Below are 55,562 nucleotides of genomic sequence, written 5' to 3'. Positions count from 1 at the left end.
GCTGTTTTTCGCCGCCCGACAGGACGGGCGGCAGAACATTGATGCGCTCCCCGAGCCCGACCCACTTCAGAAGTTCGATGACGTCGTTGCGATAGCTCGTCTCCTCCTTGCCGCGGACACGCAGGGGCAGGGCGACGTTCTCGTAGGTCGTCAGGTGGTCGAGCAGCCGGAAATCCTGGAAGACGATGCCGACGCGGCGGCGCAGCATGGGCAGCTCGCTGCGCGGGATCTGCGACAGGTCGCGGCCGAACATCCTGATCAGTCCGCGGGTCGGCTGCAGCGACATGAACAGAAGGCGCAGCAGCGTCGTCTTGCCGGCGCCGGACGGGCCGGTGAGGAACTGGAATGACTTTTTCGGGATGTCGAACGTCATGTCCCGGAGGATCTCCGGGCCCATACCGTAGCGGAGGCCGACATTCTCGAAGTGAATCAATGGAAAATCCGAATCCTGATAGTCAGGCTGCCACAATCCGTCGTGCGGCAGCCAATTGCAACGGCCACCCGAATAGGTCGTTTTGAGGGCCGCGTTTGCGAAGCATTAACCATTCGAATTTACGACTGAGTAGGATTCGATTCAATGCCGAGACTGACCTCTATCACTGATGGTGACGAAAGGTCCCGAGCAACTCGTGCCCGAAAGGGGAGAACGATGGCCGTCATCGATATCCTGCCACCTGAACCTGTCGTGAGGCATGTGCGGCGCAGCCATCCGGGACGCGGAAGTGTTGTCGATGCCGAGTTTGTCACCGTCGCGCGTGCCGCGCGAGACCGCCGTTTCCGGACGGAGGCCAACAACCGCAGCCAGAGCCAACCCCAATCCAGACGCGCTGCACCGCAGAACCCATCTTCCACGTTCATGGAGCGGGCGGAGAAGGCGCTGTGCCAGCTTTCCGCCGACATGTTCTCCGCCATCGTCGCGCTCGTCTTTCTTCTCGTCTTCGGCATGGCCGGGGGCTTTTCGCTGTTCGTGGGCAAGACGAATGGTGCCGTCGAAGCGTCACTTCTGGATTTTACCCATGTCACCCTCACCCCGCAGGATGTGAACGGCATGCGCGTCCTGCTGATCAACGGGATCGTGGAGAACCGGAGCCCAAGTCGATTGTCGCTTCCGGCGATCCGTGCGGAGCTTGTCTCCGATGGGCGTGTTCTTGCGGCGACGGTCATGGAGCCGCCGGTCACCGGCATCGAGGGCCTGCAGAGCCACGGGTTCTCCTCCAGAATACCGCACCCCGGTGGAAAAACGCCGGAGTTGAAGCTTTCCTTCGTGACACAGGATGCTTCGCGCTCCTGATTATGCTATCGGCGACCACCCGGAACCGCCCAGGAGAGCCCCATGCCCGTTGTTCGCGGCAAGAACATTGAGCCGCTTTACACCGCCGACGCCATCGCGGAGCGCAATCGCGCCATTGCCGCCGAGATCGCCAAGGGGCCGACCAACGACCTTCTCGTGATCGCCATCCTCAAGGGCTCGTTCATCTTCGCGGCAGATCTGCTGCGCGCCCTGCATGATGTCGGGCTGGCACCGGAGGTCGAATTCATCACCTTGTCCAGCTATGGCGCAGGCACCGTCTCCCAGGGCGTGCGCATCGTCAAGGACATCGACAGCGACGTAAAGGACCGCGACGTCCTGCTGATCGACGACATCCTGGAGTCCGGCCGCACGCTGCTGTTTGCCAAGGAACTGCTCTACGAGCGTGGCGCCCGCAACGTCTCGATCGCCGTGCTTCTCGACAAGAGCGTCAAGCGCAAGGAAGAACTGGAAGCGGACTACGTCGGCTTCGAATGCCCCGACTACTTCGTCGTCGGCTACGGCATGGACGTCGCCTATGCCTTTCGCGAGCTGCCGTTCGTCGGTGTCGTCACCGGCGATGCACCCTCCGACGGCTAGCGATCTCCTCGCACTTCCTTAACCATGGTTAGCGTCGACCGGGGCCGCGTTTACTCCTCGACAACTAAAGTCTGGTGATTTGCTCCCAATGTAAAACACAAACGGGAGAAAGCGATCATCATGGCAAAGATCCTGGTAACCGAAGACGAGAGTGCGCTGCGGATGTTCGTGGCGCGGGCGTTGCGTCTCGACGGTCACGAGACCCATGAAGCCGGTGACGGCGCCGAGGGGCTGGAAAAGCTGTCGGAGTCGGAATTCGATCTCCTGCTTTCCGATATCCGCATGCCGGTGATGGACGGCATCGAACTGGCCCATCAGGCGGCCGCGCGCCATCCCGGACTGAAGATCCTGCTGATGACCGGCTATGCCGAGCAGCGGGAGCGGGCGGATGACCTGGCGTCGAAGATCGTCGACGTAGTGCAGAAGCCCTTCGCGCTTCCCGAGATCCGCCGGGCCGTGGCCCGGGCGCTTGCGGAAGAAAGCTCCTGCGCGGCGTGAACCGCTCAGCGTATCTCCAGTAGCCGCTCCAGGTAGCGGCGTTCGGACTCTCCGGAGATGGAATTGCCAAGCCGCTCGCGGATCGCTTCCAGGATCTCGCGGGCCCGCTGGACGTCTATTTCGTCCGGCACCCTCACCTGGTCGCTGAAGTCGGGGCCGGTGGTCGCCCGCGGGCGGCCGAGCGGGTCGCGGCCGTTCTGGTTGCCCTGCGCCGCCTCTCCCTGGCCTTCGCCCTGGCCCTGGCCCTGCTGCATGGCCTGCATCATCTGCTGCATCATGTTCTGGGCACCCTGACGCAGCGCGTTCAGCGCATTGCCCTGGCCTTCGACGGCCTGCTCGCCCTCGCCCTGTCCCAGCGCCTCGCCGGCATTGCCCATTTCCCGTTCCGCCTGTCCGAAGCCCTCGCCCGGCTGCATGCCGAGCTCGGCAAGACCCTTCTGCAGTTCCTGGAGCTGCTTGCCGAGACCTTCCTGCTGCGCGCGCAGGTTCTTCAGCGCCTCGCGCAACTGTTCGGCAGTCATCTGGTCCGTGGGGGATCCCTGCTGGCCCTGCTGGCCCTGCTGACCCTGCTGGCCTTGCTGTTGCTGCTCTCCCTGCTCGTAGGGCTGCTCACCCTGCTCGCCGGGATCGCCGCGCTGCATGCGGTCGCGCAACGCCTGGTCCAGCTTGAAGGTCTCGTCCATCAGCCGCTGCTGCTCCTGCATGATCTCGCCGAGCTTGTCGATCTGCTCGCGCATCTGGCTGTTCTGCTGTTGCTGCTGACCCTGCTGGCCCTGCGGCATCCGGCCGGCCTGGAGGTTGTTCATCATCCGCTGCAGCTCGGACAGCATCTGCTGGGCCGCATCCCGGTTGCCGGAGCGGGCGAGATTCTCGATCTGGTCCATCATGTTCTGCAGGTCACGCTGGCGGATCATGTTCTCCGCCTGCATGTTCTGCTGCATGCGGGGGCTGTCCTGCATGCGCTGGGCCAGTTCCGACATGAACTCCTGCATCGCCTCGCGCAGTTCCTGCATCAAACGGGCGACTTCCTCGTCGGTGGCACCGTTCTCGAGCGCCTCGTTCAGGGCGTTCTGGGCATCGCGCAGCCGCTTCTCGGCAGCAGACAGGTCGCCGTCCTCGATGCCGAGGGCGATCTCCCAGAGATAGTCCGCCGTTTCCTTCAGCTGTTCCTCACCCCGTGAGAGCTCCATCCGTCCAAGCGCGGAGCGGATCAGCAGGAAGTGGGCGAGGTTGGGAATCGTTTCGTCGGGGCGCAGCGCCAGCACTTCGTTGAGGGCGATGGCATGCGGCATCTGGCGGGTGTCGAGCGAGAAGACCTGGCGCTGTTCGGCCACTGCCGCCGCCAGCGGTTCGGAGAAGGGGCGGCCCGGCAGCACCATCTCGTGAGGCGGGCTTCTGCCCGTCTGGCCGGCACCATCGGTTGCGACGAGGGTGACACGCACCCGCTTGCCGGCCAGGGGATGCTCGGTCAGGTTCCGGCTCGTGAGCCCCTTCGGGTTGCGCAGATCCCGGCGCGGCAGGTCGAGCTTGAACTCCGGCGCGGGATAGAGCGGCGTGGCGTCCGGCGCCGGCGCTTCGACGGGCTCGATCAGCGCATGAGCCTCGCGCAGGCCATAATCGTCCTTGCCGGTGAAGCCGATTTCCAAAGCTCCGTTCACCGCGCGTTTCGGCTGGCCGTCGAAGGCGATCTCGGGCGGCAGGTCGGGGATGACGTCGAAGGTCCAGGTCTCGCCGTTGACCGTCAGCGCACCGCTCTCGGCCACCTTCATGAGGTAGGTGCGGGGCGCGAGCGGCCGGTTGTCCGGGGCCGGAGCGGCCGGCGTTGTGGCTTCCGCCCCTTCCGCCCCTTCCGCTCCGGCTGCCGCGGCTTGCCCTGCGGCCGTTTCCTCGCTGACGAGCGTCGCCGGCGTGTCGCTGGACGCGGCTGCAAAGACGACGGCTTCCTCGCCTTCGCCGCCGGTCACGCGGACCGTCAGGTCGGAATGCTGCGGAACGGAGATGGAGGTGCTGGCGCTCGCTTCGCCGCCGGTCAGGAAGACGGGTGCGCGGCTTGTATAGGAGGGTGGCGTCAGCCAGGCGTCGATCCGCAGATCCGGATTGATGCTCGACGGTGCAGCCGGTGCGCGAAAGACATCGGCGATCCGGCCCGCGCCGTTGGAGAAGGAGAAGCCGAAGGCGACGACCAGCAGCAGCGCCGGAATCGCGCGCAGGGCGAAGCGGTCGTGGCGGGCAATGTCGGGACGCGGCATGCCGGCATCGAGCGCGGCGATGCGCTCGGCCATGCGGACCTGGTGTTCCTTCCACAGCGCCCTGGCGAACGGCGTGTCGAATGCGGGCATGTCCTCCTGGACGGCAACCGGCTGGTGCTCCAGCCGGTTGCGGTCCTCGAGAAGACGATCGGCGTCACCCGCGCTCGGCCAGCGTGTGCGCACGAGCGGCAGGAGACTGAAGAGGAAGGCGAGACCAAAGAGGCCGGCCAGCGTCCAGCGCAGGAGGTCGATGTCGGTCCGGAAGACGCCGAGCCACGCGACGGAGAGAAACACGGCGGCGACGGCGAGCGGCGGCAGGAGCCGCGGTGTCAGCCGCTCCAGGAAAAGCACGAGCCTTGCAAGCGACCGCTTCAACGCGACGCGCCGGGCCAGCACAGGAAGGGCGTCGAAGGCGCCTTTGCGGGTGTTGCTCATGCAGACCGTCTCCTGTGGCGGCGCAAAATAGAGGTCGCGCCACGTCGGGCGAACCAAGCCGTCAAGATAGCAGTCTTTGTGGCGAAGACGAGGGCGCCGGCTCTCTCGCCCGCAGTTTTCCGCGGCGGGTCGAGCAAAAGTGAACAGACGAGATCAGAGCGTCAGGCCAGCCATTCGGGCAGGGAATCCAAGCCGATCAGGTCGTCATAGCTGCCGCGCGGGCGGATGACGTGGAACTCGCTCCCCTTCACCAGTACTTCCGGCACGAGAAGGCGGGAGTTGTAGGTGCCGGCCTGGACCGCTCCATAGGCACCGGCCGAGCCGACTGCAATGAGGTCTCCGGGCGCGGGTGCCGCCATCTCTCGGTCGAGGGCCAGATAGTCGCCGGTCTCGCAGACAGGGCCGACGATGTCGCCCCGGATGCGCGGTGCATCGGCGGCGGGCACCACCACCGGACGGATCTCGTGATAGGCCTCGTAGAGCGTCGGGCGGATCAGGTCGTTCATGGCGCCGTCGACGATCACGAAGGTCTTCTCGCCGCCATCCTTCACGTAGATCACCTCGGTCACCAGGATGCCGGCGTTGCCGACGATCAGGCGGCCGGGCTCGGTGACGATCCGGCAGTCGAGGCTGTTCAGCTGCGTCTTGACAATCTGGGCATAGGCATCGGGCAGCGGCGGCGGGTTGTTGTCATCCTTGTAGGGAATGCCGAGGCCGCCGCCGATGTCGACGTGGTCGATGCGATGGCCGGCGGTACGCAGTCTGTCGACCAGTTCGCGCAGCAGCCGGAAGGCATCCTCGAAGGGCTGCAGCTCGGTAATCTGGCTGCCGATATGCATGTCGATGCCGGTGACCTCGATGCCCGGCAGTGTCGCGGCGTGGGCATAGACCTCGCCGGCACGCTCGTAGGAAATGCCGAACTTGTTTTCCTTCCTGCCGGTCGAGATCTTCGCATGGGTGCGGGCATCGACGTCCGGGTTGATGCGGAAGGAGACATGGGCGCGCTTGCCCATCCGCTTGGCGCGCTGGTTGAGGACTTCCAGCTCGGGCTCGGACTCGACGTTGAAGCAGTAGATGCCGGCTTCCAGCGCAAGGTCCATCTCGGCGGCCGTCTTGCCGACGCCGGAGAACATGATGCGGCTTGCCGGAATGCCGGCCGCCAGCGCCCGCCGCAGTTCGCCGCCGGAGACCACGTCGACGCCGGCGCCCAGCCGGCCGAGCGTCTTCAGCACCGCCTGGTTGGAGTTGGCCTTCATGGCATAGCAGACCATGGCATCGACGTCGGCGAAGGCCTTGGAGAAGACGTCGTAGTGGCGTTCCAGCGTCGCCGTCGAATAGCAATAGAAGGGCGTGCCGACTGCCTTGGCGATCTCCGGGATCGGCACATTCTCGGCGTGCAGCACGCCGTCGACATAATGGAAATGATTCACGTCAGCGTCCGCTCAGAGCAGGGGGTCGAGGAAAAAGGACTTGTCGGCGACCGGCTCGGGCCTGCGGTCCTCGCCGGTCCTGCGGATGTTCTGCTGGTCGACCGGCGTGCTCGGACGATCAAGATCGCCCTTTCGGCCGCATCCGGCAAGGACTATACCCGCGATGGCGAGCGTCAGGATTGTGGTGCCGAATTTCTGCAAGCCCATCGACGTTTCACTTCCTTGTTGCTGGTCTGGCCCTACGGGCGCGAACTGCGATCGTACATAGCGAAGTTTACGCCGCTTGTGCAGTACGGTTAGCCGTCAATGTTTGCCTAGTTGCGGCTGCGCCACCAGGTGATCTGCTTGCGCACCTCCGACGGTGCCGTTCCGCCAAAGCTCGTGCGGCTGGCGACGGAGGCGTCGACGGTAAGAACGTCGAAGACCGTCTCGGTGATGGCCGGATGGATGCCCTGGAGATCGTCCAGCGAAAGATCGGCCAGTTCGCAGCTCTTTTCCTCGGCCAGAGCCACGGCCCGGCCCGTGACATGGTGGGCGTCGCGGAAGGGCAGGCCGGCTTCGCGCACCAGCCAGTCGGCGAGGTCGGTCGCCGTCGAATAGCCGGAGCCGGCGGCGGCGCGCATCCGGTCGACGCGGATCGTCATGTCCCGAACCATGCCGGTCATGGCGGAAATCGCCAGTTCCAGGTTCTCGGCGGCGTCGAAGACCTGTTCCTTGTCCTCCTGCATGTCCTTGGAATAGGCCAGCGGCAGACCCTTCATGATCGTCAGCAGGGCAACCAGCGAGCCGTTGATGCGGCCAGTCTTGGCGCGCACCAGTTCGGCGGCGTCCGGGTTCTTCTTCTGCGGCATGATCGACGAGCCGGTCGAGAAGGCGTCCGAGAGCCGGACGAAGCCGAACTGCGGCGTCGACCAGATGACGATCTCTTCTGCCAGGCGCGACAGATGCATGGCGCAGATGGCCGCAACGGACAGGAACTCCAGGGCAAAATCGCGGTCGGAGACGGTGTCGATGGAGTTGCGGGTGGGCTCGCGGAAGCCGAGCGCCTTGGCCGTCATGTGCCGGTCGATGGGGAAGCCGGTGCCGGCGAGCGCTGCGGCGCCGATCGGGCATTCGTCGAGGTGATCGATGGCATGGCGAACCCGCTGGCGGTCGCGGCCGAACATTTCCACATAGGCCATGCAGTGATGGCCAAAGGTCACGGGCTGGGCGGTCTGCAGATGGGTGAAGCCCGGCATCACCGTGTCGGCGTGCTCTTCGGCACGATCGAGGAAGGCGAGGATCAGGTTGGTCAGCAGCTTTTCGGTCTTGGCCAGCTCCTCCTTGACCCAGAGGCGGAAATCAAGCGCCACCTGGTCGTTACGCGAGCGGGCCGTGTGCAGGCGTCCGGCGGCCGGACCGATCAGCGTCGCCAGGCGCGCCTCGATGTTCATGTGGATGTCTTCGAGCTTGCGGGAGAACTGGAAACTTCCGCTTTCGATCTCTGACAGGATCGTGTTCAGGCCTTTAACGATCTTGTCTTTATCTTCCGCCGAAATGATGCCCTTCTCCGCCAGCATGCTCGCATGCGCCACTGAGCCGCGGATGTCCTGGGCGAAAAGCTTCTTGTCGAAGCCGATGGAGGCATTTATCTCCTCCATGATTGCATCCGGCCCGGAGGCGAAACGACCGCCCCACATCTGGTTGGAGGATACCGTGTCCTTCGTGCCGTCAGCCATGAGTGCAATGTCCTGGAGTGCTTGATGACGAACAAGAGACCGCTTGGCCTTCCCCCCGCCAGATTGATAGTGATCGCCGCCGTTGCCGGCCTGATCGCCGGGGCTGTTGCCGTATACGTGAGGACCGCGGGGTCTGGCAATGCCAACGTGGCCGGCACGGAAGTGGCTGCGGCAGGCGGGGCCTGCGAGGGGACGGCCGAACTGGCGCGCAGGGTCGACGAGCTGGCGCGCGGCGAAGTGGCGGCCATGACGCCGGTCGAGCCGCCGCGTCCGGTTACCCTCTCGTTCAAGGGGTCGGAGGGGCAGGACCTTCAGACGGGCGACTTCCAGGGCAAGACGGTGCTTCTCAACCTCTGGGCCACCTGGTGCGGTCCGTGCCGCGAGGAGATGCCGGCGCTGAACACCCTGCAGACAGACATGGGCAGCGAGGATTTCGAGGTGGTGGCCGTCAACATCGACACGGGGTCGGACGAAAAGCCGAAGGCGTTCCTGGCGGAAACCGGCGTCGACGCGCTGGGGTATTACCGCGACAGCAGCATGGGTGTCTTCAATGCACTGAAGAAGGAGGGCCTCGCCTTCGGACTTCCGGTGACGCTGCTCCTCGACAGGAACGGCTGCCTGATGTCGGCCATGAACGGACCGGCGGCCTGGGACAGCCCCGATGCCAAGGCAATGATCGCCGCCGCAAAAGGGTCCTAGCGGGTCGGAACCGGCGTCTCGCCGCGGTAGTCGTAGAAGCCGCGGCCGGTCTTGCGGCCGAGCCAGCCGGCCTCGACGTATTTCACCAGCAGCGGGCAGGGCCGATACTTGGAATCCGCCAGTCCGTCGTGCAGCACCTGCATGATCGACAGACAGGTATCCAGGCCGATGAAATCGGCAAGCTGCAGCGGCCCCATCGGATGATTGGCGCCGAGCTTCATGGCGGTATCGATCGCGTCCACGGAGCCCACACCCTCGTAGAGCGTGTAGATCGCCTCGTTTATCATCGGCAGCAGGATACGGTTGACGATGAAGGCCGGGAAGTCCTCGGCGACCGTCACGGTCTTGTCGAGCGTCGAGACGAATTCGCGCGCGGTGGTGAATGTCATCTCGTCGGTGGCAATGCCGCGCACCAGTTCCACCAGCTTCATCGCCGGGACAGGGTTCATGAAGTGGATGCCCATGAAGCGCTCGGGACGGTCGGTCGCGGAGGCCAGGCGGGTGATGGAGAGGGAGGAGGTGTTTGTCGCCAGCAGTGCCTCGGGCTTCAGGATCGGGCAGAGCTGCGCGTAGATCTTGCGCTTGACAGCCTCCTCCTCGGTGGCTGCTTCGATGACCAGATCGACAGGGGCGAGATCATTGATGTCGGCGGAACCGGAAATCCGAGAGAGCGCCGCCTTGCGCTCCTCGTCGGTCAGCTTGGAATTGCTGACCTGGCGGGCGAGGTTGCCGTTGATCGTGGCCAGTCCGGCCTCGATCCGGTCCTGCGAGAGGTCGTAGATATGGACCTTGTAGCCGGCTGCTGCACAGACATGGGCGATGCCGCACCCCATCTGGCCCGCTCCGATCACACCGATGCTCTGAATTGTCGCCATGGTGTCTCTCCCGCAGGCGTCTGATAGCGCCCGAATTGATGCCGGCCCATTCCTGGACCGACACGCGTTCATGTGGCCTGTCGTCTCTTTCTATCGCCGTTCGCAGTTGCGAACAACGGTTCAAAGTGCCTTCTGAAGCTCCGGCAGGAGTTCGAAGAGATCGCCGACGAGGCCATAGTCGGCAACCTGAAAAATCGGTGCTTCCTCGTCCTTGTTGATGGCGACGATCACCTTGGAGTCCTTCATGCCGGCGAGGTGCTGGATGGCACCGGAGATGCCGGCAGCAATGTAGAGATCCGGGGCGACCACCTTGCCCGTCTGGCCGACCTGCCAGTCGTTCGGTGCGTAGCCCGCGTCGACCGCGGCGCGGGACGCACCGACGGCGGCACCGAGCTTGTCGGCGAGCGGCAGGATGACCTCCTGGAACTTCTCGGCGGAGCCGAGTGCGCGACCCCCCGAGACGATGATCTTCGCCGAGGTCAGTTCCGGGCGTTCGGAGGAGGCGATCGCATCGGACACGAAGCTCGAAAGCCCTGCATTGACGGATGCCGAAACCGTTTCCACGGAAGCCGAGCCGCCTTCGCCGGCCGCCTGGAAGGCAGCGGTGCGGACGGTGATCACCTTCTTGGAATCGGTCGACTGTACCGTCTGGATGGCGTTGCCGGCGTAGATCGGGCGCTTGAAGGTGTCGGCCGAAATCACCTCGGTGATCTCGGAGATCTGCATCACGTCGAGCAGGGCTGCAACGCGCGGCATGACGTTCTTGGCGGATGCTGTCGCCGGCGCAATCAGCGTGTCGTAGTCGCCGGCGATCGAGACGATCAGGTCGGCGAGGGGTTCTGCCAGGCCGTTGGCTAGATCGCCGCTGTCGGCCAGCAGGACCTTGGCAACGCCGTCGAGCTTGGCAGCGGCGTCGGCCGCGCCCTGGGCGCCGGAACCGGCCACCAGCACATGCACGTCACCGCCGATCGACTTGGCCGCCGTCAATGCCTTGGCGGTCTGATCGGACAGGGTGCTGTTGTCGTGTTCGGCCAGAAGAAGAATTGCCATGATGTTGTCTCCCTGTTCTTCCGACTTAAAGCACGCCGGCTTCGGTCTTGAGTTTCTCGACGAGTTCGGCAACGCTTGCCACCTTGATGCCGGCCTTGCGTCCGCCCGGCTCCTCGGTCTTCAGCACGGTGAGGCGCGCCGTGGTGTCGACGCCGAAGTCGGCCGGGGTCTTCTTGTCGAGCGGCTTCTTCTTCGCCTTCATGATGTTGGGCAGCGAAGCATAGCGCGGCTCGTTGAGACGAAGGTCGGTCGTGACAATGGCCGGGAGCTTGACCTCGACGGTCTGCAGGCCGCCGTCGACCTCGCGCGTCACCTTGGCGGAGCCGTCGCCGATCTCGACCTTCGAGGCGAAGGTCGCCTGGCCCCAGTTCAGGAGGGCGGCCAGCATCTGGCCGGTCTGGTTGCTGTCGTCGTCGATCGCCTGCTTGCCCATGATCACGAGACCCGGTGCTTCCGCTTCGGCAATGCCCTTGAGGATCTTGGCGACCGCCAGAGGTTCGACCGGCTGGTCCGTCTCCACCAGGATCGCCCGATCGGCGCCCATGGCGAGACCTGTACGCAGCGTCTCCTCGGCCTTGGCCGGACCGATCGAGACCACGATGACCTCTTCCGCCTTGCCGGCTTCCTTCAGCCGCAGCGCCTCTTCCACGGCAATCTCGTCAAAGGGGTTCATCGACATCTTGACGTTGGCGAGTTCGACGCCGGTTCCATCCGGCTTGACGCGGATCTTGACGTTGTAGTCGACCACTCGCTTCACAGGCACCAGGATCTTCATGGGGTCCTTCCTTGACTTCTCATCGGGCCGCAAGATGCAGCCTCTCCCGTTCGTGTTCTCGTCAGTGGGCGACATGGATACGCATTTTTGTGACGATTACAACGCGGTTTCGGGCTGCAAGTCCTGTCGTTTGGTCATATCCCTATGACGACGAGCGTGGGACCAGCGGAACACTCGGCCTCGTCACCACGGCCTTCGGTAGCACGACCTTGCGGTCGAAAAGCGGCACACCCTTGCGGCGCATGACGAGCACGAGAACGGCGCCGGATAGAATTCCGCCCACATGCGCACCCCAGGACACCATGCCGTCGAGGTTGAAGGCGAGCATGACAAACTGCTGCACGAGCCACAGGGCCAGCGGGATAAAGGCCGGCAGCGGAAGCGGGATGCGCATGAACACCAGGACCCAGAGCCGCACCCGCGGATGCAGGATGAAATAGGCCGCGACTATCCCCGATATGGCACCCGAGGCACCGATCAGCGGCCCCTGCGAGGCCGGCGTGACGAGTGCGTGAAACAGCGCTCCGGCTGCGGCGCATAGCAGATAGAAGGCGAGGAAGCGGACATGCCCCAGGGCGTCCTCGACATTGTCGCCGAAGACCCAGAGGAACAGCATGTTGGAGGCCAGGTGCCAGACGTCCAGATGGACGAAGGCATAGGTGAGGAAGGTGGCATTCTCCGGCACCAGCACCACCGAAGGATCCAGATAGGCCTGGTCGAAGATGACGGCGGGTATGAAGCCGAGGCCCAGCGCCGCCAGTTCCCCGACCGCCGACGGCGCCACCGCCGTGACCGCCCAGACCAGGACGTTCACCGCGATCAGTCCGATCGTCACATACTGGACGCGGATGTATTTCAGCGTGTTGGCGTCATGGAGCGGGATGAACATGTGCTGGGATCCCGTTCGTCGTCACCGGTTCTTGCCCGGCACCCACAGGACGTCCGCCTTGCCATCGTCGTTGGCGTGCCGCGACGCCACGAACAGGAAGTCCGAGAGGCGATTGATGTACTTCAGGGCCGGGGCTCCGACGGGCTCCTGCCGCGACAGCTCCACCATCAGCCGCTCGGCGCGGCGCGAGACGGTGCGGGCCAGATGCAGGGCGGCTGCGGCGGGCGATCCGCCCGGCAGCACGAAGGAGCGCAGCGGTTCCTGCGCGGCATTCAGCGCATCGATTTCGGACTCGAGTCTATCGACCTGCGCCTCCACGACGCGCAGAGGCTCGTATTCGGGATTGTCGAGGATCTCGGGATTGGCAAGATCGGCACCCAGATCGAAGAGGTCGTTCTGGATACGTGCCAGCATGGCGTCGAGCTCGGCCATGCCGGCGGTGTGCAGCCGCGCCAGGCCGATCGTCGAGTTCGTTTCGTCGACGGTGCCGTAGGCATCGACCCGCAGATCGTGCTTGTCGCGGCGGGGGCCGCTCACCAGTGCAGTGGTGCCCTCGTCGCCGGTGCGGGTGTAGATCCTGTTCAGCCTGACCATCTTACCTGCCGCCGCCCGTAATCCACAGTGTCAGCATGATGAGCACGATCGCCACCGCCTGCAACATCAGGCGCAGCTGCATCAGCTTGTTGGATTTGTTCGCGTCGGTGCCCTGCGCCATGTTGAAGAGCCCCCGGACGAGGACGATGGCCACGAGGCCCATGGCAATGACGGCAAGGACGGTGGTGAATGTGGACATATGCTGTGCTGCCTTGTTGTGTCAGTCGAGCCTACGCATCAACCGATAGAAGAGATCAGCGGGAAGCAGCCTTTTCAGGAGTGCTCCCTGTTTTGCGGGGGTGGTCACCAGATAATGTGGTTTGGGCCGTGCCGCGGTCAAGGCGTGCGTCAAGACGTCATAAACGGCTTCCGGCCCCAGCTTGTGGCGATTTTCGGGACCCGTTCCGGTGAGGCGCGCCATTTGCCGCTTGTACTCTTCGGCGTGAGCGGAATTCTGCAGGTCGATATGCTCTTCGATCTTTGCCAGCGCATTGGCGGTGAACCGCGAGGCGATCGGCCCCGGCTCGATCAGGCTCACGTGAATGCCGCTGCCTTCAAGCTCCATGCGAAGCGTCAGCGTCAGGCCCTCCAGGGCATATTTGGAAGCGGTATAGGCGCCACGGTAGCGGTAGGGCAGGAGCCCGAGGATCGAGGAGCAGTTGACGATCCGGCCCCGGCCCTGGCCGCGCATCACCGGGATCACCTGTCGTGTCAGCTCATGCCAGCCAAAGAGGTTGGTTTCGAACTGCGCGCGCAGCACTGCCGTCGACAGATCCTCGACGGCGCCCGGTTGGCCATAGGCGCCATTGTTGAAGAGGGCGTCGATCTGGCCGCCTGTCCGCTCCCTGACCGTCTCGACCAAAGCCGTGATCGTCGCCTCGTCGGTGTAGTCCATCAACAGCGCTTCGATGCCGTCCGCGTCCAGTGCCGCCAGGTCATCGTGCTTTCTGACGGTGGCAAAAACGCGCCAGCCGTCCGCCCGCAAGGCCCTGGCGCAATGGGCGCCGATCCCGGAAGAACAGCCGGTGACGATAATGCTCTTGCGCTGCTGCATCATTCCTCCTGTACAAGGCGGCCCTCCATCCCATATTCGGGGGGCGGTGACAACGGAGCTGACCTTGGCTGAAAACAGCAGCAGGATTCGCGGACTGGGTCTGGCCTATAAGGTGGCCTGGGACGCCTATTGTCACTTCAACGAGGACGACGGCTGGGCTATGGCGAGCCATGTGGCCCTCTCGGGCCTGCTGGCCCTCTTCCCCTTTCTGATCTTCGGAACGGCGCTTGCCGGCTTTCTCGGCGCCAGCACGTTCTCGGAGACCGCCGTCCACCTGCTCTTCGACACCTGGCCGGAAAGCATCGCCGATCCGCTGTCCTCCGAGATCCGTCAGGTGCTGACCATTCCGCGCGGCGGCCTGCTGACGGTGTCCGTCCTGGCGGCCGCCTATTTCGCCTCCAATGGCGTCGAGGCGCTGCGTATCTCGCTCAACCGCGCCTACCGCGTCACCGAGAGCCGCTCCTGGTACATTACCCGCCTGGCAAGCCTCGGCTATGTCATTGCCGCCGTCATCATCTTTGCCATCATCAGCACCTTCCTCGTCGCGGTGCCGGTTGCGCTGCGCTATACGGAGCGGTTCTTTCCGTGGCTCGAGGACCTGCTGCGGGCAGCGTCGGACTGGGGCATCTACGGCACGGTGCTGGTTTTGATGGCCGGCCTGATCCTGTCGCACAAATGGCTGCCGGATGGCCGCCGCCGCATTGTCGATGTCTTGCCGGGGGTGGTGCTGACCCTGCTCTTGTGGACGGCCGGGGCGCTCCTGTTTGCCTCCTATCTCGCCACCTTCGCCAATTACGCTGCCACCTACGCCGGCCTCGCATCGGTGATGATCGTCCTCGTCTTCCTCTACATGGTCGGCGTCATCTTCATGCTCGGCGCGGAGATCAACGCTGCGCTGATGAAGTACCGGGTCTATTCCGTGGTGTCGCACGCGCGGCGCAAGCGCAATGGCCGCATCAAGACCGCCTCAAAGCCCGATCCGGCGCCGGATGTCGGCCGCTGAGGCTCCCGCCTCGCGCAAAGCCTGCAGGCCGGTCGACTTCTCGCTCTTGGAGAGCTTTCGGCCATCATCGCCCAGGATCAGCCGGTGATGGTGGTAGACAGGCTGCGGCAGGCCGAGAAGGTCCTGCAGCAGCCGGTGCACCGAGGTCGCCGAGTAGAGGTCACGGCCGCGCACCACGCGGGTGATCCCCTGCTCCGCGTCATCCACCGTCACCGAAAGATGGTAGCTCGAGGGTGCGTCGGAGCGTGACAGGATTACGTCCCCCCAGGCGGCAGGATCGGCGTTGATCGTCGCCTGCCCACCGTCGCCGGTTTCCACCCAGGTCAGTTGCCGGTCGACCGTCGCGAGCGCCTTTTCCATGTCGAGCCGCCAGGCATGCCGCGTCCCGCCGGAAATCCGCTGCTGCCGCTCGTCTTCGCTCCTATGCCGGTCGTCTACGGGATAGAGCGGCGCGCCATCCGGATCGCGCGGCCAGACGCCGCCTTCCTCTTCCGTCGCGGTCACGCGGGCCTTCACCTCGCCACGGGTCATGAAGGCCGGATAGACGAGCCCCCTCTCCCGAAGCCTCTCTAGGGCATTTGCATAGCCGGCAAAATATTGCGATTGTCGGCGCACCGGCATCTCCCATTTCAGGCCGAGCCAGGCGAGGTCGCGGTAGATGGCTGCCTCCAGCTCGGGCGTGCAGCGAGCGAGATCGATGTCCTCGATGCGCAGCAGGAAGCGTCCGCCGCTGTCGCGGGCCATGTCATGGTTGAGGATCGCCGACAGCGCATGGCCGAGGTGCAGGAGCCCGTTCGGGCTCGGGGCAAAACGGAAGACGGGACTTTGACCGGGTGTCGCAGGCATGGTTTCTTCTGGCATGAAATGGAGACAACGGCCACAGGAGAGGCGATGCGGGTGATTCGCGACGAGGAGGATCTGCGCGAGGGGCTGGCGGCGCTGCGGCTTTCCGATCCCCGGCTCGTGCCGGTGATCGAGGTCGCCGGTCCGCTGCCCTTGCGGCTGATGGCGCCGAGCTTTGCGGGGCTCGCGTCCATCATCGTCTCGCAGATGATCTCGAAGGCCAGCGCCGCGGCGATCTGGGTTCGCATCAGCGAGGCGGGGCCGGTCACGGCGGAGGCCTATCTGGCGCATTCGCCGGAGACGGTTTCAACCTTCGGGCTGTCGCGCGCCAAGGCGGCGACGCTCACGCATCTGGCCGACACCGTCTCCCGCTCCGGTCTCGACCTTGACGCCGTCTGCCGGCTGGATGCGGCTGCGGCCATGGCCGAACTCACAGCGCATCCGGGGATCGGCCCATGGACGGCAGAGGTCTATCTGATGTTCTGCGGCGGGCATCCGGATGTCTTTCCCTCCGGTGATGTGGCGCTGCAGGCAGCCCTTGCCGGCGCCTTCCGACTGCCGTCGCGCCCGGCGGCGCGGGAGGTCGTCTTGATGGCAAAAGCCTGGAGCCCATGGCGTTCCGTGGCGGCCAGATTGTTCTGGGCCTATTATTCGGTCAGCCTGCGCAAGGATGCCGCACCGCTTGTCGTCTGAGTATTCGACCGATGCCTGTTAATATGGCTTCACAATTCTGTGGCATCGGACCTAATATAAATCTGCAGATGCCAAATCAAGGAGCAGCCCTTGACGATTGCAGTGTCTCCCCAGTCCTTGCCGGCGCTCGTGCTGAACGCCGATTACAGGCCTTTGAGTTATTACCCCTTGTCGCTCTGGTCATGGCAGGACGCGATCAAGGCCGTCTTCCTCGACCGTGTCAACATCATCGCAGAATACGAACACTCGGTCTCCTCGCCGAGCTTTTCCATGCGTCTGCCAAGCGTCGTCAGTCTCAAGACCTACGTCCAACCGACACGGCACCCGGCCTTTACCCGGTTCAACGTCTTCCTGCGTGACCGGTTCGAGTGCCAGTATTGCGGTGCCCACGACGAACTGACCTTCGATCACGTCATTCCGCGGGCGCACGGCGGCCAGACCACGTGGGAGAATGTCGTTGCCGCCTGTTCCCCCTGCAATCTGCGCAAGGGCAGCAAGCTGCCCAGGCAGGCCAGCATGTTCCCGCACCAGAAGCCCTACCAGCCGACCGTCCAGGACCTTCACAACAACGGCCGGCTCTTCCCGCCGAACTACCTGCATGAAAGCTGGATGGACTATCTCTACTGGGATACCGAACTGCAGCCCTAGGCGCGTTTGTTCGATGCACCGAGGAAGGCGATGGCGGCGAGCACCAGGCTGGCGATGACGTTCCAGCCGGCAAACGACAGGCCGAGTACGCGCAGCGAAGCCTCCGTGCAGGAGGGGCCGTGGAAGGCGTTCAGGTCGTCGAGCAGGCTGCCGGCATTGGTGGCAGTCCCCGTGACGCTGGTGGCGCAGGTCGCCGGGCCTTCCCAGAAACCCCATTCGACGCCGGAGTGATAGACGCCCATGCCGGCGCCGACGAGCATCAGCAGACCGATGACGGCGAGCAGGCTGCGCACGGTCCAGGCCGGAAGCCGGAAGCTTGCCGCCAGGATGGCGGCTATGCCGACCGGGATGCCATAGTAGTAGGGATCGCGCTGCAGAAGGCAGAGGGCGCAGGGAATGTAGCCGCCGATGTGCTGGAATCCGAGCGCGCCGCCGACGGTGGCCACCATGCCCAGGGTCAGCGCCGCCGCATAGGCGGCATAGGTCCGTGAGGCGACGTGGGAAAGAACGCGGGCCATCTGCTTCTCCTGCAAAGGGCGAACGCGCGCCCGGTGCTCCCATAGATCAAACATTGGCCGGCTGTAAACGACGTCGCTTGCCGCGCCGTTTGCTGCGGTGTCTCACCGGGCTGGTTCACACCGTCTCGTATGAGCATGGCGTGGTCGTCTGATGAAGGTGATCGTGGTGCCCCGTGCCGGAATCGAACCAGCACTCCTCTCGGAACCTGATTTTGAGTCAGGCGCGTCTACCAATTCCGCCAACGGGGCACGGATGGTCCGAAAAGCGCTCTATCATGGGGTGCCGTCGGCATGCAAGGCGGAAGTCGGGCATCTTGCCGGCGTGTCTCCAGCTGAGACATGGGATCCAGCTATATTAGATCTTTCTTAATTAATCTGCCCGATCGCGTGTTTCGGCAGAAACCCTCTCGTAATCCCTGCGTTGAATTGACGCACCCGCCGATGATGTGTGGGTTCAAGGAGGAAGTGCCATGCAGAACAGGAAACAGATCATGCTGATCTCCGCCTGCCTCGTCCTGCCCATGATGGGTGGGGCTCATGCGCAGGATCTCGGTGTCTCGGTCGGAGGCGTCAGCGTCGGTGTCGGCACCAGCGACGGGCTGGGCGTCAGTGCCTCGGTCGGCGGTTCCGATGGGGTCAATGCCGATGCCACGGTCGGAGGCAGCAGCGGCCTGGCCGATGCCAATGCTTCGGTCGGTGGTTCGAGCGGTGTCAACGCCGGTGCCAATGTCGGCGGTGGCGGTGGACTCGATACCGGGGTCACCGCCTCGATTGGCGGCTCGAACGGCGTCAATGCGAATGTCGGCGCCGGCATCGGCGGTGGATCGGGCGTCGGTCTCAATGCTGGTGTTGGGATCGGCAGGGCCGGGACCGGCGGACCTGGCACGGGTGGCCCGGGAACGGGTGGTCCGGGTGCCGGTGGTCCAGGGGTCGGTGGCCCCGGAGCCGGCGGGTCCAATCCCGGATTGACGCCCAACCAGCAGCAGGCTTTCAGCACCATGCCGGACGACCAGCGCCAGCGGCTGCTGACCCGTTGCGGCGGTCTCCTCTACAGCAACGCTGATGCCGAACTCAGGAACCTCTGCCGCATGCTGCGGATGACCGCACAGCGCTAGGCGGCGGTTGCCGATGCACATCGGGAGCGGCTGCGGCCGCTCCTTGTGGCTCCCATTCCCCGGTGCTAGCAGAGACGGAGCCCCACGCGAAACCCGTTCATGCTGCTGCCCCTTACCTCATCCTACAACGAGCTTGCCCGCGATTTCGCATGGGAGATCCCTTCGCCTCTCAACATCGGCGAAGCGGTCAGCGACGCCTGGGCTGCAATCGATCCCGCGCGCGTCTGCCTGCAGCACTTCAGTCCCGACGGTCAGCACCTCTCGATGACCTATGACGCACTTTCGACGCGTTCCGGATCGCTCGCCAGCGGGTTTTGCGCGCTCGGCCTTTCCCGCGGAGACCGGATCGCGATCCTGCTGCCGCAGGGGTTCGAGACAGTCACCACGCATGTCGCGATCTACAAGATGGGCGGCATCGCCCTGCCGCTGGCGCTCCTCTTCGGCGAGGAGGCGCTGGCATATCGGCTGAAGGCGGCGGGCGCCGCCGCCATCGTCACCAACGCCTTCGGGTTGAGCCGGCTGCGGGCGATCCTTCCCGCGCTGCCGGACCTCAGGCATGTGATCGTGACGGGAGACGGGGCCGCGTCGCCGGAGTGTCTTGGCTTCGAGGAGCTGATCGACCGGCATTCCCGGCCGTTTCCGGTGGTGGCAACCCTGCCCGAGGATCCGGCGCTGATGATCTTCACCTCCGGCACCACCGGTCCGCCGAAGGCGGCGCTGCATGGCCACCGGGTGCTCGCCGGGCATATCCCGGGCTTCCAGATGGGGCACGACCTGGCGCCGCAGCCGGGCGACCGGATCTGGACGCCCGCCGACTGGGCCTGGGCCGGCGGGTTGCTCAACGTGCTTTTGCCGGCGCTGATGCTCGGCATTCCGGTCGTCTCCTCGCCGCCGCAGAAATTCGATGCCGAAATGGCCTTCCGTATCCTGTCGGAAATGAAGGTCCGCAATGCCTTCATTCCGCCGACGGCGCTCAGGCTTCTGAAATCGGTGCGCGATCCCCGCAATCGCTACGCACTCGACCTCAGGACCATCACCTCGGCCGGCGAGGCGCTGGGCCGCGAGACCTACGAATGGGCGCGGGAGGTGCTCGGCGTCACCGTCAACGAGCTGTTCGGGCAGACGGAATGCAATTTCGTGCTCGGATCCTCGGCAGCCCTCGGTGTCTCGCGCGCCGGTGCCATCGGGAGGGCGGTGCCGGGCCACCGGGTCGCAATCGTCGATGCGGCGGGCGCCGAGCTGCCGATGGGCGAGACCGGCCAGATTGGTATCCTGAGCCCGGATCCGGTGATGTTCCTCGGCTACTGGAACGACCCGGAGGCGACGGCTGCGAAATTTGCCGCCGGCTGGCTGCTGACCGGCGACCTGGGGCGGATGGACGATGGAGGCTATGTCGAATTCGTCGGTCGCGACGACGACGTCATCACCTCCTCAGGCTACCGTATCGGGCCGAGCGAGATCGAGGACTGTCTCTGCGGCCATCCGGCCGTGCAACTCGCGGCCGTCGTCGGCAAGCCGGACGCGTTGCGCACCGAGATCGTCAAGGCCTATGTGGTGCCGGCCGACGGCTACACGCCAGGCCCAGGGCTTGCCGAAGACCTTCGCGCATGGGTGAAGCATCGGCTTTCGATGCATGAATATCCGCGGGAGATCGCCTTTGTCGACGACCTGCCGCTGACCACCAGCGGCAAGGTGATCCGCCGCATCCTGCGGCAGCGCGCCGCGGCGGAGTGAGATCCGTCTTTGACGGCTTCGGCTATTCCGGGCGACGTGCGATGGACAGGATCTTCTGCCGTAGCAGGCGCGCCATGTTGCGGGTGCTGTTGTACATGTGAAGCTGGTTGGCGGCCTGGCGCACGTCCCTGTCGCTGTTGCGGGCAAGGCCTATCACCAGCGTTCCCATTTCCTCCCGTTCCTTCCAGAACCGGCTCATGATCGGATGATCCGGCACGGCGCAGGAGTCCGACCGCAGGATGTTGGCGTCGTCGAGGTGCCATTCGGTCAACCGGACCATCAGCAGCTTGCCGGGCGAGTAACGGGCGAAATCCTCGTCGTAGGCGGTCTTCCAGGTGAAGGCCTCGCCGGCCATCACGAAGACGATCATCGAGGCAATCGCCTTGCCCTCGAACTCGACGGTGTGGACACGCACCGCATCGATTTCCGCCAGATTGGTGATCGCCTCGCGGGCGAAGGCGGAGCGGTAGCGGTCGTTGATCAGCGCGGAGCGCTTGCGACCCTTCCAGCCTTTCGCTTCGAGTGCCAGGAATTCCTCCATCTTCAGGCGTACCGCCTCCGGCTGGCGGGCCACCGCATATTCCAACCGGCCCTTCTTGGCGAGCTGGCGCCACTGGCGGCCGAGATCGCGGTAGTGGTGGGGGGAAATGGCATCCTTCAGATAGGTCTCCGCCGGCTCGGCGCTGTCGAGCATCGGCCGCACCATGGTGTCGGTGAGCGTCACCGGCAGGTCGCGCGAGACGGCGACGGCGCGCATCAGCTGCGCGAAGCGGCCGTTGACGCGGATCTGGGGGATGACCAGGACCGAGGGCAGGCGGGCCTCCGGTTTGGCAAGCGCCTCCAGAAGATTGTCGAGCGTCTCGGCTGCACCCTCGGCATCCACCAGCGGCGTGCCCAGCGGGCCGAAGGGATTGGCCCAGACGCGGATGATCGCCGGTCCCATCGAGAAGCCCGGTTTTTCAACCGTGAACGGCATCAGGAGCCGCATCCGGCTGCGGTCCCCGTGCTCGTCGCGGATCAGCGCAAAGCGGACCTGCTTGTCCTCGACTCGGGGCATGGCGGGTGCCAGCAGGCCGGCGCTGAAGAAGATGTTCGGTTCCATCGCCCGGTTCGTCAGGAACTCTAGCTCCTGCTGCATCTCGTAGCCGAAGGAGGCCGGATAGAGGCAGAGATCCCGGCCTCCCAGGCCGATGGCAATCTGGATGTCGGCGTCGGGGCGGTCGCGCTGCCAGGCGGGCGACGGCGGTTGTGGCCAGCCCGAACCCAGCATGTTTTCGAAGTCAGGGCTGTTGGGTGGTGGAGCCATCGTCATGCAGCCTTGGAATGCGCGGGTGGTTGGGGACGCAGGAGAGCAAACAGCACGATACCGAGCGTGCGTCGCAGGGCCAGATGCAGAAGCAGCGTCTCGATCATCATGGCGATCGCGGTCGCGATCGCGGCGCCCGTCAGGCCAAAGCGAGGGATGAGGATGATGTTCAGCACGATGCTGGCGGCCAGCACGGCGCCATAGACGAGCACGCAGAGCTTCTGATGCCCGGCCATGCTGAGCAGCACCTCGCCGGGGCCGATCAGGGCCTTGGCCAGGATGCCGGCAAAGAGGATCGGCAGCAGCCAATAGCCTTCCGTGAAGGCCTCGCCGAACAATCCCAGCAACTGCCTGCCGACGAGGAGGAGCGTCAAGCCGATCGCCAGCGCCGGCCAGAAGCTCCAGCGGGCCGCCTGGCCGGCAAAATCCGCCAGGGCCGCCCGGTCACCGGTGGCCAGCAGGATGGAGAAGCGCGGCCCTGCGGCAGCCTTCACGGCGAAGGCGACGAACTGGACCAGCACGATGATCTTGGTGGCGGCGAAATAGATCCCCACCTGGTCGGGCGGCAGGTAGAGACCGACGACCACGACGTCGGCATTGGTCAGCAGGAAGCCGATGCCGTCGATCAGGAAGATCGGCAGCGTGTAGGCCAGCCATTCCGCCGGCGCGAGGCGCAGCCTGCCTTGCCCGTAGGTCTTCCGCAGCCGGCGGCGCAGGCGCACGTATTGCACGAGCGTGGTGAGATAGGTCGCCGCCAGTGCCGACTGCATGGCCGTCACGGCGGTATCGGGCGCGCCCATCCAGACGGCCGCCACCATGAAGACGAGGATCAGGGTGGGACGGGCGAGGAAGGTCGGGCTGAGCGCCGTCACCGTCCAGCCGTTCGCCCGTGCCGTGCCGTCCAGCACGTCGCCGAGTGCAATCATCGGCAGGGTGGCGAGCGCCAGAAACAGCGGCACCAGCCAGTAGCTCTCGAACAGATGCGGGAAGAGTTCCAGGACCAGGAAGCCGATAGCCGCCAGGACGGTCGCGGAGATCATGGCGGAAAGTCGGGCCGTGACGTTGAGGCCACGGGCGGCGGCCAGATCGCCGAGCGCCTCGTGGTGCGGCAGGAAGCGGATGACGGCACTCTGGAAGCCCAGGCAGGACAGGCTGCCGCCGAGGATGACCAGCACCCAGACGAAGGCGAAGATGCCGTATTCGAATTCACCCATCAGCCGCGCCAGGATGATCTGCGACACGAAGGCGATGGCGGCGCTGACGAGGCGGATCGCGAAGGCGGTCAGCGCCTGGCCCTGCGCCCGCGCCGTTTCTCCGTCGTTCGCGAGCGTTCCCGCCAGCCGGTCGCGCCACGGCGCCAGCCGGATGCGCAGCCTCTGGGGCAGGAACCTCTCCGCTGTGTCGATGATCGCCATGATCGGCACGCAATACTCACATCAAACAAAAACGCTGACGCCAGTCTTGCCACGACAGGGTTAACAATCCTTTCGAACCATCGGGTCGACCGTTCATTCTTCCGTTCTCCACAGGGGCCGAAACGACGAATGCCGCCCGGAGGCGGCATTCTGCGCAGTCGCGGCGATCTCAGGAGCGTTGGCTTACGCCTCCTGCTCGAAGGCGCCGTGGCAGTGCTTGTACTTCTTGCCGGAGCCGCAGGGGCAGGCCTCGTTGCGTCCGACGCGACCCCAGGTTTCCGGATTGGTCGGATCGCGATCGTCCGGCGGCACCTGCAGGCCGGAATCATTGCCGCCGGCGAAATCGTCGTCACCTGTGGTGGCGTCGATATGATGGGCTTCCATGACGGGAGGAGTCTCCGGGGGCGGCGAGGCGTCGCGTACCAGTTCCACCCGCATCATTTGGGCCGTCACCGCCTCACGCAGGTTGACCAGCAGCGCCTGGAAGAGCTCGAAGGCCTCCGATTTGTATTCCTGCAGCGGGTCACGCTGGGCATAGCCGCGGAAGCCGACGACGGAGCGCAGGTGATCGAGGTTGACGATATGCTCGCGCCACAGGGTGTCGAGCGTCTGCAGCACGACGGAGCGCTGAACATAGTTCATCACCTCGGCGCCGAAGCGCTCATGGCGGTCGGCGGCGGCCTTGTCGGCTGCCATGGTGATCCGCTCGCGGATGTCTTCCTCGGCGATCCCCTCTTCCGTAACCCACTCCTGGATAGGCAGGTTCAGGTTGAGGAGGCGCTCGACGTCCGTCTTCAGGCCGACTGCATCCCACTGCTCGGCATAGGCCCGCTCTGGGATGTGCTTGGCGACCATAATCTCGATCACCTCGTTGCGCATGTCGGACACGATTTCCTCGAGACCCGCGGCGTCGGCATCCATCAGCTCGATGCGCTGCTCGAAGATGACCTTCCGCTGGTCGTTGGTGACGTCGTCGTATTTCAACAGGTTCTTGCGGATGTCGAAGTTGCGCGCTTCAACCTTCTTCTGGGCGCGTTCCAGGGCCTTGTTGATCCAGGGGTGGACGATCGCCTCGCCCTCCTTGAGGCCGAGCTTCTGCAGCATGCCGTCCATGCGGTCGGTGCCGAAGATGCGCATCAGGTCGTCCTGCAGCGACAGGTAGAACTTCGAGCGGCCGGGGTCGCCCTGGCGTCCGGAACGGCCACGCAACTGGTTGTCGATACGGCGGCTTTCGTGGCGTTCGGTGGCGATCACGTAGAGGCCGCCGGCGGCCAGCGCCCGCTGCTTCAGAACCTTGATCTCGTCGCGGATGACGGCTTCCTTGGAGTCGCGCTCCGGACCCGGCTCCATGCCTTCCAGATCGCGCTCCAGGCGCATGTCGAGGTTGCCGCCGAGCTGGATGTCGGTACCGCGACCGGCCATGTTGGTGGCGATCGTTACCGCGCCGGGAACGCCGGCCTGGCTGACGATATAAGCTTCCTGCTCGTGGTAGCGGGCGTTGAGAACGTGGAAGTTCTCGAAGCCCGACTGGCGCAGCATGGCGGCCAGGAGTTCGGATTTCTCGATCGAGGTGGTGCCGACGAGAACCGGCTGGTCGCGTTCGTGGGCCGCCTTGATCTCGACGATGATCGCCTTGAACTTCTCCTCGAAGGTCCGGTAGACCTCGTCGTCTTCGTCGATACGCTGGATCGGCAGGTTGGTCGGCACTTCGACGACTTCCAGGCCGTAGATGTTGCCGAATTCCTCGGCTTCCGTCGAGGCCGTGCCGGTCATGCCTGCAAGCTTGTCGTACATGCGGAAGTAGTTCTGGAAGGTGATCGACGACAGCGTCTGGTTTTCCGGCTGGATCTTCACCTTTTCCTTGGCTTCCAGCGCCTGGTGCTGGCCTTCGGAATAGCGGCGGCCCGGCATCATGCGGCCGGTGAACTCGTCGATGATGACGATCTCGTCGTTGCGGACGATGTAGTCCTTGTCGCGGTTGAAGAGCTTGTGGGCCTTCAGCGCGTTGTTGATGTGGTGGACGATGGCAACGTTCTCGACGTCGTAGAGACTTTCGCCCTTCAGCAGTCCGGCCTGGCGCAGCAGGTTTTCGAGCTTCTCGGTACCGACCTCGGAGAAGTTCGCGGAGCGCTGCTTCTCGTCGATCTCGTAGTCTTCCTCGCTCAGCAGCGGAATGAAGGCATCGATGGTGGTGTAGAGATCGGAACGGTCGTCGAGCGGCCCGGAGATGATCAGCGGCGTGCGCGCTTCGTCGACGAGGATGGAGTCCACTTCATCGACGATCGCGTAGTTGTGGCCGCGCTGCACCATCTGGCCGCGGTCGAACTTCATGTTGTCGCGCAGATAGTCGAAGCCGAGCTCGTTGTTCGTTGCGTATGTGATGTCGCAGGCGTAGGCCGCGCGGCGCTCGTCGTCGCTGATGCCGTGAACGATGACGCCCGTCGTCATTCCGAGGAAACCGTAGAGGCGGCCCATGGTGGCGGCGTCGCGGCTGGCCAGGTAGTCGTTGACGGTGACGACGTGAATGCCCTTGCCGGAGAGCGCGTTCAGATAGACGGAAAGCGTCGCCACCAGCGTCTTGCCTTCACCGGTCTTCATTTCGGCAATCGATCCGTCGTTGAGGATCATGGCGCCGGTCAGCTGGACGTCGAAGGGACGCATGCCAAGAACCCGGCGCGAGGCCTCGCGAACCACGGCGAAGGCCGGCACGAGGAGATCGTCCAGCGTCTTGCCCGCCGCCAGCTGCTGGCGGAACTCCGCGGTCTTGGCCGCCAGCTCCGCATCGGAGAGCGCCTTGGTCTGATCCTCGAGGGCATTGACAGCCTCCACCGAGGATTTGTAGGAGCGTACACGGCGCTCGTTTGCAGAGCCGAATAGTTTGCGGGCCAAACCGCCAAAGTTGACCATCAGAATGGTCCTTTCCCAACATCTTTACTAAGATTGCGAAGCTGCAGACCGGGTTTTATAGTCCGGTAAACCCCCGCCGCGCCCGGAAACTCTTCTGGACGCAAAGTTGCGTGACAGATAAGAGGGGGGTCGAATGATGTCAACGGTGACGGCCGATACACAAAGGCCACATTCCGATGTTTGTGAAGGCATTCCGGCCGGTTTCAGGCGCTTCTGAGACCGGTGTCCAATCTCGAAAGGTGACTTGATGTTGCGCCACAAATTCCTCGCTTCGGCTGCGCTTGCTGTCGTGGTTTCCTTCAGCGCTCCTGCCTTTGCGCAGGAAGACGCCATTGTCGCCAAGGTCGGCGAAATGGAGATCCGCCAGTCCGAGCTCGATCTTGCCATTGCCAACCTTGACCCGCAGCTGCAGCAGCTTCCCGATGAGCAGAAGCGCGTTGCCGCGCTTTCCGGCGCCATCGACGTAAAGCTGCTTGCCCAGGGTGCCGTCGATGAAGGTATCCGAGATACCGAAGACTTCAAGAAGCGCATGAGCTACATCACCGACCGCGAGCTGCACAATTCCTATTTCCGCACCCATGTGGTGGATGCCGTGACCGATGACGAGGTCAAGGCGCGCTACGAGAAGGAAATCGCGGCTCTTCCGAAGCAGGAAGAGGTCAATGCCCGCCACATCCTGGTGAAGACCGAGGAAGAGGCCAAGGCGGTCATCGCGGAACTCGACGCCGGCAAGGACTTCGCCGAACTTGCCAAGACAACCTCGGAGGACTCCAACAAGTCCGACGGCGGCGACCTCGGCTGGTTTGCCAAGGGCCGCATGGTTCCCGAGTTCGAGGAAGCAGCCTTCGCGCTGGAAAAGGGCACCTACACGAAGACGCCGGTCCAGTCGCAGTTCGGGTTTCACGTCATCAAGCTCGAGGATCGCCGCGACGTTCAGCCGCCGGCCTATGAAGAGGTCGAGCCGCAGATCCGCCAGCTGGTGATGCGCGACAAGTATCTCGCACTGATCGCGGAAGCCAAGACCGAGCAAAAGGTCGAGATCATGGACGAAGCCCTGCGCAAGGGCTATGAGGACGTGAACAAGGCTCTCTGAGCCAGACGCGCTTCAGCAAAGGGCCCGCCGTTCGCGGGCCCTTTGGCTATTCTAGGAAATCTGTCGGTCCGGGTTGTCTCATGTCCACTTCCGTTTCGCCCCTCGCTCCCAAGTCCTATCCCGAAATGCCGGCCTTGCGCGGCGTCCGCATGGCCACTGCCGCGGCCGGCATCAAGTACAAGAACCGGACGGATGTGCTGCTGATGGTCTTCGACCAGCCGGCGGCCGTGGCCGGGGTTTTCACCCGCTCCAAATGCCCCTCTGCCCCCGTCGACTTCTGCCGCGGCAACCTGCCGCAGGGCGCGGCGCGGGCCGTCGTCGTCAATTCGGGCAATGCGAACGCCTTTACGGGCGCCAAGGGTAGAGCTGCGACGGAACTGACGGCGCAGTCGGCGGCCGCTGCCGTGGGATGCTCCGAGGCGCAGGTCTATCTGGCTTCCACCGGCGTCATCGGCGAGCCGCTCGACGCGACAAAGTTTGCCGGCGTACTCGGCGACATGCACACTGGCGCGCAGCCGGACTTCTGGCTCGAGGCCGCCAAGGCCATCATGACCACCGATACCTACCCGAAGGTCGCCACGCGCTCCGCCGAGATCGGCGGCGTGGCGGTGACCATCAACGGCATTGCCAAGGGTGCCGGCATGATCGCGCCCGACATGGCGACCATGCTTTCCTTCGTCGTGACGGATGCCGATATCGACGCTGCCGTGTTGCAGTCTCTCCTGTCGGCCGGCGTCGAACCGACATTCAATTCCATGACGGTCGACAGCGATACCTCGACGTCGGACACGCTGATGCTGTTTGCGACCGGTGCGGCGGCGGCCGACGGGCAGGGCAAGGTGACGTCCGTTGACGATCCGCGGCTCGCCGGCTTTCGGGCCGCGCTGAACGATCTTCTCAAGGATCTTGCGCTGCAGGTGGTGCGAGACGGCGAAGGCGCCCGCAAGATGGTGGAGATCACCGTCACGGGTGCCGAGACCAACCAGGCGGCCAAGCGCATCGCGCTGTCGATCGCCAATTCACCGCTGGTGAAGACGGCGGTTGCCGGTGAAGACGCCAACTGGGGTCGCATCGTCATGGCCGTCGGCAAGGCCGGCGAGATGGCCGACCGGGACCGGCTGGCGATCTGGTTCGGCGACGTGCGCGTGGCCGTCGACGGCGAGCGGGATCCGCATTACTCGGAGGCTGCCGCGACCGCCGTGATGCAGCAGGAAGACATTCCGGTCCGGGTCGATCTCCGGCTCGGCACCGGTTCGGCTACCGTCTGGACCTGCGATCTCACGAAGGAATATGTCGCCATCAACGGCGACTACCGGAGCTGAGGTGACCATGCAGGCAAGCTCCCCCGCCAGCAATCTGCCGCTCGTCCGGCGCCTGGAAGCCGTCGGCTTTCGCGCCTGGCCGGCTGCGACCGTCATCTACGACGGCAGCTGGCAGGTGCGGCTGGCCGGCGGCCACCCTTCCAAACGGCTCAATTGTGTGGTGCCGCTCGACCCCTCGGACTGCCGCGACATGGACCTGCGACTGGAGAAGGCCCGCAAGCGCTTCCAGTCCTATGGCCGGCCGCTGCTGCTGCGGCAGACGCCGCTGGCATCACCGCAGCTGATCGAACACCTTTCTGCTGAGGGCTGGGAGCGGTTCGAGACGGTGAAGGTGATGACCACGGAGCTGGCCGGACTGGCGCTGCCGGATGCCATCGACCATTTGCCGAGCCATGACATCGGCCGTTTTGTCGATGCGAGCCTTTCCGTCACGGGCGAGGATGCGGGGCTGAAGCCGGCGCTGGCGGAGGTGCTGAGCGCCATCAAGCCGCCGAGCGGCCTGTTCGTCATGGAGGAGCCGCCGCATGGTCCCGTGGCGGTCGCTCTTTGCGTGCAGGACAACGATCTTGCCGGCATCATGGAATTTGCCGTGGCCGAGCCCTTTCGCCGGAAAGGGCTCGGGCTCGAGATCCTGACCTCGGCACTCCGCTGGGCGCGCATCAGCGGCGCCCGGGCCGCCTGGCTGCAGGTGCTCGACAGCAATGCTCCGGCGCTTGCGCTCTACCGCAGGTTCGGTTTCCGCGAGGCCTACGAGTACCACTATTGGCGCGAGGTGCAGCGATGACGGTCGAACCCCGGCGCCTGCTCCTGGTGGCGGCCTGCGCACTTGTCGATACGGACGGGCGCATCCTGCTGGCGCAGCGTCCGGAGGGCAAGAGCCTTGCGGGTCTCTGGGAATTTCCGGGCGGCAAGGTGGAGATTGGCGAGACGCCGGAGGAGACCCTGGTCCGCGAGCTGGAGGAAGAGCTCGGCATCGTCACGAAGATCGCCTGCCTGGCGCCGCTGACATTCGCCAGCCACACCTACGACAGCTTCCACCTGCTGATGCCGCTCTACATCTGCCGGCGCTACGAGGGCATTCCCGCCGGGCGCGAGGGACAGGCGATCAAATGGGTGCGCAGCCGCGACCTGCGCTCCTACCCGATGCCGCCGGCGGACGAGCCGCTGATCCCGTTCCTGCAGGACTTGCTTTAATGTCACGCCCGCGGCCCGAATTGGAACGCCGTTAACAGATCGTTTATCCAATTGTCTTAACGTTGTCTTTCACCAAGGCAGTAATTGCGTGACGAGGCTTTGAGATGGACGATGAACTCTGGAAGACCGTGCGTGTCCGCCAGCGGACGTACAGATCCGGCAGGACCGGCGCCCTCAATATTGCACTGCTGTTCGGAACGGCGGCGATCGCACTTTCCCTGATCGTCACGCCGATGCTCGCCGAGAACCGCGACGACCGCAACCTGGCGCATGTGCAGGAGGAGTTCGACCGCATCACGACCGGCTCCATCGCGCCGTCCGGTTCAGACTCGAAACACTACACGATCCGCCGCAGCGTCCTGCAGGAAACCCCCGGCTCCGTCTGCATCATCCAGCCGTATGATGTCGGCAGCCGCTGCTGAGCGGTCACGACCGCAGGGCCCAGCGAAAGGAAATCGAATGCGTCTTCTCCGGTCCCTGTCGCAGTCGAACGAAGGTGCGACGGCGATTGAATATGGCCTCATCGCCGCCATGATCGCCGTTGCGCTGATCGCCGGCGTCGGCGCCTTCTCCGATGCCCTGCTCAACGTGTTCGGCACCGTCGAGGAACGGCTCGATACCGTTACCGACTAGCGATCTCCGTTGTCGGCGTCCTTCGGGACACGCAGCGCATCCGCAAGCCGCATCTTGGCCGATCCCGGCTTCAGCGGCTGCTGCTGGCTTTCGTGCGGCGCCCAGCCGGACGCGTAGATGATCGAGAAGGTTGCCCTGATCCGCCCGTCGGGATCGGAATAGCGCTCCGCATAGAGTTCCGCCGCCCGCAGGAAGAAGCGCCGCCCGACAGGGGTGCGGCTGCGGCCCGTCAGCGGATTGGCCATGCCCATGGCGCGGATGTCGCGCATCAATGCAAAGAGAGAATCGTAGCGGACGGTGTAGGTCTCGACGTCGATGACAGGCAGGGCAAATCCCGCCCGCTGCATCAGGGCGCCGATATCGCGCACATCGGCGAAGGGGATGACACGCGGGCTTGCGCCGCCCGTCATTTCCGCCTCGGCTGCCAGCAGCACGTCGCGCAGTTCGCCGAGTGTCCCGCCGCCGGGGATGGCGGCCATGAACAGGCCGTCCGGCTTCAGGGCACGGCGCACGCGCACCAGCGTTCCGGGCATGTCGTTGACCAGATGCAGCGAGAGCGGCGAGACGACGAGGTTTACGGAGGCTGCATCGAGGGGCACGTCGTCGAGGGGGGCAATCTTGATGCTCACGCCGGGCGATGCGAAACCGGGACTTGTCTCGATGCGTTCGAGACTGCCGACCTTGCCGGTTTCCAGCACCTGACGGGCGACCGTACCGGTGCCGCCGTGCAGTTCGGCGGCGGTGTCGAAGTACCGTTCGACGACGGAAAGCCGCTCGGCGATCTCTTTGGCCGCGATCTCGAGCAGGAAGCCCGCGCCGGTATCGCCGGCGGACACCGCCCGTTCGCGTCGCGCCGTTGCCAGCGCCTGATCGAAAATTATCTCCATCTTGCCTTACGTCCTCAAGAATCTGTTGCGCAAAGGCGCGTCGGCGGTCCTAATGTCAATCCATGGCGGCAGATGACACAGAGACAGCGTCGAAGCCCGTGCTGCGGTTCCCCGCCTGGCTGCGGTGGATCGGCGATCTCGTCTATCCGCCGGTCTGCCCCGCATGTGGGGTGCTGACCGGGCGCCATGCAAGCTTCTGCCCGCGCTGCTGGCGCGAGATCCGTTTCATCGAGCGGCCCTATTGCGAGGTGCTCGGCATCCCTTTCAGCTACGATCCCGGCGACGGCATGGTTTCGGCGGAGGCGATTGCCGAGCCTCCGGTGTTTGATCGGATGCGGAGCGTGGCGATCCACGAGGGACCGGTGCGCCATCTGGTCCATGGCCTGAAGTACCGAGACCGGACGGATCTGGCGCCGATGATGGCGCTCTGGATGCTGCGCGCCTCCGACGGACAGGTGGCGGCCTGCGACGCCATCGTGCCGGTGCCGCTGCATCGCCGGCGGTTCGCCAGCCGCAAGTTCAATCAGTCGGCCGAGCTTGCCCGGCACCTGTCGCGCCAGTCGGGCCAGCCTTTCCTGCCGCGCACGCTGGTTCGGGTCAAGAATACCGCGCGGCAGGTGGGCCTGACGGCGCATGCCCGGGAAGACAATGTCAGGGCCGCCTTCCGGGTCGTGGCCGGACGCGAAACGGACGTCGCCGGCAAGCACATCGTCCTCGTCGACGACGTCTATACGACGGGCGCAACCGTCTCCTCCGCATGCCGGGCCTTGCGCCGGGCGGGTGCGGCGGAGGTCACGGTTTTGACCTTTGCAATGGCGGTGGCCGGGCCTATATGAAGGTCGGAAGACAATGTTTACACGGCATTTCCTGAAGGCCGTGCGCGGAGAGAATTCATGGCAGACGTTACCATCTATACCCGTCAGGGCTGCGGATATTGCTCCCGGGCGAAGTCGCTCCTGTCCTCCAAGGGCGTCGACTTCACCGAGCATGACGCAAGCTATTCGCAGGAATTGCGGCAGGAGATGATCGAAAAGGCCAACGGGCGTTCGACCTTCCCGCAGATCTTCATCAACGGCGAACACGTCGGCGGCTGCGATGAGCTGCATGCGCTCGACCGTTCCGGCAAGCTCGACCCGATGCTCGCCAACTAGGAGACCGACATGGGGTTCAAGGCCGCCGCCATCCAGATGTGCTCTGGCGTCGATCCGCAGAAGAACGCGGCCGACATGGTGCGCCTTGTCCGCGAGGCGGCGGGTCAGGGCGCGGTCTATGTCCAGACGCCGGAGATGACCGGTGCGGTGCAGAAGGACCGCGCGGGGCTGAGGGCGGTGCTGAGGGACGAGGCCGGCGACATCATCGTCGCGACCGCCCGGAGCCTGGCGCAGGAGCTCGGCATCCATGTGCATGTCGGCTCGACCGCCATTGCGCTCGACGACGGCAAGATCGCCAACCGGGGCTTCCTGTTCGGCCCCCATGGCAGCCGCATCTGCACCTATGACAAGATCCACATGTTCGATGTCGATCTCGACAACGGCGAGAGCTGGCGCGAAAGTGCTGCCTACCGCCCCGGCGAGACGGCGCGGGTTGCCGAACTGCCGTTTGCCAAGCTCGGCTTTGCCATCTGCTACGACGTCCGCTTTCCGGCGCTGTTTAGAACCGAAGCGGTGGCCGGCGCCGAGGTGCTGACGGTTCCGGCAGCCTTCACCCGCCAGACCGGCGAGGCGCACTGGGAGGTCCTGCTGCGGGCCCGCGCCATCGAGAACGGCGCCTTCGTCATCGCGGCGGCGCAGGCCGGCGTCCACGAGGACACCCGCGAGACCTACGGGCACTCGATGATCATCGATCCCTGGGGCAAGGTGCTGGCATCGGCCGGCGGCAGCGGCGAGGGAGTGGTGCTGGCCGAAATCGATGTCGATCAGGTCAAGGCCGCTCGGGCCAAGATCCCCAATCTCAAGAACGCCCGCGACTTCACGCTCGACACCGTGGCGGCGGAGGCGGAAGGGGCAGCCGCTTGATCCGCTATTCCCTCGTCTGCGACAACGACCATGCGTTCGAAGGCTGGTTCTCGGAGGGCGCCGATTTCGACCGGCAGGTCGCGGCCGGCTTCCTGACGTGCCCGACCTGCAACTCCGCCGCGGTCTCTAAATCGCTGATGGCGCCGTCGGTCTCGACGGCACGGCGCAAGGACGAGAAGCGGGCGGTGGCCATGGACATGGCGCAGAAGCAGGTGATGGCGAAGCTGCGCGAGGCGGTGACGGCCATCAAGGCCAATGCCGAGGATGTCGGCGAGAAGTTTCCCGAAGAAGCGCGCAAGATCCACTACGGCGAGGCGGACGCCCGCGGCATCATCGGCAAGGCGAGTGTCGAGGAGGTGCGCGCGCTGGTCGACGAAGGCATCGAGGTGGCGCCGCTGCCGGTGCTGCCGGACGATGCGAACTAGCGCTTCGGCAAGCTTATTTCCATTTCAAAGATCCGCCAGCCAAACTCCGGTCCGGCGCTTGTCCTACATTTCCGGCAGAGTGTAGCAGCCAAGGGGGGCAGGGGGACGTTTAGTCGTCCGAAAAGAGAATTGTCTTGTAATCGCGCGCCCCGTGGATGACGCGCAGGATCTCTATCCGTTCCCCACCCATCTCGTAGAAGATCAGATATTGCCCGAATGGCCGCCGGCGAATGACGCGGTCCGATCGATGGGGAAGACGGGCAAATGCCTTGGGACTGTCCGCGAGTTTGAAGCACTTCGCCTGGATCTCATTCACGAAGCTTTCGGCGCGCTCCGGATTGGAGGCTGCAATATACTCACCGATTGCCACGAGGTCCTCGATCGCTTTGCGAGCGAGGACGACCCTCATATCTTTTCGGCCTCCAAGCCGAGCCGCGAGCGAACCTCCGCGAAAGCGTCATCGATCGGCGAGTATCGGCCTGCTTCTATGTCATCGATGCCCGCCTGGAGTGCGGCATCAAGCTTCTGTTGGGCAAGACCGCGTTCCCGGCGTCTGCGGATCAGGTCTTCGACGTAGTCGCTCGGCGAGGCGAAGGATCCGCGCTCCACCTCGTCGCGGACGAAATCCTCGATGTCCGGCTCCAGCGTCACTGTGATTTTTACGGCTTCCGACATGATTTCCATTCCCAACTATGGGGCAGTTTACCACAGCCATCGCCTGCCGCAAAAGCGGCCGTTCACCCCTGCTTCTTCGCCAGCATCATGTAGTTGACGTCCATGTCGGGCGAGAGGTTCCAGCGGTCCTGGAGCGGGTTGTAGAAGACGCCGGTGCGGTGGATGATCTCCATGCCGCCGGCCGTGAGGGGCGCCTCGATCTCCTGCGGCTGGACGAGCTTCTCGTACTGGTGGGTGCCCTTCGGCAGCCAGCGCAGGATGTTCTCGGCGGCGAAGATGGCCAGCGCGCGCGCCTTCAGCGTACGGTTGATGGTGGCGACGAACATCAGGCCGCCGGGCTTCACCATCGAGGCGCAGGTGCGCATGAAGAAATCGACGTCCGCCACGTGCTCGACCACCTCCATGTTGAGGATCACGTCGAACATCTCGCCGGCGTCTGCCAGATGCTCGGCGGTGACGGCGCGGTAATCGACGGTGACGCCGGTTTCGGCCGCATGGGTCTGCGCAATCCGGATGTTCTTTTCCGACGGGTCGGCACCGACCACCGTGGCGCCCATGCGAGCCATTGGCTCGGAGAGAAGGCCGCCGCCGCAACCGATGTCGAGGACGCGCAGGCCGGTAAGCGGCAGGTGGTCCCTGGCATTGCGGCCGAAATTTTCGGAGACGCGGTCGCGGATGTAGGCAAGACGCACCGGGTTGAACTTGTGAAGCGGCTTGAACTTGCCGGTCGGATCCCACCATTCCGCGGCCATGGCGGAGAAACGGTCGACCTCGCTCTGGTCGATGGTTGTCTTGGCAGCATCGGTCATGGGTCATTCCTTCTTCTTGGCGTTTGAAGTCGGATGACGGCGGCTTGAAGTCAAGAGGCTGGTTGCCGCAGCGGACGGCCAGGGCCGGCTGGCAAGCTGCCTGAGCTGCTTTCCTGACGTTTTTCTTGAACTCGCAGCTTCGAGTTCCTGTCTGGCGTGGGTCTGGTAGACCGCGTAGTTGTCGTCCTCCTGGGCGGCGATACAAGCGGGCAATCGCGCGCAGGCGTTTCCGGACATTCCCAGCAGTTGCTGGGCCTGAACGGCACCTCGCGTGTGACGGCTTGGCTGCATCGGACCGGTGCAGGCCTTGTCGCGCCGACACTTGCGGATGCCGCAGAGAATGAAGGGCACATTCAGCTTCGTTGCCACACAACGATGCAGCAGTTCGTGGTGCTGCGTCCGCAGCAGCTCGTATTCCGATGCCATTGCCGTTCTCCCTGTCCAATACCCTTTTTCGTCCCGCAAGCCCCGCCGCCCTGTGATCCTGGTCGATCGGCTGCTCCCGCGTCATCGTCATTGCGGCGCAATTTCGCCAGACAGACTCCGCCCTTGGCGATGTTGATCTTTCAGTTCGGCCGGGACACGTCGTGTGCCTCGAATGAAATTTTTATATGTGACACGCGACGTGCCCCGTTCGGTGTTCTTTGCCAACGCAACTCCGGCTCCTCTGCTTCCGCCCCCGTTGCCGAGGCCGGTTTGTGTGCGACACACGCACGCCCCGCCGTTTGCAGGCGAGAGGGGAGCCACTTTCTGCGCAGCCCTGCAGGACGTGCTTGCATCACGACAAGCCCTGCAGGCACCGGCTCCGCTTCGCCGGCAATGCGGGCCGGTGTAGCCGAGGCGGAACGGCACCAGTCTAGGCGCAGGTCTTGGGGGTGTGGACGAAGGAGGACGAAAATTCGTGCAAGCGGTTGATTTCAAACGAAACAGCTTTTCGAGATGTCCCCGCCTTCAGCGTGCTTGACCAGTTTCGCGAGCTGAGGAACTCTGCGGCGGACAGGGGGACGTGGACATGGGCATGACACCAGAGAGGCTGAAGGCGCTGCTTGCCTTCGAGGCGCTGTCGTCCACTCTTGAGGACTTGGTCAGCGCGCCCGCCGAGGGCCATGTCATGGAGCGGCTGCGGTTCCGGCTTCCCGACGGTCGGCCGGTGCGCGGCCTGCTGACGCGACCGCCTGGGCCAATGCAGAGGCGCCCGGCGATCCTGCATTGCCACGCCCATGGCGGACGCTACGACATCGGCGCGGCAGAACTGCTCGATGGGCGTCCGGCGCTTCTCGATCCGCCTGGTCCGGCGTTGGCGCGCGAGGGCTTCGTGGTGCTGTCGATCGACATGCCGACCTTCGGCGGGCGCGCCGACGAAAAGGAAGACGCCGCCGCGAAGGCGGCGCTTTGGCACGGCAAGACGCTTTTCGGCCGAATGGTGTCTGAACAGGCTGCGGCGCTGAGCTGGCTTTGCAAGCGGCCGGACGTCGATCCCGACCGTATCGCGGTCACCGGGCTGTCGATGGGGGCGACGCTCGCCTATTTCCTGGCGGCCGTCGATCCACGTCCCGCGGCGGTGGCGCATCTCTGCTGCTACGCCGATCTCGCCGCCCTGGTGGACACCGGGGCGCATGACCTTCATGGCCACTATCTGACGGTGCCGGGACTGCTGCGTGAGACCTCGACGGGGGAAATTGTCGGGCTCGTGGCGCCGCGACCGCAGTTGATCTGCGTCGGCGCGGACGATCCGTTGACGCCGCCTGCGGCCGTCGCGACGGCGTTGCAAGCCACCCAGGCTGCCTATGCGGATGCCGCGGCGCAGGCGTCGCTGGTCTTCCTGTCGCAACCGGACGTCGGGCACCGGGAAACCGCGGCCATGCGCCGGGCACTGATTGCCTTCCTGCACAACTATCTTTGAGGAGCGATCGCCTGTGAGCGCGGATGAAGCTTCCCATCGTTCATGGCCCGTTCAGGGCGCATGGGGAACAATGGCACTCGTCAAGCATTGAGCGGATCCAACTGCCGGAAAGGCAGGTTGCATGGGTTTCGCAGGAGGAACACAGGTGAAGACATTTCTGATGAGCGCTGCCGCGGCCTTGTGCGCGCTGGTTGCCGTGCCTTCGATCGCCGATGCGGCGGTGCGCGGATTTTCGACTGCCAACGTCAACATGCGCTCGGGTCCGAGCACCTCCTATCCGGCGGTGACGGTCATTCCGGTGGGCGCACCGGTCACCATCCATGGCTGCATGAGCAGCGTGAACTGGTGCGATGTGGCCTTTTCCGGCGGGCGCGGCTGGGTGTCGGGCAATTATGTCCAAGCTGCCTATCAGCAGCGTCGGGTAAACGTCGGTCCGCGCTACTACCAGCCGCTCGGCATTCCAACGGTAACCTTCCAGGTTGGCAACTACTGGGATCGCCACTACCGGGGCCGGGACTTCTACCGCGACCGTGATCGCTGGGACAGGGGTGGTCGTGGCCCGGATCGGGGCGGTTGGGATCGTGACCGCCGAGACCGGGACCGGGGCGACTGGGACCGCGACCGGGACCGTAGCGACTGGGACCGGGATCGCCGAGACCGGGATCGCGGCGACAGCGGCCGCGATCGGTGGGATGGCGAACGGAGCGACAGACGCGGCGACCCGGCTCAGCTCGGAAGCGGCGAGGTCCGCGTCATCGAACGGCAGGACGGCGGGCTCTGCCCCGTCGGCGACGAGCGCTGCCTGCGCCAGGACTGAACCGCTTTCGCCACGTGCCTGGCACGGGCAACGCGAACTGGCGGGCTCCCATGGAGCCCGCCTCGTCCTGACGCGACGGCTGGAGCCTGTCGTGCCATTGCGCACGCTACCCCTTTTCGATATGAGACCGCCAAATTCCGTTCTCACGACACGGATGTAGACAGACGCTCCCTGGCGGGGCGAACGGGTGGTATTGGTCAGCATGGCTCGCATCGTCATGAAATTCGGCGGCACGTCGGTCGCCAATCTGGAGCGCATTCACAATGTGGCGCGCCATGTGAAACGTGAGGTCGACGCCGGCCACGAGGTGGCGGTGGTCGTCTCGGCAATGTCGGGCAAGACCAACGAGCTTGTCGGCTGGGTGCAGGACATGCCGAAGGTCGCCGGCGCCAATTCTCCCTTCTACGATGCGCGCGAATATGACGCCGTCGTCGCATCCGGGGAGCAGGTCACATCCGGAATCCTGGCGATCGCGCTGCAGTCGATGGGCGTCAATGCCCGATCCTGGCAGGGCTGGCAGATCCCGATCAAGACCGACAACGCGCATGGCGCTGCGCGCATCCAGGAGATCGACGGTAGCGATATCGTGCGCCGGATGGGCGAGGGCCAGGTGGCGGTCGTCGCCGGCTTCCAGGGGATCGGCCCGGACAACCGCATCGCGACGCTCGGGCGCGGCGGCTCCGACACGTCGGCGGTCGCGATCGCTGCCGCCGTCAAGGCCGACCGCTGCGACATCTACACCGATGTCGACGGGGTCTATACCACCGACCCACGGGTCGTGCCGAAGGCGCGGCGGCTGAAGAAGATCTCTTTCGAGGAGATGCTCGAGATGGCGTCGCTCGGGGCAAAGGTCCTGCAGGTGCGGTCGGTCGAGCTTGCCATGGTGCACAAGGTTCGGACCTTCGTGCGCTCCAGTTTCGAGGATCCCGATGCACCGGGCATGGGCGACCTCATCAACCCGCCCGGTACTTTGATTTGCGACGAGGAAGAAATCGTGGAACAGGAAGTCGTCACCGGCATCGCCTATGCCAAGGATGAGGCGCAGATCTCGCTCCGTCGGCTTGCCGACCGTCCGGGGGTTTCGGCAGCAATCTTCGGGCCGCTGGCCGAGGCGCACATCAACGTCGACATGATCGTCCAGAATATCTCCGAGGACGGGTCGCGCACCGACATGACCTTCACGGTGCCGTCCGGCGACGTTCAGAAGGCGCTGAAGGTGCTGGACGACAACAAGGCGACCATCGGCTTCGACGTGGCGCAGAACGAATCAGGCCTCTGCAAGGTCTCGGTGATCGGCATCGGCATGCGCAGCCACGCCGGCGTTGCGGCGCTCGCGTTCAAGGCACTTGCTGAAAAAGGCATCAACATCAAGGCGATCACCACCTCGGAAATCAAGATTTCGATCCTGATCGACGGCGCCTACTCCGAACTCGCGGTTCGGACTTTGCATTCTGCCTACGGTCTCGATAAGAGTTGATCTTGAGCCGACAGGCCATGCCCCGCGGTCGTATCGCAGCGGGCCTGTCGGGTGGGATCGACTTTTTTCGGGAGCATCTATGCCGATGAGAGACCTGTCGGCTGGTCCGCGCGTTCTGCTGCGCCGGCTGCGCGAACTGATGGCGGAACCGCTGGATCCGCAGGAGCGGCTCGACCGCATCGTGCGGCAGATCGCCAGCAACATGGTGGCGGAAGTCTGCTCCGTCTACGTGCTGCGCTCCGACGGGGTGCTGGAGCTCTACGCCACCGAAGGTCTCAATCCGGAAGCCGTCCACCTGTCACAGCTGAAAATGGGGCAGGGACTTGTCGGCACCATTGCGGCCTCGGCGCAATCGCTCAATCTTTCGGACGCCCAGGCTCACCCCGCATTCCGCTATCTGCCTGAAACGGGCGAAGAAATCTATCATTCCTTCCTCGGTGTGCCGATCCTGAGGGCCGGCCGCACTTTGGGCGTGCTCGTCGTCCAGAACAAGACCAGCCGGACCTATCGGGAAGACGAGGTCGAGGCGCTGGAAACCACCGCCATGGTGATCGCCGAGATGATTGCGACCGGGGAACTGAAGAAGATCACCAAGCCGGGGCTCGAGCTCGACCTGACGCGCGCCATCACCATCGCGGGCGACGGTTACAGTGAGGGTATCGGGCTAGGCCACGTGGTGCTGCACGAGCCGCGCGTGGTGGTGACCAATCTGCTCAACGAGGATGCCGACAGCGAGGTGCGGCGACTGGCCGAGGCACTGGGATCGCTGCGCATCTCGATCGACGACATGCTGTCCCGGCGCGACGTGGCAACGGAGGGGGAGCACCGCGAGGTGCTGGAGACCTTCCGGATGTTTGCCCACGACCAAGGCTGGGTCCGGCGCATGGAAGAGGTGATCCACAACGGTCTGACGGCGGAAGCGGCGGTCGAGAAAGTGCAGAGCGACACCAAGGCGCGGATGATGCGGTTGACCGACCCTTACCTGCGCGAACGCATGCATGATTTCGACGACCTCGCCAACCGGCTTTTGCGGCAGCTGACCGGATACAGCGGGCGCGCCATGGGCGAGGGACTGCCGACGGACGCGATCATCTTCGCCCGGGCGATGGGGGCGGCCGAGCTTCTCGACTATCCCCGCGATCACCTGCGCGGCCTGGTGCTGGAGGACGGCGCCGTCACCAGCCATGTGGTCATCGTGGCACGTGCCATGGGGATTCCGGTGGTCGGCCAGGCGGCGGGCGCCGTGGCGCTGGCCGAGAACGGCGACACAGTCATCATCGACGGCGACGACGGGCAGCTGCATCTGCGGCCGATGGCGGACCTGCAGAAGGCCTATGAGGAGAAGGTGCGGCTGAGGGCGCGCCGGCAGGAGCAGTTCCGGGCGCTGCGCGACGTCGAACCGCTGACCAAGGACGGCAAGCGCATCAGCCTGATGATGAACGCCGGACTGATGGTGGACCTGCCGCAGCTGGCTGAATCGGGCGCCGACGGTATCGGGCTGTTTCGCACCGAACTGCAGTTCATGATCGCCTCGACGATGCCGAAGCTCGAGGAGCAGGAGGCCTTCTACCGCAATGTCATCCGCCAGGCCGGCGGGCTGCCGGTGACATTCCGGACGCTCGACATCGGTGGCGACAAGGTGGTGTCCTACTTCAGGAACCACGAGGAAGAGAACCCGGCGCTCGGCTGGCGGGCGATCCGCCTGTCGCTCGACCGGCCCGGGCTGTTGCGCACGCAGCTTAGGGCGCTGCTGCGGGCTTCCGCCGATTCGGAGCTGAAAATGATGCTGCCGATGGTGACCGAGGTGGCCGAGATCCATGCGGTGCGCGAGCTCCTGCAGAAGGAGGTGCAGCATCTTTCGAAATTCGGGCACAGCCTGCCGCGCCGACTGCAGTTCGGCGCCATGCTGGAGGTGCCGGCGCTGATGTGGCAGCTCGACGAGCTGATGGCGGAGGTGGACTTCGTCTCGGTGGGATCGAACGACCTCTTCCAGTTCTCGATGGCCGCCGACCGTGGCAATGCCCGCGTCTCCGACCGGTTCGACATGCTGGGCAAGCCGTTCCTCAGGATCCTGCGCGATATCGTGCGGGCGGCGGAGCGCAACCAGACGGCGCTGACGCTTTGTGGCGAAATGGCCGGCAAGCCGCTCTCGGCCATGGCGCTGCTCGGGATCGGCTTCCGGGCCGTGTCGATGGCGCCGACATCGATCGGTCCGGTCAAGGCGATGCTGCTGTCGCTTGACGTCGACAGACTGGCGGAGGAACTGCATGCGGCACTCGACGACAAGCGCTCGCAGGAGCCGATCCGCACGCTTCTGACCCGCTTTGCGTCAGAACACGGTATAGCCCTCTAAGAAGAACAAGAAAATGGAGTGACATCAGGGTGGCGAAGCTTCCTGTAGACAAGATGCGCGAGCTGGAGCGGCGCTTCGGCGAAATCGAGGCGCGCATGTCCGAAGGTCCGGCGGCGGACGTCTACGTCCGGCTGGCCTCGGAGTATTCGGAACTGCAGCCGGTCGTGGGCAAGATCCGCGAGTACGAGAAGGCGACTGCCGAGGTGACGGATCTGCGGGCGCTGCTCAACGACCGAGCGACCGACCGGGAGATGCGCGAGCTGGCGGAGATGGAGCTGCCGGAGGCGGAGGAGCGGGTCGAGGCGCTGGAGAAGGACATGCAGGTCCTGCTCCTGCCCAAGGACGCCGCCGACGAGAAGAGCGCGATCCTGGAAATCCGCGCCGGCACCGGCGGCAACGAGGCCGCGCTCTTTGCCGGCGACCTGTTTCGCATGTACGAGCGCTACGCGGCGGCCAAGGGCTGGAAGGTCGAGGTGCTGTCGGCCAGCGAGGGAGAGGCCGGGGGCTTTCGTGAAATCATCGCGACCGTCAGCGGGCGCGGCGTGTTCTCCAAGCTGAAGTTCGAATCCGGCGTCCATCGCGTGCAGCGCGTGCCGGATACGGAAACCCAGGGGCGCATCCACACCTCGGCCGCGACGGTGGCGGTGCTGCCGGAGGCCGAGGAAATCGACATCGAGATCCGTCCCGAAGACATCCGCATCGACACTATGCGCGCGTCCGGCGCCGGCGGCCAGCACGTCAACACTACCGATTCCGCGGTACGCATCACCCACCTGCCGACCGGCCTGATGGTCACCAGTTCAGAGAAATCGCAGCACCAGAACCGTGCCAAGGCGATGCAGGTGCTGCGCTCGCGACTCTACGACATCGAGCGGCAGAAGGTCGACAGCGAGCGCTCTGCCGACCGCAAGAGCCAGGTGGGTTCGGGCGACCGTTCCGAGCGCATCCGCACCTACAACTTTCCGCAGGGACGGGTGACGGACCACCGCATCAACCTGACGCTCTACAAGCTCGACCGGATGATGATGGGGGAGATCGACGAGGTGGTGGACGCCTTGATCTCCGACTATCAGGCCGGGCAGCTGGCGCAACTGGGCGAGAAGAGAGGGTGACGTCGCTCGAGGCTGCCGTGGCGGGCGCGCGGGCGAAGTTTGCCGCAGCCGGCCTGCCGGATGCCGCAATCGAGGCACGTCTGCTGATCGGCGGCCTGATGGGGCTGACCAGTACGCAGGTGTTTGCCGGCGGCGATCGGGTGCTGACGGCGGCGGAGGCCGCGGTCATTGGGGACGCGGTCGCGCGACGCCTGAAGCGCGAGCCGGTGCACCGGATCCTGGGGGAACGGGACTTCCACGGCATGACCCTCAGGCTTTCAGCGGAGACGCTGGAGCCGCGGCCGGACACGGAAATGCTGGTCGAGACGGTGCTGATGCATGTGAGGCGGATTGTCGCAGCCAAGGGCGTGGCCCGCGTGCTTGATTTGGGAACCGGAACGGGTGCCATCCTGCTGGCTCTCCTGAAGGAGTGCCCTGCCGCACAGGGCGTTGGCTCCGATGTTTCCGAGGACGCCCTGCGCACGGCCCGCGACAATGCGGAGCGGCTGGGGCTCGGCGACAGGTTTCAGGCAGTGCGCAGCGACTGGTTTGCGGACATCCCCGGACGGTTCGACATAATCGTGTCAAACCCGCCCTATATCAGGGCAGATGTCATTCCAGCGCTGGAGCCGGAGGTGCGGGATTTCGATCCCCCCAGGGCTCTCGACGGCGGACCTGACGGGCTTGATGCCTACCGCGCGATTGCAGCCGGCGCCGGTGCGGCGCTCCAGGCCGACGGCATTCTCGGCGTCGAGATCGGCTTCGACCAGAAGGACAGCGTCACGGAAATCTTCATTGCCGCGGGCTTCGTGCTCCGGCAGGCGGTCCGCGACTATGGGGATAACGACCGCGTCCTCATCTTTGCTCCCGAAAAGCCAGGTCCCTGATTTTGCACGGCGAAAGAAAAGGCTTGGATTTACTTGGGAAGCGCGATAGCTTGCGGCCACGCACTGGGCGGCTGGGAATGAACGGAGATTCGTTCGGGTTTAAGTCAACCTTGAGACCGGCTCTATTACAGAGTTTCGAAGGTTGAATATTTCCTGGTGCGTGAATCAGTTAATTTGACTTTCACAAGCGGCAGGCGACCTTGTTTCGTCCTGTCCGTGGCGCGCGAAGTCCTGGTCTGGCATGAGCCAGCATGGCCGCGTGGTCCCTTATCAGCGGAAAACAGAAAATTCAGGTGAACGATCTATGAGGCCAGGACAGCAGAACAAGCGCGGTCGAGGGCGCGGCGGCTCCAGCAACAACAGCGGCGGCGGCAACAACAACAACTTCAACCGCAAGGGCGGCAACCCGCTTACCCGCACTTACGACAGCTCCGGCCCAGACGTGAAAATCCGTGGTACGGCTCAGCACATTGCCGAGAAATACTCGACACTTGCCCGCGATTCCCACAGTGCCGGCGATCGGGTCATGGCGGAAAACTACCTGCAGCACGCCGAGCACTACAATCGGATCATCGCCACTGCCCAGGCGCAGATGCAGGAACGGTCCCAGCGCGACGAGCGCGGTGACTACCAGGATCGCGACGGCCAGGACGGCGACGACAACGACAACAACGATATGGACGACGACGGCAACGGCCGGTCGCAGTATCCCCACGAACCCCAGCAGCAGCCGCAGCCGCAGCAACAGCCGCCGCAGCCTCGCCGGGAGCAGCAGCCGCGCCGCGAACCACGCCGTGAGCAGGCGCCTGTCGCCGCCGCAGTCGAGGCACCAGTGGTCGATGGTTCAGGCCCGCAGCCTGTAATCGAAGGCACGCCGGCCGAAGTTGCAGCCGAAGAAGGAACGGGCGAAGCGCGTCAGCCGCGCCGCCGCAATGCCGGCAACCGGCCGCGCCGGACCCGTCGCGGCGAAGGTGACGCACCTTCCGAAGGCGGCGCCGACGATGGCCAGCCTGCCATGGCGGACGTCGCCAGCGAGTAAGCCAGCCCAAAAGCTGTGATTTGAACGAGAACTCCGGTCGAAAGGCCGGAGTTTTTCTTTTCCGGGGAGTGTGGGCGAGGTGAAACGGGGCGATCACATTCGGGCCGCTCCCTTTCGGGGCGGGATGCCACCTGCCCGATACAGTTCAGCCCATGCGGTACTGTATATTGCAGCGGCCATGCACCGGCGATTTCTCCACATGGGCGCGGACGCCGAAGACGGTTTGCAGCAGGTTCTCAGTCAGCACCGCCTCCAATGTCCCGACTGCGACGACACGGCCTTCCTGCAGCACCGCTAGCCTGTCGCAGAACATGGCCGCGAGATTGAGGTCATGCAATGCGACGATGCAGGTGATGCCGAGCTTGGAGACCAGCGAGAGGATCTCGAGCTGGTGCTGGATATCAAGGTGATTGGTCGGCTCGTCCAGGATCAATTCGTCCGGCTCCTGGGCGAGTGCCCGGGCAAGATGGACACGCTGCCGCTCGCCGCCGGAAAGTGTCTGCCAGAGCCGGCCGGCGCGCTCCTGCATGTCGACCCGTTGGAGTGCCTGCGTGACGGCCGCCTCGTCCTGCGTCGTCCAGGGGGTGAGAAAACCGCGGTGCGGGGTGCGGCCGAGCTGGACCACGTTGCGCACCGTCATCTGCGTGTCCGTCTCCGACTGCTGTTCGACCAGCGCGATGCGCCGGGCGAGCGAACCGCGGGCAATTGACGAGAGATCGTCGTCTCCCAGACGGATGACGCCGCTTTTGATCTTTCGTAAGCGACAGATCAGCCGCAGCATGCTGGATTTCCCGGATCCGTTGGGTCCGAGCAGGCCGAGCACCTTGCCCTTTTCCGCATGAAGGCTGACGCCGTCGACGATGAGGGTGTCGCCGGCGGCAAAGCTCACGTCATCAAGGGTAATGCTCATGCTGTCTTCCTCGCCCGGTAGAGGATCAGCGCGAAGGCCGGAGCGCCGAAGAGCGCCGTGACGACGCCGATCGGCAGGATCTGCTGGGGGATGATGATGCGTGACATGATATCGGCGGCGACCATGAAGATGGCACCGAAAAGGGCGGCGACCGGCAGCAGGCGCGCATGGCCCGGCCCGATCAGGAAACGGGCGGCATGGGGAACGACGAGGCCGACGAAGCCGATCGACCCGACCATGCTGACGACGCAGGCCGTCATGGCGGCGGTGGTGCCGAGCAGCACGACCTGCACCCGCCGGACGGAGACGCCGAGGGCGGCGGCGGCATCGGTGCCGAAGGCAAAGGCATCCAGCGCCCGCACATGCGCGAGGCACACCAGAAGGCCGATGAGCGCGACGGGAGCCGATAGATAGACGTCCGGCCAGCGCACGCCGCTCAGTGATCCGAGCAGCCAGAACAGGACGCCGCGCGCCTGTTCGGCATTGGCGGAGGTGGTGACAATATAGGAGGTCAGTGCACTGAAGAGCTGCGATCCGGCGACGCCGCAGAGAATGACGCGCTCGCTAGTGCCGCCGACGCCCGCCGCCAGGATGCCGACCAGGAGGAAGGCGATGGCCGCACCGATAAAGGCGCCGCCGGAGAGGCTGAGCACGCCTGAGCCCAACCCGAGGATGGTGACGCAGACGGCGCCGGTGGATGCGCCGGCGGAGATGCCGAGCACATAGGGTTCCGCGAGCGGATTGCGCAGCAGCGCCTGCAGCACCGCGCCGCAGAGCGCCAGCGAGGCGCCGGCGCTGGCGGCGACCAGCGCGCGGCTGAAGCGATAGTCCCAGACGATCCCCTGGTGGATGCGGCTGAGTTCGAAGCCAGCGTCAAAAAGCCGGTTGGCGACGGCCTTTGCGGTCGTGGCGAGCGGGATGGCGATCTCGCCGATTGAGACGGCGAGGCTCACCATCAGGGCGAGAAGCAGAAGGCCGACCGCGGCAAGCGCGAAAAGCGACCACCGTGGCGAACGCGCGGGAAAAGCCAGGCTCACCGTGCAAGACCGAAGGTCTTGATGCCGTCCGCCAGGAGCTCGATGCCGTCGACCGTGCGGATCGTCGGGTTCATCGACTGCGCGTCCATCATGACGAAGCGCCTGTTCCTGACGGCGTCCAGCTCCTGCGTGACCGGATCGTTCTCCAGGAAGTCGATCTTCACCTCCGGATTGTCGGCGGCATAGCGGCGACGATCCATGGTGGCGATGACGATCACGGAAGGATCGGCGTCAGCGATCGTCTCCCAGCCGACGAGCGGCCATTCTTCCTCGGTGTCGACGACATTGCGGGCACCAAGCGTCTTGAGGATGTAAGCGGGCGCTCCGTTCCTGCCGGCGATGAAGGCGTCGCCGTCGACTTCCTTGCTGGAGAACCAGAAGACGACGGGCAGGTTCTTGCCGGATGCGCCGGCAACGGAGGCGATCGCTGCCGTTTCCCGCTGTTTCAGATCGGCGATCAGGGCGTCGCCGCGTTCCGTCACGTCGAAGATCTCGGCGAGCTCGGCAATCTGCTGGTAGACCAGGTCCATGGTGAAGAGCTGCCCGCGAACGCCGTCGCCACCGTTGGTATTAACCTTGGCGACGCAGTCGGCCGGCGCGACATAGGTGTCGATGCCCAGTTGCGCAAACTGCTCGCGCTTGCCGACGGAGCCCTGCGCGCCGACGTGCCATTCAAATTCGGCCGTGACCAGATCCGGCTCCTGCCCGACGACGGATTCAAAGCTCGGATCATTGTCGGCCAGCCGCTCGATGCCGCGATTGACCTCGGCGTATTGCGGCAGCACCGGACCGACCCAGACGGCGGTGCCGACGAGCTTGTCGGCAAGACCGAGGGAGAAGAGGATTTCGGTCATTCCCTGACCGATCGAGACCACCCGCGAAGGCGGTTTGTCGAAGGTGACCTCCTGACCGCAGTTGCTAATCGTCAAGGGGTAGGCGGTGGCTGCAAGAGAGGGCGTGGCGAGGCCGGCAAGGCCGAGCGAAAGCGTGAGGCTGGCAACAAGCTTGTGCATGAAATCATCTCGATCAGGAGGAAAGGAGGCGAATGCCGCGGTTCAGACGGCATCGGCGGCGCGGCCGCGGGCGGAAAACCGGTCGAGACGGAGGGGTGGTGCCTGGGGGCAAAGGTGCAGGTCGGTCATATCTGTTCCCTTGCCGGGCATCCCCGCCCGGCCGACTGAGTGGTGTTCGATGGCAGGTCTCCTGGCTCACGGATATCCGCCCTTCATCTGCCTTCCCGGGAAAACCCAGTGGCATGGCGCCTTGCGACGCCCGAGGATGAGTGGCAATCCGCTTACAGTTGCGGGGGCAGCCACGGTCTCGGCACCTCTTCGGGCCTCACCGTGTTCCCTATTAATCCCCTTCGAGTCACCGTCGGGGAACCATCGCAATCAGCTAAACGTGAAGCGGGCCTCATGGTCAAGCCCGATGGAGCGGTGTGGGTTTGGGCGAGGAAGGCAGTAATTCGTCATTGCGCCGTCTCCAAAGCGATATGTAATAACATTACTTATAGCCAAGAATTGGGCATGTCCAGATGCTGTCTGAACAGGAGGCTCCGGTCGCGTCGCCGAGGGTGCGCCGAAGCCTCGATCTTCAGGTCGTTCGCTTGCCCTTGAGGTGCGTATAAGCCCAGTCAAGCGTCAGCATGACGATGAGCGACAGGCCGACCAGCGGAAACAACAACCCGCCGATGACCAGGATCGCCAACAGGCCACGGAAGACCCGCCGGTCGGAGGGCATGGGCGGGACGCCGAGAGAGACCCGGCGGGTCGACGTTTCCACCACATGACGCCGGCCGAGACGGCGAGCAGAACGATGGCGGCACAGGCGATCGCGAGCACGATCTGGTTGGCGAGGCCGAATTCCTGGCCCATGTGGACGTTGATGCCCCATTCCAGCCATTTGCCGAGCGGACCGTATTCCCTGAAGCTCATGTCGATCAGAGGCTCGCCGGAATACTGGTCGAGATGCACGACACGCTGCTGCGAAAGATCGTCGGGATAGACCGAGCCGGTGAAGACGCCGGTCGGCGTGGTCGGGATGTTGACGGCATAGCCGGGATGCAGACCCAGCCGCTCCAAGGTCTGGACCGCCTGATCGAGGCCGATGGTCCCCGCGCCCTGCGGGTGTTCCGGCGACTGCGGAACCTGTGCCTGCTCCATGGACCAGGAGGTCTTGGCGACATGGTCGAGATGTTCGTCCGACATGGGAACGGCCACCCGCACGCCGACCGGATAACCGAAGTTGCTGCCGTTCGCCCACTCGTTGACCTTGGCGCCCCAGACGCTCGACCAGGGCATCCCGGTGACGGCGAGAAACACGATGAAGACACCGACGAAGATGCCGGTGACCGCATGCATGTCGCGCCAGAAGACACGGCGTCTGGGCGTGCCCCGGACGCTGAGGACGCCGCCGGTCCGGTTCCTTGGCCACCAGAGGTAGATGCCGGTCCCGACGAGCAGGATTGACCAGCCGGCGGCGATCTCGATCAGCCAGCGGGTGGCGGTGCCGAAGTATTTCAGGCTGTGGAGAGTGCGGACGGTCCACATCACCGTGCCCCGGTCCGGCAGGGAGCCCAGCACCTGGCCGCCATAGGGATCGACATAGACGGCAAGCTTGCCCTGGTCCGCCGTGTTCACCGTGATTTCGGCGGAGGCGTCGGGCGTGGCGGGATCGGTGAACTTCAGGGCGGTGCCTGGAAAGGCTGCCGTGGCTGCCGCGACCATGGCCGCCGGCGAGGCCATGCCGGCGTCCTGGCGGATCTCCACCCGCAGCAGATCGGCATGAATGACGGCGTCGAGTTCGTCGCGGAAGAGATAGAGCGCGCCCGTGACGGCGAGCGTGATCATGAAGGGCAGCACCAGCAGGCCGGCGTAGAAGTGCCAGCGCCAGACGGCGCGATAGAGGTCGGATGGGGATCGCACGGCAGCGCCGGTGCTCTCCCGCCCGAGGGTGATGTCGGACATAGGTCGTCTCCTGGGATGTCATCATTGCGGGACCGGCCGATGGCCGGTTGACGTCAGGAGATGGGAGGTGCGCGCGGTTGCGGCAGCAAGCCCCGCAGCGCCACGACGACATCCTGCGGAGCCGCGAAGGATGCGGTGTAGAGCTGGTAGACATTGCGCAGGCCGAGGAAGGCCGTGCCGGGAAGGATCGCCACCGGCGTCGTTGCGGTCAGGCGGCAAAGCGAAGCGCAGGGGCAATCGGCTGCCCCCTTCGAGGAACCGTCGCCGCCGAATGGCAGGTCGCCGGCCATCGTGCCGTCGGAGACACAGATGATGTGCAGCGGATCCATGGCCGAGGCCGCCATGGCGCTTCGCGTCACGGCGCCGACGAAGCCCTGCAGCAACAGGAGATAGGCGGCGAGCACTGCCATGGCAGTGGCCGAAGTCCGGTCTCCGATCACGCGGCGCAGCATCTTCATCAGGGCTGGATGGCACAGGATTGCCGCAATGTCACCCTGGCTGATTATGGGGATGATTCTGGGGCTGATCTGGGGCTGATCAATGGAAGGACGATCCGCCCGCGACCGATCTGACGTGAATGCCGGCGTTCGCCTGTCCGGTGATGTCGGATCTGCAGGCTGGCGGCAGGCGCTGCCAAATCCTTCAACGGCTTCTTTAAATGCGCAAAATCGCCTCCCATATCTGGATCGACGCCGAAAGTTTCGGCAGACGGGCTCGCCTATTGAGGGAGCTCAATCTCAATCATCGTTGCGTGCCGTATACTGGGCGAAACGATCCGTGGAGGTTTGACATGAACATCGAGAAATATTCGGAACGGGTGCGCGGTTTCCTGCAGTCGGCCCAGAGCAAGGCCTTGTCTGACGGGCATCAGCAGTTCACGCCGGAGCATGTGCTGAAGGTGCTGCTCGACGACGACCAGGGCATGGCCGCGGCACTGATCGAACGCGCTGGCGGCGATGCCAAGGCGGCCCGCATCGCCAACGACGCAGCCCTTGCAAAACTGCCCAAGGTGTCCGGCGGCGAGGGGCAGATCTATCTGTCGCAGCCGCTTGCGAAGGTGTTCTCCACCGCCGAAGAGGCGGCCAAGAAGGCAGGCGACAGTTTCGTCACCGTCGAGCGGCTTCTGCTGGCGCTGGTGATCGAGACGAGCGCCTCGACGGCGGCGACCTTGAAGAAGGCGGGGCTCACGGCGAATGCCCTCAACCAGGCGATCAATGACCTGCGCAAGGGTCGCACGGCCGACAGCGCCAATGCCGAGCAGGGTTTCGACGCGCTGAAGAAATATGCCCGCGACCTGACGGCGGAAGCCCGCGAAGGCCGGCTCGATCCGGTGATCGGCCGCGACGACGAGATCCGCCGGACGATCCAGGTGCTGTCGCGCCGCACCAAGAACAATCCGGTGCTGATCGGCGAGCCCGGCGTCGGCAAGACGGCGATCGCGGAAGGCCTGGCGCTGCGCATCGTCAATGGAGACGTGCCGGAGAGCCTGAAGGACAAGCGGCTGATGGCGCTCGACATGGGCTCGCTGATTGCGGGTGCCAAATACCGCGGCGAGTTCGAGGAGCGCCTGAAGGCGGTGCTGAACGAGGTCCAGTCCGAAAACGGCGAGATCATCCTGTTCATCGACGAGATGCACACGCTGGTCGGGGCCGGCAAGGCGGATGGGGCGATGGATGCTTCCAACCTCCTGAAGCCGGCGCTTGCCCGCGGTGAATTGCATTGCGTCGGCGCCACCACGCTCGACGAATACCGCAAGCACGTGGAGAAGGATGCAGCGCTTGCCCGCCGGTTCCAGCCGGTCATGGTCAACGAGCCGACGGTCGAGGACACCATCTCGATCCTGCGCGGCTTGAAGGAGAAGTACGAGCAGCACCACAAGGTGCGGATCTCCGATTCCGCTTTGGTGGCGGCCGCCATGCTGTCCAACCGCTATATCACCGACCGCTTCCTGCCCGACAAGGCTATCGACCTGATGGACGAGGCCGCCTCGCGGCTGAGGATGCAGGTGGATTCCAAGCCCGAGGAACTCGACGAGCTTGACCGGCGGATCATGCAGCTGAAGATCGAGCGCGAGGCGCTGAAGAAGGAAACCGACGTGGCGTCCGGCGACCGGCTGAACCGGCTGGAGACCGAACTCGCCTCGCTCGAGGAAGAAGCCGGGGCGCTGACGGCCCGCTGGCAGGCGGAGAAGCAGAAGCTCGGGCTTGCCGCCGATCTGAAGGGACAGCTTGACGAGGCCCGCAACGAACTGGCGATCGCGCAGCGCAAGGGCGAGTTCCAGCGCGCCGGCGAACTTGCCTATGGCGTCATCCCCGGCCTGGAGAAGGAGCTCGCCGCGGCGGAAGCCCAGGACACGAGCGTCAATGCCATGGTCCAGGAGGTCGTCAGCCCGGACAATATCGCCCATATCGTCTCCCGCTGGACCGGCATTCCGGTCGACCGGATGCTGGAGGGCGAGCGCGACAAGCTGCTTCGGATGGAAGACGAACTCGCCAAGTCCGTGGTCGGCCAGGGCGATGCCGTCCAGGCGGTGTCGCGGGCCGTGCGCCGCTCGCGCGCCGGCCTGCAGGATCCGAACCGGCCGATCGGCTCGTTCATCTTCCTCGGGCCCACGGGCGTCGGCAAGACGGAGCTGACGAAGTCGCTCGCCCGCTTCCTGTTCGACGACGAGACGGCGATGGTGCGCCTCGACATGTCGGAATACATGGAGAAGCATTCGGTCGCCCGGCTGATCGGTGCGCCTCCCGGCTACGTCGGCTACGAGGAAGGCGGCGCGCTGACGGAAGCGGTGCGGCGCAAGCCCTATCAGGTGGTGCTCTTCGACGAGATCGAGAAGGCGCATCCGGATGTCTTCAACGTGCTCCTGCAGGTGCTCGACGACGGGCGGCTGACGGACGGCCAGGGCCGGACGGTGGACTTCAAGAACACGATCATCATCATGACCTCCAACCTCGGGGCGGATTATCTCACCGCACTCGGCGAACACGAGGATGTGGACAGCGTCCGCGACCAGGTGATGGATGTGGTCAAAGCCTCCTTCCGCCCGGAATTCCTCAACCGCGTCGACGATATCATTCTCTTCCACCGCCTGGCGCGCAACGAGATGGGAACGATCGTCGACATCCAGATGAAACGGCTGGTGTCGCTCTTGGCCGAGCGCAAGATCGCCATCACGCTCAACCCGGACGCCCGCGAGTGGCTGGCAGCCAAGGGCTACGATCCGGTCTATGGGGCGCGGCCGCTGAAGCGGGTGATCCAGAAGTTCGTGCAGGATCCGCTGGCCGAGCAGATCCTAGGCGGGCAGATCCCGGACGAATCGGCAGTGGCGGTCGACGCCGGCACCGATCGCCTGCTCTTCCGCGTCACGCGGCCAGTCCGCGAAGCGGTGTAAAAGGTCGGGTCCGCGAAGCGGCGTAAAAGGTCAGGTCCGCGAAGCGGCGTAGCCACGCAGCGCACGACGAAGATGGCGGCCTCTGGGGCCGCCATTTTTTTCCATCTAGATCAGTCCTGTCGTGGGATCAGCGGCTGGCGACTTCCGCCGGGTCGCCGCCGGTGCCAAGCAGCGCATCGATGCGGCTGCGCTCGTCCTTGAAGCGGGCAAGATCCTCGCCGGCCAGCGACTTGCCGCCGGGCAGGCGGATCTTCATCGGATCCACCTTGGTGCCATTGACGATCAGCTCGTAGTGCAGATGGGCTCCGGTCGAGAGGCCGGTGGAGCCGACGTAGCCGATCACCTGACCCTGGGTCACCTTGGCGCCCGGCTTGACGCCCTTGGCGATGGCGCTCTGGTGGTTGTAGGAGGACTCGTAGCCATTGGCGTGGCGGATGATCGTCTGGTTGCCATAGCCGGACGACCATCCGGCCGATTCGACGGTGCCATTGCCCGAGGCGATGATCGGCGTGCCGCGGGGGGCGGCCCAATCGGTGCCGGTGTGCATGCGCGAAAAGCCGAGGATTGGATGGCGGCGCATGCCAAAGCCCGAGGTCATGCGGCCGTTGGGCACCGGATTGCGCAGCAGGAACTGGCGGATGCTCTTGCCTTCGCCGTCGAAATAATCGATCGAACCGTCGTCGGGATCCTGGAAGCGATAGAAGCGAGTGGTCGTGTCGCCGAAATGGGCGTTGACATAGAGAAGCTCCGACTGATCCGTCGCCTGGCCGCTCTTGTCCATGACGGAGAAGAAGGCCTCGATCGTGTCGGTGGGTTTCAGCTGCGCCTGCAGATCGACGCTGCTGGCGAGCAGCTTGACCAGCAGTCCGGTCATCTCGCTGGTCATGCCATAGGAGAGGGAGGCCCGGTAGATGCCGTCATAGACGCGCGGCAGGTCACGACCCGCGGTCACCTGCGGCGGCTGATCGCTGAATGCGCCGGCGACGGCGTCGAGGAGCGGCGGCGCCTCGGCGTCGACGATGCGGCCGTGGTCGTTCAGCGCGATCGTCACCTCGTGCTGTCCGCGGCGATACACCGAAGCGCGCACGACGAGAACCATGTCGCCCTGCTGCAGCACGCCGATGCGCAGCACGTCACCCGGGTTGAGCGTCGGTTCCTTCATCCGGTTGCCGAGATGGCCGGCGATTTCCTCGGCCTTGCCGTCCGGATAGCCGACATCGGTGAGAGCGGTCCTGACGTCCTTCTCGGTACGGATCGGGATGACGTCATCGGCATAGTCGCGCGTCTTCGGCGTCACCGGCTCTGCCGGCGTCACCGTCATGTTCTGCTCGACGATGCGGGCCGCAAGGCCTGCCGTAAGGTCGAGTTCGTCCTCGTGGGAAGAGAAGCGGCGCGGGTCGACATAATAGAGAGCCGACAGCTGGGTGTCGCCGTCGGTCAGGACGGACCCGTTGCTGCGGACGTTTTCCTCCACCTCGTCCAGCGTCATGGCGGCGGCAAAGGGGTAGGTCGCGCCTTTCTTGGGGAAGGGCAGGGCCCGCAGGCTGACTTCGGATTCGACCTCGGAGCCGTAGATGATGGCCGTGCTGCCGGGGGCCGGATCCGGGCCCTCGCTGGAGGCGAAGATCGTCAGCGGGTCGAAGGCCGGATAATCCTCCTGGGCCACATGGTTGGCCGCGAGGTTCATCTTGACGTGCGCGAAGGGTCGGCGGCGGATCACTTCGCGCTGGCCTTCCTGGACGACGGTGGAAACCTCCATGACCTTGCGGTCGGTCGGCATCGCGACGATGTTGCCGCCAAGCAGCCGGTTGCCGCGGGTGACGCTGTCGGCATCGGCCTCGAGCGGCAGGGCGACCGAGGCTTCCGCCGGGATCGCCAGCTGCTGGCGTCCGTCGAGGGCGGCAAACAGGGCAACACCCATCAAGATGGAAGAGGTGATGCCGGTCAGAAAGGTGCCCGAAAGCCAACGCAGCGAAATCTCGCGGCGATCCGGTGCGCGCCGACCGTCGGCCAGAAGCGGCGGTTCGTTGCCGAGCGTTCGGATCATGCTGCGGGCGCTGATCATGCCTGTCCTGACGGTCCCCTCTGCTCCTCTGCGCTCGCCCGGAAGTGTGGCGGCGGGAGCTTGGCTGAAACATGTGCCCCTTCTGCCAGTCAGTGTCAAATCGGGGCAGCGATGCGTTCCCTCTATAAGAAGCGCATCGCCTGGCCCGGCTTAGACAGCAGAATTGTGAAGATATGGCGGCGGCAGCAGAGGAGCCTCGCATTGCAGGCGGCGGACCGGGGTTTTTGGCGTCGATCC

At 64.8% G+C, this 55,562-nt stretch carries 54 protein-coding genes, 1 tRNA gene, 1 pseudogene and 1 riboswitch (1 of these 57 cut by a window edge); of the genes and pseudogenes, 27 read left to right on the top strand and 29 right to left on the bottom strand.

Annotation, left to right across the window (positions count from 1 at the left end):
- Nucleotides 1-433, bottom strand: the 5' portion of a protein-coding gene (gene ftsE, locus M1E10_RS06435) for a cell division ATP-binding protein FtsE (protein ID WP_499175551.1). The gene continues 227 nt to the left of window position 1, outside the view; the window shows 433 of its 660 coding nt (coding positions 1-433); the start codon lies at nt 431-433; the stop codon falls past the left edge of the window.
- A 216-nt stretch (nt 434-649) separates the two neighbouring features.
- Between ftsE and M1E10_RS06430 the strand changes: the two genes are divergently transcribed.
- The 3 genes from M1E10_RS06430 to M1E10_RS06420 all read left to right on the top strand — a co-directional run bounded on the left by M1E10_RS06430 (nt 650) and on the right by M1E10_RS06420 (nt 2,386).
- Nucleotides 650-1,291, top strand: coding sequence for a hypothetical protein (locus tag M1E10_RS06430; protein ID WP_499175550.1), 642 nt, complete (start codon nt 650-652; stop codon nt 1,289-1,291).
- A 42-nt stretch (nt 1,292-1,333) separates the two neighbouring features.
- Nucleotides 1,334-1,888 (top strand): phosphoribosyltransferase, encoded by a 555-nt coding sequence (gene hpt, locus M1E10_RS06425; RefSeq protein ID WP_499175549.1) that lies wholly within the window; start codon nt 1,334-1,336, stop codon nt 1,886-1,888.
- 120 nt (nt 1,889-2,008) lie between these two features.
- Nucleotides 2,009-2,386, top strand: coding sequence for a DNA-binding transcriptional response regulator (locus M1E10_RS06420; protein ID WP_499175548.1), 378 nt, complete (start codon nt 2,009-2,011; stop codon nt 2,384-2,386).
- Nucleotides 2,387-2,391: 5 nt separating this feature from the next.
- On the opposite strand, the gene M1E10_RS06415 is transcribed toward M1E10_RS06420, so the two are convergent.
- From M1E10_RS06415 to argH, 4 genes are all read right to left on the bottom strand, one after another.
- The gene (locus tag M1E10_RS06415; protein WP_499175547.1) at nt 2,392-5,070 is read right to left on the bottom strand and encodes a TIGR02302 family protein; all 2,679 of its coding nucleotides are present in this window, start codon (nt 5,068-5,070) and stop codon (nt 2,392-2,394) included.
- Between the two features lie 161 nt (nt 5,071-5,231).
- Complete coding sequence (gene lysA, locus M1E10_RS06410) at nt 5,232-6,500, bottom strand: diaminopimelate decarboxylase family protein (protein WP_499175546.1); 1,269 nt, start codon at nt 6,498-6,500, stop codon at nt 5,232-5,234.
- 12 nt (nt 6,501-6,512) lie between these two features.
- Nucleotides 6,513-6,707, bottom strand: coding sequence for a lipoprotein (lptM, locus tag M1E10_RS06405; protein ID WP_499175545.1), 195 nt, complete (start codon nt 6,705-6,707; stop codon nt 6,513-6,515).
- Nucleotides 6,708-6,814: 107 nt separating this feature from the next.
- The gene (gene argH, locus M1E10_RS06400) at nt 6,815-8,218 is read right to left on the bottom strand and encodes an argininosuccinate lyase (protein ID WP_499175544.1); all 1,404 of its coding nucleotides are present in this window, start codon (nt 8,216-8,218) and stop codon (nt 6,815-6,817) included.
- Between the two features lie 24 nt (nt 8,219-8,242).
- Between argH and tlpA the strand changes: the two genes are divergently transcribed.
- The gene (gene tlpA / locus M1E10_RS06395) at nt 8,243-8,917 is read left to right on the top strand and encodes a TlpA family protein disulfide reductase (protein WP_499175543.1); all 675 of its coding nucleotides are present in this window, start codon (nt 8,243-8,245) and stop codon (nt 8,915-8,917) included.
- Here the strand turns inward: tlpA and M1E10_RS06390 are convergent.
- From M1E10_RS06390 to M1E10_RS06360, 7 genes are all read right to left on the bottom strand, one after another.
- The gene (locus M1E10_RS06390; protein ID WP_499175542.1) at nt 8,914-9,792 is read right to left on the bottom strand and encodes a 3-hydroxybutyryl-CoA dehydrogenase; all 879 of its coding nucleotides are present in this window, start codon (nt 9,790-9,792) and stop codon (nt 8,914-8,916) included. The two genes, tlpA and M1E10_RS06390, sit on opposite strands and share 4 nt — an antisense overlap.
- Before the next feature lie 120 nt (nt 9,793-9,912).
- Nucleotides 9,913-10,842 (bottom strand): electron transfer flavoprotein subunit alpha/FixB family protein, encoded by a 930-nt coding sequence (locus tag M1E10_RS06385; RefSeq protein WP_499175541.1) that lies wholly within the window; start codon nt 10,840-10,842, stop codon nt 9,913-9,915.
- Between the two features lie 25 nt (nt 10,843-10,867).
- Complete coding sequence (locus M1E10_RS06380; RefSeq protein WP_499175540.1) at nt 10,868-11,617, bottom strand: electron transfer flavoprotein subunit beta/FixA family protein; 750 nt, start codon at nt 11,615-11,617, stop codon at nt 10,868-10,870.
- A 142-nt stretch (nt 11,618-11,759) separates the two neighbouring features.
- Nucleotides 11,760-12,506, bottom strand: a complete 747-nt coding sequence (locus tag M1E10_RS06375) for a rhomboid family intramembrane serine protease (RefSeq protein WP_499175539.1) — start codon at nt 12,504-12,506, stop codon at nt 11,760-11,762.
- Nucleotides 12,507-12,527: 21 nt separating this feature from the next.
- A complete protein-coding gene (locus M1E10_RS06370; RefSeq protein WP_499175538.1) occupies nt 12,528-13,100 on the bottom strand; it encodes an ATP:cob(I)alamin adenosyltransferase in 573 nt (190 codons plus the stop codon).
- A 1-nt stretch (nt 13,101) separates the two neighbouring features.
- Complete coding sequence (locus M1E10_RS06365) at nt 13,102-13,299, bottom strand: twin transmembrane helix small protein (protein ID WP_499175537.1); 198 nt, start codon at nt 13,297-13,299, stop codon at nt 13,102-13,104.
- A 21-nt stretch (nt 13,300-13,320) separates the two neighbouring features.
- Nucleotides 13,321-14,154 carry an oxidoreductase gene (locus M1E10_RS06360; protein WP_499175536.1) on the bottom strand — a complete coding sequence of 278 codons (834 nt, stop codon included), beginning with the start codon at nt 14,152-14,154 and terminating at the stop codon, nt 13,321-13,323.
- Here M1E10_RS06360 and M1E10_RS06355 point away from each other — a divergent pair.
- Nucleotides 14,135-15,157, top strand: a complete 1,023-nt coding sequence (locus M1E10_RS06355; protein WP_499177101.1) for a YihY/virulence factor BrkB family protein — start codon at nt 14,135-14,137, stop codon at nt 15,155-15,157. The genes M1E10_RS06360 and M1E10_RS06355 overlap by 20 nt on opposite strands.
- Here the strand turns inward: M1E10_RS06355 and gluQRS are convergent.
- Nucleotides 15,122-16,018, bottom strand: a complete 897-nt coding sequence (gene gluQRS / locus M1E10_RS06350; RefSeq protein ID WP_499175535.1) for a glutamyl-Q tRNA(Asp) synthetase — start codon at nt 16,016-16,018, stop codon at nt 15,122-15,124. The genes M1E10_RS06355 and gluQRS overlap by 36 nt on opposite strands.
- A gap of 30 nt (nt 16,019-16,048) precedes the next feature.
- On the opposite strand from gluQRS, the gene M1E10_RS06345 reads away from it, so the two are divergent.
- On the top strand, nt 16,049-16,693 hold the full coding sequence (locus M1E10_RS06345; RefSeq protein WP_499175534.1) for a DNA-3-methyladenine glycosylase family protein: 645 nt from the start codon (nt 16,049-16,051) through the stop codon (nt 16,691-16,693).
- A 90-nt stretch (nt 16,694-16,783) separates the two neighbouring features.
- A complete protein-coding gene (locus tag M1E10_RS06340) occupies nt 16,784-17,341 on the top strand; it encodes an HNH endonuclease (protein ID WP_499175533.1) in 558 nt (185 codons plus the stop codon).
- Here the strand turns inward: M1E10_RS06340 and M1E10_RS06335 are convergent.
- The gene (locus tag M1E10_RS06335) at nt 17,338-17,859 is read right to left on the bottom strand and encodes a disulfide bond formation protein B (protein ID WP_499175532.1); all 522 of its coding nucleotides are present in this window, start codon (nt 17,857-17,859) and stop codon (nt 17,338-17,340) included. The genes M1E10_RS06340 and M1E10_RS06335 overlap by 4 nt on opposite strands.
- A gap of 164 nt (nt 17,860-18,023) precedes the next feature.
- Nucleotides 18,024-18,108 (bottom strand) — tRNA-Leu (locus M1E10_RS06330).
- A 221-nt stretch (nt 18,109-18,329) separates the two neighbouring features.
- On the opposite strand from M1E10_RS06330, the gene M1E10_RS06325 reads away from it, so the two are divergent.
- Nucleotides 18,330-18,974, top strand: coding sequence for a polysaccharide biosynthesis GNAT family N-acetyltransferase UppQ (locus M1E10_RS06325; protein ID WP_499175531.1), 645 nt, complete (start codon nt 18,330-18,332; stop codon nt 18,972-18,974).
- A gap of 99 nt (nt 18,975-19,073) precedes the next feature.
- On the top strand, nt 19,074-20,708 hold the full coding sequence (locus M1E10_RS06320) for an acyl-CoA synthetase family protein (RefSeq protein ID WP_499175530.1): 1,635 nt from the start codon (nt 19,074-19,076) through the stop codon (nt 20,706-20,708).
- Between the two features lie 22 nt (nt 20,709-20,730).
- Here the strand turns inward: M1E10_RS06320 and M1E10_RS06315 are convergent, their stop codons facing one another.
- The 3 genes from M1E10_RS06315 to secA form a co-directional block, all read right to left on the bottom strand.
- Nucleotides 20,731-22,014, bottom strand: coding sequence for a GNAT family N-acetyltransferase (locus tag M1E10_RS06315; RefSeq protein ID WP_499175529.1), 1,284 nt, complete (start codon nt 22,012-22,014; stop codon nt 20,731-20,733).
- Between the two features lie 2 nt (nt 22,015-22,016).
- A complete protein-coding gene (locus tag M1E10_RS06310) occupies nt 22,017-23,429 on the bottom strand; it encodes a lipopolysaccharide biosynthesis protein (RefSeq protein ID WP_499175528.1) in 1,413 nt (470 codons plus the stop codon).
- A gap of 183 nt (nt 23,430-23,612) precedes the next feature.
- A complete protein-coding gene (gene secA / locus M1E10_RS06305) occupies nt 23,613-26,336 on the bottom strand; it encodes a preprotein translocase subunit SecA (protein ID WP_499175527.1) in 2,724 nt (907 codons plus the stop codon).
- Nucleotides 26,337-26,583: 247 nt separating this feature from the next.
- Here secA and M1E10_RS06300 point away from each other — a divergent pair, with 247 nt between their 5' ends.
- From M1E10_RS06300 to M1E10_RS06275, 6 genes are all read left to right on the top strand, one after another.
- Nucleotides 26,584-27,429, top strand: coding sequence for a peptidylprolyl isomerase (locus tag M1E10_RS06300; protein WP_499175526.1), 846 nt, complete (start codon nt 26,584-26,586; stop codon nt 27,427-27,429).
- Nucleotides 27,430-27,509: 80 nt separating this feature from the next.
- A complete protein-coding gene (gene argJ / locus M1E10_RS06295; protein WP_499175525.1) occupies nt 27,510-28,751 on the top strand; it encodes a bifunctional ornithine acetyltransferase/N-acetylglutamate synthase in 1,242 nt (413 codons plus the stop codon).
- Between the two features lie 7 nt (nt 28,752-28,758).
- Nucleotides 28,759-29,535: a GNAT family N-acetyltransferase gene (locus tag M1E10_RS06290; protein WP_499175524.1), complete on the top strand. Its 777-nt coding sequence runs from the start codon at nt 28,759-28,761 to the stop codon at nt 29,533-29,535.
- Nucleotides 29,532-29,945 carry a (deoxy)nucleoside triphosphate pyrophosphohydrolase gene (gene mutT, locus M1E10_RS06285; protein WP_499175523.1) on the top strand — a complete coding sequence of 138 codons (414 nt, stop codon included), beginning with the start codon at nt 29,532-29,534 and terminating at the stop codon, nt 29,943-29,945. Before M1E10_RS06290 ends, mutT begins: the two co-directional genes overlap by 4 nt.
- Before the next feature lie 104 nt (nt 29,946-30,049).
- A complete protein-coding gene (locus tag M1E10_RS06280; protein WP_499175522.1) occupies nt 30,050-30,367 on the top strand; it encodes a hypothetical protein in 318 nt (105 codons plus the stop codon).
- A 37-nt stretch (nt 30,368-30,404) separates the two neighbouring features.
- The gene (locus tag M1E10_RS06275) at nt 30,405-30,578 is read left to right on the top strand and encodes a Flp family type IVb pilin (RefSeq protein WP_499175521.1); all 174 of its coding nucleotides are present in this window, start codon (nt 30,405-30,407) and stop codon (nt 30,576-30,578) included.
- Here M1E10_RS06275 and M1E10_RS06270 read toward each other — a convergent pair.
- A complete protein-coding gene (locus M1E10_RS06270; RefSeq protein WP_499175520.1) occupies nt 30,575-31,465 on the bottom strand; it encodes a methyltransferase domain-containing protein in 891 nt (296 codons plus the stop codon). The two genes, M1E10_RS06275 and M1E10_RS06270, sit on opposite strands and share 4 nt — an antisense overlap.
- Nucleotides 31,466-31,527: 62 nt before the next feature.
- Between M1E10_RS06270 and M1E10_RS06265 the strand changes: the two genes are divergently transcribed.
- The 4 genes from M1E10_RS06265 to M1E10_RS06250 are packed head-to-tail and all read left to right on the top strand — an operon-like array spanning nt 31,528 to nt 33,905.
- Nucleotides 31,528-32,301 (top strand): ComF family protein, encoded by a 774-nt coding sequence (locus M1E10_RS06265; RefSeq protein ID WP_499175519.1) that lies wholly within the window; start codon nt 31,528-31,530, stop codon nt 32,299-32,301.
- 57 nt (nt 32,302-32,358) lie between these two features.
- The gene (grxC, locus tag M1E10_RS06260; protein WP_499175518.1) at nt 32,359-32,616 is read left to right on the top strand and encodes a glutaredoxin; all 258 of its coding nucleotides are present in this window, start codon (nt 32,359-32,361) and stop codon (nt 32,614-32,616) included.
- 9 nt (nt 32,617-32,625) lie between these two features.
- Nucleotides 32,626-33,480 (top strand): carbon-nitrogen hydrolase family protein, encoded by an 855-nt coding sequence (locus M1E10_RS06255; protein ID WP_499175517.1) that lies wholly within the window; start codon nt 32,626-32,628, stop codon nt 33,478-33,480.
- Entirely contained in the window at nt 33,477-33,905 is a 429-nt protein-coding gene (locus tag M1E10_RS06250) for a DUF1178 family protein (protein WP_499175516.1), read from the top strand. The genes M1E10_RS06255 and M1E10_RS06250 overlap by 4 nt, the downstream gene beginning before the upstream one ends.
- A 109-nt stretch (nt 33,906-34,014) precedes the next feature.
- Here M1E10_RS06250 and M1E10_RS06245 read toward each other — a convergent pair whose 3' ends face one another.
- The 4 genes from M1E10_RS06245 to M1E10_RS06230 form a co-directional block, all read right to left on the bottom strand.
- Entirely contained in the window at nt 34,015-34,314 is a 300-nt protein-coding gene (locus tag M1E10_RS06245) for a type II toxin-antitoxin system RelE/ParE family toxin (RefSeq protein ID WP_499175515.1), read from the bottom strand.
- Nucleotides 34,311-34,580: a ribbon-helix-helix domain-containing protein gene (locus M1E10_RS06240; protein WP_499175514.1), complete on the bottom strand. Its 270-nt coding sequence runs from the start codon at nt 34,578-34,580 to the stop codon at nt 34,311-34,313. The genes M1E10_RS06245 and M1E10_RS06240 overlap by 4 nt, the downstream gene beginning before the upstream one ends.
- Before the next feature lie 62 nt (nt 34,581-34,642).
- Nucleotides 34,643-35,389: a bifunctional 2-polyprenyl-6-hydroxyphenol methylase/3-demethylubiquinol 3-O-methyltransferase UbiG gene (gene ubiG / locus M1E10_RS06235; RefSeq protein ID WP_499175513.1), complete on the bottom strand. Its 747-nt coding sequence runs from the start codon at nt 35,387-35,389 to the stop codon at nt 34,643-34,645.
- A 3-nt stretch (nt 35,390-35,392) separates the two neighbouring features.
- Nucleotides 35,393-35,815 carry a hypothetical protein gene (locus M1E10_RS06230; protein ID WP_499175512.1) on the bottom strand — a complete coding sequence of 141 codons (423 nt, stop codon included), beginning with the start codon at nt 35,813-35,815 and terminating at the stop codon, nt 35,393-35,395.
- 592 nt (nt 35,816-36,407) lie between these two features.
- On the opposite strand from M1E10_RS06230, the gene M1E10_RS06225 reads away from it, so the two are divergent.
- The 7 genes from M1E10_RS06225 to M1E10_RS06195 all read left to right on the top strand — a co-directional run bounded on the left by M1E10_RS06225 (nt 36,408) and on the right by M1E10_RS06195 (nt 44,956).
- Nucleotides 36,408-37,292, top strand: coding sequence for an alpha/beta hydrolase family protein (locus tag M1E10_RS06225; RefSeq protein ID WP_499175511.1), 885 nt, complete (start codon nt 36,408-36,410; stop codon nt 37,290-37,292).
- A 160-nt stretch (nt 37,293-37,452) separates the two neighbouring features.
- A complete protein-coding gene (locus M1E10_RS06220; RefSeq protein WP_499177100.1) occupies nt 37,453-38,109 on the top strand; it encodes an SH3 domain-containing protein in 657 nt (218 codons plus the stop codon).
- A gap of 202 nt (nt 38,110-38,311) precedes the next feature.
- On the top strand, nt 38,312-39,586 hold the full coding sequence (locus M1E10_RS06215) for an aspartate kinase (protein WP_499175510.1): 1,275 nt from the start codon (nt 38,312-38,314) through the stop codon (nt 39,584-39,586).
- Nucleotides 39,587-39,671: 85 nt separating this feature from the next.
- Nucleotides 39,672-41,939, top strand: coding sequence for a phosphoenolpyruvate--protein phosphotransferase (gene ptsP / locus M1E10_RS06210; RefSeq protein ID WP_499177099.1), 2,268 nt, complete (start codon nt 39,672-39,674; stop codon nt 41,937-41,939).
- A 29-nt stretch (nt 41,940-41,968) separates the two neighbouring features.
- Complete coding sequence (gene prfA / locus M1E10_RS06205) at nt 41,969-43,051, top strand: peptide chain release factor 1 (protein WP_499175509.1); 1,083 nt, start codon at nt 41,969-41,971, stop codon at nt 43,049-43,051.
- Nucleotides 43,048-43,917 carry a HemK/PrmC family methyltransferase gene (gene prmC / locus M1E10_RS06200; protein ID WP_499175508.1) on the top strand — a complete coding sequence of 290 codons (870 nt, stop codon included), beginning with the start codon at nt 43,048-43,050 and terminating at the stop codon, nt 43,915-43,917. Before prfA ends, prmC begins: the two co-directional genes overlap by 4 nt.
- Nucleotides 43,918-44,221: 304 nt before the next feature.
- Nucleotides 44,222-44,956 carry a DUF4167 domain-containing protein gene (locus M1E10_RS06195; RefSeq protein WP_499175507.1) on the top strand — a complete coding sequence of 245 codons (735 nt, stop codon included), beginning with the start codon at nt 44,222-44,224 and terminating at the stop codon, nt 44,954-44,956.
- Between the two features lie 145 nt (nt 44,957-45,101).
- Here the strand turns inward: M1E10_RS06195 and M1E10_RS06190 are convergent, their stop codons facing one another.
- The 5 genes and pseudogenes from M1E10_RS06190 to M1E10_RS06170 all read right to left on the bottom strand — a co-directional run bounded on the left by M1E10_RS06190 (nt 45,102) and on the right by M1E10_RS06170 (nt 50,279).
- Nucleotides 45,102-45,866: an ABC transporter ATP-binding protein gene (locus M1E10_RS06190; RefSeq protein ID WP_499175506.1), complete on the bottom strand. Its 765-nt coding sequence runs from the start codon at nt 45,864-45,866 to the stop codon at nt 45,102-45,104.
- Nucleotides 45,863-46,897, bottom strand: a complete 1,035-nt coding sequence (locus M1E10_RS06185) for a FecCD family ABC transporter permease (RefSeq protein WP_499177098.1) — start codon at nt 46,895-46,897, stop codon at nt 45,863-45,865. Before M1E10_RS06185 ends, M1E10_RS06190 begins: the two co-directional genes overlap by 4 nt.
- A gap of 2 nt (nt 46,898-46,899) precedes the next feature.
- Nucleotides 46,900-47,916: a TroA family protein gene (locus tag M1E10_RS06180; protein ID WP_499175505.1), complete on the bottom strand. Its 1,017-nt coding sequence runs from the start codon at nt 47,914-47,916 to the stop codon at nt 46,900-46,902.
- 163 nt (nt 47,917-48,079) lie between these two features.
- A riboswitch (cobalamin riboswitch) is annotated at nt 48,080-48,305 on the bottom strand.
- Nucleotides 48,306-48,496: 191 nt separating this feature from the next.
- A pseudogene (locus M1E10_RS06175) lies at nt 48,497-49,869 on the bottom strand (PepSY-associated TM helix domain-containing protein).
- Between the two features lie 53 nt (nt 49,870-49,922).
- Nucleotides 49,923-50,279, bottom strand: a complete 357-nt coding sequence (locus tag M1E10_RS06170; RefSeq protein ID WP_499175504.1) for a DUF2946 family protein — start codon at nt 50,277-50,279, stop codon at nt 49,923-49,925.
- Between the two features lie 380 nt (nt 50,280-50,659).
- Between M1E10_RS06170 and clpB the strand changes: the two genes are divergently transcribed.
- The gene (clpB, locus tag M1E10_RS06165; RefSeq protein ID WP_499175503.1) at nt 50,660-53,260 is read left to right on the top strand and encodes an ATP-dependent Clp protease ATP-binding subunit; all 2,601 of its coding nucleotides are present in this window, start codon (nt 50,660-50,662) and stop codon (nt 53,258-53,260) included.
- Nucleotides 53,261-53,387: 127 nt separating this feature from the next.
- On the opposite strand, the gene M1E10_RS06160 is transcribed toward clpB, so the two are convergent.
- Nucleotides 53,388-55,325, bottom strand: coding sequence for a peptidoglycan DD-metalloendopeptidase family protein (locus tag M1E10_RS06160; RefSeq protein WP_499175502.1), 1,938 nt, complete (start codon nt 55,323-55,325; stop codon nt 53,388-53,390).
- Nucleotides 55,326-55,562: the final 237 nt, after the last annotated feature.

The sequence above is a fragment of the Rhizobium sp. PK7-22 genome (assembly GCF_056530405.1).
The sequence above is the reverse complement of the archived record's forward strand: the minus strand, read 5'-3'. Positions and strand labels throughout refer to the sequence as shown.

Bases quoted from the DNA above. Each gene is read 5' to 3' on its own strand.
- M1E10_RS06360 (WP_499175536.1), bottom strand. From the start codon at position 14,154: ATGCAGCAGCGCAAGAGCATTATCGTCACCGGCTGTTCTTCCGGGATC.
- M1E10_RS06270 (WP_499175520.1), bottom strand. From the start codon at position 31,465: ATGGAGATAATTTTCGATCAGGCGCTGGCAACGGCGCGACGCGAACGG.
- M1E10_RS06315 (WP_499175529.1), bottom strand. From the start codon at position 22,014: ATGGCTCCACCACCCAACAGCCCTGACTTCGAAAACATGCTGGGTTCG.
- ubiG (WP_499175513.1), bottom strand. From the start codon at position 35,389: ATGACCGATGCTGCCAAGACAACCATCGACCAGAGCGAGGTCGACCGT.
- M1E10_RS06420 (WP_499175548.1), top strand. From the start codon at position 2,009: ATGGCAAAGATCCTGGTAACCGAAGACGAGAGTGCGCTGCGGATGTTC.
- M1E10_RS06300 (WP_499175526.1), top strand. From the start codon at position 26,584: ATGTTGCGCCACAAATTCCTCGCTTCGGCTGCGCTTGCTGTCGTGGTT.
- hpt (WP_499175549.1), top strand. From the start codon at position 1,334: ATGCCCGTTGTTCGCGGCAAGAACATTGAGCCGCTTTACACCGCCGAC.
- M1E10_RS06190 (WP_499175506.1), bottom strand. From the start codon at position 45,866: ATGAGCATTACCCTTGATGACGTGAGCTTTGCCGCCGGCGACACCCTC.
- M1E10_RS06280 (WP_499175522.1), top strand. From the start codon at position 30,050: ATGGACGATGAACTCTGGAAGACCGTGCGTGTCCGCCAGCGGACGTAC.
- M1E10_RS06380 (WP_499175540.1), bottom strand. From the start codon at position 11,617: ATGAAGATCCTGGTGCCTGTGAAGCGAGTGGTCGACTACAACGTCAAG.
- M1E10_RS06430 (WP_499175550.1), top strand. From the start codon at position 650: ATGGCCGTCATCGATATCCTGCCACCTGAACCTGTCGTGAGGCATGTG.
- argJ (WP_499175525.1), top strand. From the start codon at position 27,510: ATGTCCACTTCCGTTTCGCCCCTCGCTCCCAAGTCCTATCCCGAAATG.
- M1E10_RS06255 (WP_499175517.1), top strand. From the start codon at position 32,626: ATGGGGTTCAAGGCCGCCGCCATCCAGATGTGCTCTGGCGTCGATCCG.
- M1E10_RS06220 (WP_499177100.1), top strand. From the start codon at position 37,453: ATGAGCGCTGCCGCGGCCTTGTGCGCGCTGGTTGCCGTGCCTTCGATC.
- M1E10_RS06265 (WP_499175519.1), top strand. From the start codon at position 31,528: ATGGCGGCAGATGACACAGAGACAGCGTCGAAGCCCGTGCTGCGGTTC.
- M1E10_RS06385 (WP_499175541.1), bottom strand. From the start codon at position 10,842: ATGGCAATTCTTCTTCTGGCCGAACACGACAACAGCACCCTGTCCGAT.
- M1E10_RS06355 (WP_499177101.1), top strand. From the start codon at position 14,135: ATGCTCTTGCGCTGCTGCATCATTCCTCCTGTACAAGGCGGCCCTCCA.
- M1E10_RS06320 (WP_499175530.1), top strand. From the start codon at position 19,074: ATGCTGCTGCCCCTTACCTCATCCTACAACGAGCTTGCCCGCGATTTC.
- lptM (WP_499175545.1), bottom strand. From the start codon at position 6,707: ATGGGCTTGCAGAAATTCGGCACCACAATCCTGACGCTCGCCATCGCG.
- M1E10_RS06160 (WP_499175502.1), bottom strand. From the start codon at position 55,325: ATGATCAGCGCCCGCAGCATGATCCGAACGCTCGGCAACGAACCGCCG.
- tlpA (WP_499175543.1), top strand. From the start codon at position 8,243: ATGACGAACAAGAGACCGCTTGGCCTTCCCCCCGCCAGATTGATAGTG.
- M1E10_RS06415 (WP_499175547.1), bottom strand. From the start codon at position 5,070: ATGAGCAACACCCGCAAAGGCGCCTTCGACGCCCTTCCTGTGCTGGCC.
- secA (WP_499175527.1), bottom strand. From the start codon at position 26,336: ATGGTCAACTTTGGCGGTTTGGCCCGCAAACTATTCGGCTCTGCAAAC.
- M1E10_RS06365 (WP_499175537.1), bottom strand. From the start codon at position 13,299: ATGTCCACATTCACCACCGTCCTTGCCGTCATTGCCATGGGCCTCGTG.
- grxC (WP_499175518.1), top strand. From the start codon at position 32,359: ATGGCAGACGTTACCATCTATACCCGTCAGGGCTGCGGATATTGCTCC.
- M1E10_RS06230 (WP_499175512.1), bottom strand. From the start codon at position 35,815: ATGGCATCGGAATACGAGCTGCTGCGGACGCAGCACCACGAACTGCTG.
- M1E10_RS06180 (WP_499175505.1), bottom strand. From the start codon at position 47,916: ATGCACAAGCTTGTTGCCAGCCTCACGCTTTCGCTCGGCCTTGCCGGC.
- M1E10_RS06390 (WP_499175542.1), bottom strand. From the start codon at position 9,792: ATGGCGACAATTCAGAGCATCGGTGTGATCGGAGCGGGCCAGATGGGG.
- M1E10_RS06245 (WP_499175515.1), bottom strand. From the start codon at position 34,314: ATGAGGGTCGTCCTCGCTCGCAAAGCGATCGAGGACCTCGTGGCAATC.
- mutT (WP_499175523.1), top strand. From the start codon at position 29,532: ATGACGGTCGAACCCCGGCGCCTGCTCCTGGTGGCGGCCTGCGCACTT.
- M1E10_RS06225 (WP_499175511.1), top strand. From the start codon at position 36,408: ATGACACCAGAGAGGCTGAAGGCGCTGCTTGCCTTCGAGGCGCTGTCG.
- M1E10_RS06310 (WP_499175528.1), bottom strand. From the start codon at position 23,429: ATGGCGATCATCGACACAGCGGAGAGGTTCCTGCCCCAGAGGCTGCGC.
- M1E10_RS06290 (WP_499175524.1), top strand. From the start codon at position 28,759: ATGCAGGCAAGCTCCCCCGCCAGCAATCTGCCGCTCGTCCGGCGCCTG.
- M1E10_RS06375 (WP_499175539.1), bottom strand. From the start codon at position 12,506: ATGTTCATCCCGCTCCATGACGCCAACACGCTGAAATACATCCGCGTC.
- M1E10_RS06170 (WP_499175504.1), bottom strand. From the start codon at position 50,279: ATGGCAGTGCTCGCCGCCTATCTCCTGTTGCTGCAGGGCTTCGTCGGC.
- M1E10_RS06345 (WP_499175534.1), top strand. From the start codon at position 16,049: ATGCGGGTGATTCGCGACGAGGAGGATCTGCGCGAGGGGCTGGCGGCG.
- ptsP (WP_499177099.1), top strand. From the start codon at position 39,672: ATGAGAGACCTGTCGGCTGGTCCGCGCGTTCTGCTGCGCCGGCTGCGC.
- M1E10_RS06195 (WP_499175507.1), top strand. From the start codon at position 44,222: ATGAGGCCAGGACAGCAGAACAAGCGCGGTCGAGGGCGCGGCGGCTCC.
- M1E10_RS06335 (WP_499175532.1), bottom strand. From the start codon at position 17,859: ATGGCCCGCGTTCTTTCCCACGTCGCCTCACGGACCTATGCCGCCTAT.
- M1E10_RS06325 (WP_499175531.1), top strand. From the start codon at position 18,330: ATGCAGAACAGGAAACAGATCATGCTGATCTCCGCCTGCCTCGTCCTG.
- M1E10_RS06275 (WP_499175521.1), top strand. From the start codon at position 30,405: ATGCGTCTTCTCCGGTCCCTGTCGCAGTCGAACGAAGGTGCGACGGCG.
- M1E10_RS06240 (WP_499175514.1), bottom strand. From the start codon at position 34,580: ATGTCGGAAGCCGTAAAAATCACAGTGACGCTGGAGCCGGACATCGAG.
- argH (WP_499175544.1), bottom strand. From the start codon at position 8,218: ATGGCTGACGGCACGAAGGACACGGTATCCTCCAACCAGATGTGGGGC.
- M1E10_RS06215 (WP_499175510.1), top strand. From the start codon at position 38,312: ATGGCTCGCATCGTCATGAAATTCGGCGGCACGTCGGTCGCCAATCTG.
- M1E10_RS06370 (WP_499175538.1), bottom strand. From the start codon at position 13,100: ATGGTCAGGCTGAACAGGATCTACACCCGCACCGGCGACGAGGGCACC.
- clpB (WP_499175503.1), top strand. From the start codon at position 50,660: ATGAACATCGAGAAATATTCGGAACGGGTGCGCGGTTTCCTGCAGTCG.
- gluQRS (WP_499175535.1), bottom strand. From the start codon at position 16,018: ATGCCAGAAGAAACCATGCCTGCGACACCCGGTCAAAGTCCCGTCTTC.